Origin of the sequence: Bradyrhizobium sp. WYCCWR 12699, from assembly GCF_032144035.1 — a bacterium.
GTDB lineage: Bacteria > Pseudomonadota > Alphaproteobacteria > Rhizobiales > Xanthobacteraceae > Bradyrhizobium.
Genome location: NZ_JAVTJN010000032.1, coordinates 1037621 through 1095291 on the forward strand (window position 1 = coordinate 1037621; position 57671 = coordinate 1095291).

Genomic DNA, 57671 nt, shown 5'->3' on the forward strand with positions numbered 1-57671 from the left:
GCCGATATCGGTGGCCGCGGTCTGCGTGCCCTGCGCCACGGTCTGGACGCTGCGCGCGATCTCCTGCGTCGCCGCGCCCTGCTGCTCGACGGCGCTGGCGATCGAGGTCGAGATCGACGAGATCTGGCCGATGGTCGCCCCGATCTCCTTGATCGCGGCAACCGATTCGGCGGTGGCACCCTGCATGCCCGCGATGTGCGAGGAAATCTCGTCCGTCGCCTTCGCGGTCTGGCTCGCCAGCGATTTCACTTCGCTCGCGACCACGGCGAAGCCGCGGCCGGCCTCACCGGCGCGCGCCGCCTCGATGGTGGCATTGAGCGCCAGAAGGTTGGTCTGCTCGGCGATTGCCGTGATCAGCTTGACGACCTCACCGATCTGCTGCGCCGCATGCGACAGCTTTCCGATGCGACCGTCGGTCTCCTTGGCCTGCACCACGGCAGCTTCCGCAATGCGGCTGGAATCGCGGACCTGGCGGCCGATCTCCTCGACCGAGGCCGACAGCTCTTCCGTCGCGGTGGCGACCGACTGCATGTTGGAGGAGGCCTGCTCGGAGACGTCCGCGACCTGGCTCGACAGGCTCTGGGTGGTCTCGGCGGTACGGGTCAGCGTTGACGCGGCCGATTCCAGCTGCACGGCCGAGGCCGACACGTTGGACACGATCGCGCCGACCGCGCTCTCGAAATCGTCCGCAAAGCGGATCAGCTCGGCACGGCGGCTTGCCGCCTGCTCGCGGTTCTGCACTTCGCTGGCCGCGGCATCGCGCTCGGCTTTGGCGACAGCCTGAACCTTGAACTCCTCGACCGCGCCGGCCATCTCGCCGATCTCGTCCTTGCGGCCGAGACCCGGCAGCACGACGTCGAAATTGCCCGAGGCCAGCTCACGCATCGCCTTGCACATCGCGATCATCGGACGCGAGATGCCGGTGCCGAGCAGGAAAGCGAGAACCGCGCCGAGCAGCGTGCCGCCGATGGCGAGGATCAGGACCAGATGCTCAGTCCGTCCGATGGTCGCTTCCGACTCCTGGTCCAGCCGTTGCTGTTCGGCGACGAGATCCGCCTTCATGGCGGTCGCGCCCTGCAGAATCGCACCGGCCGAGCCGCTCATCTCGGTGACGAGCTCGTCGACCAATTTGGCTTTCGCGATCAGCTTTTCCAGCGCATCGCGATAGGCGCCGAGCAGCGCCTTGGCCTCTTTCAGGCCGGCGACGATCTTGTCGTCCATGGAATAGACCGCGCCGAGCGAGTTCTCGACGAATTTCAGCCGCGCCATCGCACTTGCGCCAACGGCCTGGTCCGAGTTGAGGATGAAGTTGCTGGCGGCCCCGCTCGCGGTCTGAAATTGGGCGTTGACCTGCTTGGTGCCGAATTCGATGGCCTGCGCCTCGGAGTCGGAGGCGTTGTTACCGATGTCGTCGAGCTTGTATTTCAGCAAATTGGCGTTGCGCTGAAGCTGATTCTGGACAAGCAGCGCGCTGTCGCGCTTGGCCTGCAAGATCTTGGCGAAGGTCGCCGAGAAGTTGGAAAATTCCTTCGCCAGCTTGTTGAGGCTCTCCAGCCGGGCCGGCTTCTTGGCATTCTGGATCGCCTGATCGATCGCGCTCTTCAGGCTGGCCTCGGCGTCCAGCGCCGCCTTGGCGTCGTCTTCCTTGCCGGTCACCACGAAATAACGCGCGGCCGAGCGATAGCCGAGCAGCTCGCGATCGATATTGCGGGCGAGATCGGCCTCCGAGACGCTGCTACGGTAGGATCCTACGCCTTCCGACACACGCTCGAAGCCGAAATAGGCGAAGGCGAGGCTCACCGCCGAAATGGCGAGCACGACCGCAAAGCCCAGGATGATCTTGGCGCGGAACCTCAGGGTGGGAAACAGTGTGCGCTTAGACGACGACGCGGTACGCCTGGACATTCCCACCCCCAAAGATCAGTTCTTGCACGTGCAACGCCGCCCGGGAGCAGCCCCTCCCGGACCGGCGATGAAAATTAGGGCACAATCGTCAAGGGGCGGTAAATTCGTGACCGAGGGCCGCCTGGCGCGCGGAACGCACGTTCCGCGATTCTCGCCGCCATGTTGCGACCAGGCGAAAAAGGCCATACTCTCTGGGCACTTGTCAGGCACGGCATCAGACCGAGCGGGTCCTTGAGGGAGAAACGGAGTGGGGCAAACCGACTTTCGGTTTGGCGGTGCGTCTGGCGTTGCCGTCGCGAAGTCGAAGGCCGCGGGCGTCGAGCAAGCCGTTGCCGACCTCGCCGCTCAGCTCCCATCCGATGAGCTGGCGCTGCTCCTGCTCTTCGTCTCCCCGAGCTACGATCCGCACCAATTCATCGCGGAGATCAGCCGGCAATTTGACGGGATCCCGGTCTGCGGTTGCACCACCGCCGGCGAGCTGGCGCCCGACGGCTGGGACGAGAACAGCGTCGTCGCGCTCGCCTTCAGTCGCACCGACTTCGCGGCCGTGGTGCGGCCCATTCTCAATCTCGATGGTTTTCACGTCGAGGACGGCCGCAGGATCAGCGCCGAGGCCCGGCAGGAGCTGCTGCGGGCATCCCCCGATGTCGAGCGCGGAAATTCGTTCGGCCTGGTCCTGATCGACGGCCTGTGCGGCCGGGAAGAAGCGGTGATGTCCGCGATCTATGCCTCGCTGGACGACATTCCCATCGTCGGGGGATCTGCGGGCGACGGCATGCGCTTCGAGCGGACCTTTGTGTTTCTCGACGGCAAGGCGCACACCAACGCCGCCCTCCTGATCCTCTTGAGCACTTCGCTGCCGTTCCGGGTCTTCAAATGCGATAATTTCGAACCGCGACCCCAGAAGATGGTGGTCACCGAGGCGGACATCGAGAATCGAACCGTCAGGGAGCTGAACGCCGAGCCCGCGGCGCAGGAATATTCCCGCGTCGTCGGGATCATGGATGCCAAGCTCGACCCGTTCTCCTTCGCCTCGCATCCCGTCCTGGTCCGCGTCGGCGGCTCCTACTACGCCCGGTCGATCCAGCGCGTCGAACCCGACGGGTCGCTGCACTTCTTCTGCGCGATCGACGAAGGCATGGTGCTGACCGCCGCCACATCGCGCAGCCTTGTCGGCACGACGCGCGAGGCCTTTGCGGAAACGCGCGACCAGATCGGCGAGGTCTCGCTCTATATCGGCTTCGAATGCCTGCTGCGCCGGCTCGATGCCGAACAGCACCAGCTCGCCCGCGACATGTCCGAGCTCTACCGCCAGAATCGCGTCGTCGGTTTTCATACCTATGGCGAGCAGTTCGGATCGATGCACGTGAACCAGACGTTCACCGGCGTCGCCATCGGCAGGCGTCCCTCGTGACCGAGCTATTGCAGGAGCCAGACACGGTCGAGCAGCTGCAGCGGGAAACCGCGAAGCTGAGGAAGATCAACGCCGCGCTGATGTCCCGCGTCGAGCGCTCGATGGACCAGCAGCTCAACGCCTTCTCGCTGTTCGAGACGGCCATCGCGCTCGACCGCCAGGTCCGGGACCGGACCACCCAGTTGCGCGAGGCGCTGCATTCGATCGAACGCGCCAATGAGGGCCTGTATCGCGCCAAGCAGCAGGCCGAGGCCGCCAGCTCGCTCAAATCGTCCGTCCTGATCTCGGTCACCCACGATCTGCTGCAGCCGCTGAACGCGGCGCGGCTGACGCTCTCGGCGCTAGCCGAGATGATGGAGGCACAGCAGGCTGGCCTTCTGATCGACCAGGTCGACCGCTCGCTGGTGACGCTGGAAGATCTGTTGCGGTCGTTGCTGGAGATCGCCAAGCTCGACGCCGGCGCGCTCAGACCCGACGTGCGTCCGCTCGCGCTGGCGCCGCTGTTCGAGCAGCTTCGCAGCGAATTCGCGCCGCTCGCTGCGCGGCAGGGCCTGTCCTTGCGCATCCGCAACTCGCCGCTCGCGGTGTCGTCGGACGCGATGATGCTCCGGCGCATCCTGCAAAATCTGCTCGCCAATGCCATCCGCTACACGCGCAGCGGCGGCGTCGTAATGGGTTGCAGGCGGCGAGACGGCCGCATCTGCGTCCAGGTCTCCGACACCGGACCGGGAATTGCGCAGACGCAACAGGAGGCCATCTTTCGCGAATTCCAGCGCGGTGAAGCCAGTGCGACCGACCAGGCCGGGTTCGGGCTTGGTCTGTCCATCGTCCGCCGCTTCGCGACCGTGCTCGGACACGAGGTGCGGCTGTCGTCGCAGGTCGGCAAGGGCTCGACGTTCGTCCTCGAGCTCGAGCCGGCCGATCTCGCCGAGGTCAGCGACGAGGTGCACGAGACCAAGCTCAGTGAACGCCAATATGGCGGCCTCGAAGGCGCCAAGATCCTGCTGGTCGAGAACGATCCCTCCGGCTCCGAGGCCATGGCCGCCCTGCTGGAAGGGTGGGGCTGCGACGTCGCGACCACGCCATCGGCCGCGGACGCGCTGCTGCGCCTCAGCGAACTGGGCGGAGCTCCCGACGCGGTCATCGCCGACCTTCATCTCGATCACGGCGAAAGCGGATTGTCGGCGATCGCCGACATCCGCCAGCATCTGAAGCTCGACGTGCCCGCGATGATCATCACCGCCGACTATTCCGAGAAGGCCGCCAAGCAAGCGAGCCTCTCCGGCCTCGAAGTGTTGAAGAAGCCGGTCAAGCCCGCCGAGATGCGCGCCCTGCTGTCGTTCCTGCTGAGCTAGCTCCCTGCGCCGGGGCGGCCAAACCAAATATCGAAAAACAACCCCATGCACAGTAGCGGTACTAAATTACATCCCGCCAATGGAATGACTTACTTGCCGATCTAGCGGCCGTCGATCGGCGCGACAGGACCGGAGACATTCGCGTCACGGCTGATCCGGCTGGGCACGATCGTGCTTGGCCCGGCCCCCGTCGCTCGCCAGCGTCGCAAAATCGATTTTGGACATTTCGACGATCGCCTTGGTGCGGCTCACGACGTTCAGCTTGCGCAGGATGTCCGAGACATGGACCTTCACGGTGGTCTCGGAAATCTTCAGCTCATAGGCGATCTGCTTGTTCTGCAGGCCGCGCTTGAGCATTTCGAGGACCCGCAATTGCTGCGGTGTCAGATCATGCAGCCGCTTCAGCAGATCATGAGCGGGACTTGGGGCGCGCTGCGGCCGGAGGGCGCGATAGGCATCGGGAAGACAGACCAGCCCCTTCAGCGCCTCGCCGATCGACTGGGCGAGTTCCTGCTTGGACGAGGATTTGAAGATGTAACCGGCGACGCCGAGCGACAAGGCGCCGGAGATGATTCTGGGATCCTGATGTCCCGACACGACGACGACGGGGACCTTCGGGAAGGCCTTGCGGATGCGCACGATACCCGAGAGGCCGGTCGTGCCCGGCATCGACAGATCGAGCAGGAGGAGATCGAGCTCGGCGCCCGCGGACAGCTGCTCGAGCGCGCCGTCGACCGACATCGCCTGCAGGATCTCGGCCTCGGGCGCCACCATTTGCAGCGCGCCTTCGAGCGCCTCGCGGAACAGCGGATGGTCTTCGACAATCAGAAATCGCATCACGCGTCAGCCATTTCCAAATATCTACCGGATGTCGAACTCTTTAGAGAATGTATCAGCCGGCGCGCGCCGGCTTGATCGAAGTCAACAATGGCGGGGCGGATCATTGCGGCCTGCCGCGATCGGCCCGCGCATAGGGCCGGTTCCTGGGGTCGGGCAGCTCCATCTTGCCGATCTCGATGATCGCCTTGTTGCGGCTGAACAGTCCGAGCTTGCGCAGGATCTCGGTGATGTGCGCCTTGACCGTGGATTCGGCGAGCTGCAGCTCCTGCGCGATCTGCCGGTTCGGATAGCCGCGCCGAAGCAGGTCCAGGACCCGAATTTGCTGCGGCGTGAGCTCGCGCAGCTTGACCTCGAGTGCCTTGCTGGTCTCGGCTTTTCGCCGCTGCGGCGTCGCCACGAAATCCCGCGGAACCGAGACCGATCCGGCGAGCACGCCCTCGATCGACTGGGCCAGCTCGCGCTTCGATGTCGACTTCGGCAGATAGCCGGCCGCGCCGAGCGCCAGCGCTTCGCGGACCACGTGCTGGTCCTCCTCGCTCGAGACGATGGCGACCGGCAGGCGCGGGTGAGTTTCGCGCAAGCGGAGGAAACCGGAGAAGCCGGTCGCGTCCGGCAGCGACAGGTCGAGCAGCGCGAGGTCGATCCCCTGCTCGGCCGACAGGATGTCCAGCGCGTCCTCGATCGACATCGCCTCCAGGATGCGGGCCTCGGGCAAGGCCAGCCGCACGGCATTGCCCAGCGCTTCGCGAAACAGCGGATGATCGTCGATGATCAGGAAGCTGGCCATGGCGCCTTCCAAAGGATCCACCGCGCGAGCGGCAGCAGCGCAACCCTCCTGGACCGGTTCGGCGCCGGGAAGATGCAAGGTGATGCTACCACATCTTCCCGATCGCGTGCGGTCAAGGGCGTTCAGTCGTTCGATTCGACCTGAACCGTCATCAGGAAGGAATAGATGCTGTCGAACTGGGTGTCGGTGAAGACCTCCTTCCACGCCGGCATACCCTTGGCGGGGCGCCCGTCATGCACGGTCTTCCAGAAGGTGTCGCGCATGTCGTCCCCGTAGCGGTGACGCAACAGCCGCAGATCGATCTTCCGCTCGCTCTGAATGGCGTCGGGGCCGTGGCAATGCGCGCAGGTTCCGTTGAAGATCCCCTTGCCCGCACCGGCGATCTCCGCATTCGGCGCCGTCGCATCGCCCTTGGCCTCGGTCGCCACCACATTTGCGACCTGCGCCAAAGCGGGCCCCGGACCGGTCCCGGTCGTGGTCCCCGCCGGCACGGCCTCGGCCGTTCCGAAGCGGACCGGCTGTCCGGCCGGCAGGCCGTATTTCACGGCGAGATCGGCGATCGTCTTCTGAAGTGTCGGCAGGATCGCGTCGACGCGGTCGCGCAGCTCGGTCGATCCCTTCGCAAAACCGATCGCGGCATCCCAGGACAGGCCTTCGCCTTCGGTGAGCCGGATCTGATAGCGATCCCCGTAGGTCGTCATGTTCAGCCAGCCGGCGACCGGCCCCCAGATGAAGGCGACGTCCGCCCTGCCCTGGTCGAGCGCCTGCATGGCCTCCTCGGGCGACAGCACGGTCACCTTCTGGACGTCGTCACGTGTCGCAAGAAGGTTTTGCGGCGTGCTGGCGTACTGGACCGCGACACGCTTGCCCTTGAGGTCGTCCACGCCGCCGATCGCCTGGCCCTTCGCGGCGACCAGGGCATAGCCCTCCTTCGCGAAGCTATTGGAGAAGATGACGGCGGGCCCCATGAAATCCTCGGAGCGCGGCAGGCCGATCATGGCGTCGCATTGCTTGCCGAGCAACGTGACCCGCACGGTGCGCTTGCCGAAATAGGATTTGTACCAGTCGTAGGTGATGGGCTGGCCGAGCGCCAGCGCCAGCGCCTGGCCGATCTCGACATAGAAGCCGGGCTGCGACGGATTATCGCTCGAGAACGGCAGATTGGTCGGATCGGCGCACAGGCGAAACGGTTTTGTGTCGTCGGCATGTGCCAATGCGGTCGATGCGATCACCGCAGACGCGGCGAGCCATGCGAGCCGTCCCGCGATGGTGTGATGTCGGCTCTTGCCGTTAGCTGGATTGATCGGACGCATCCTCATCTCCGGCAGTTGGGAATTGATGGACCAGGCGTTGCGACACAGGATCTGACTGGTGCCGTCGCCGCGCGATGTCGAGAAAAGCACGCGCGTATCCCGTCTCCTTCGGGATACGCGCGCGAGTGGTCACTGGACGGAGAACACGAAGAGCGAACCGCCCTCGGGGGCTGCGGCCGTCATCTTCTTTCCAACCTCGCCCAGGAACGCGGGCAATGCTGCCGTGCGGCCGACGACGATGGCGACGTATTGCTTGCCGTCGACGCTGTAGGTCACCGGACCTGCGCCGATGCCGGAGCCGAGATTCTTGCTCCACAGCACCTTGCCGGACTTGGCATCGATGGCGCGGAAGTCGCCATGAATGTTGCCGGCGAACACGAGGCCGCCGCCGGTGGTCAGCGTGCCGCCGTTGAACGGCAGGTCTTCCTTGATCGACCAGACCTTCTTCTGGGCGATCGGATCCCAGGCCACGAGCTCGCCGAGGAAGCCGCCGGGACCTTCCTTGGTCGGGAATTCGGCGCCGAGATAGAACACGCCGCGCTTGTAGGCGACGTCGGAGACCGACCAGTCCATGCAGACATTGTTCGAGGGGATGTAGACGAGCCCGGTCTGCGGATTGAAGGACATCGGCTGCCAGTTCTTGCCGCCGATCAGGTTCGGGCAGATGTCCTTGGCGGGATGGTTCGGGCCGGGACGCTTGTCGGGATCCTCGACCGCGCGCATCGTGGCGACGTCCCACTTCTTGGCCCAGTTGGAGAAGACGTATTTCTCGGCCGAGAGCACCTTGCCGGTCTCACGGTTGGCGACGAAGAAGTAGCCGTTGCGATCCGCCTTCATCAGTGCCGGAACGGTGTTGCCGCCGATCTTCAGATCCGCGAGCACGGCCTCGTTGACGCCGTCATAGTCCCAGGCATCGGCCGGCGTGGTCTGGATGTGCCACTTGATCTTGCCCGTGTTGGGATCGAGCGCGAGCGTCGACGCCGTGTAGAGGTTGGTCAGCTTGCCGAAATTGCCGTCGCCGGTGGAGCGGACGCCGGTGTTCCACGGACCGGGATTGCTGGTGCCCCAATAGACGGTGTCGGTCTTGGGATCGTAGGAGCCGACCAGCCAGGCCGCACCGCCGCCGTGCTGGGCGGAATCGCCCTTCCAGGTGTCGCCGCCGGGCTCGTCCGGGCTGGGAACCGTGAAGGTCTGCCACAGCTGCTTGCCGGTGTTGATGTCGAAGGCCTGCAGCGAGCCGCGCACGCCATACTCGCCGCCGCCGAAGCCGGTGATGACCTTGTCGCGCACGACCAGCGGAGGCGAGGTGATGACCGAGCCCTGCTTGTAGTCGACGACCTTCGTGGTCCACAGCGACTTGCCGGTCGCGGCATCGAGCGCCGTCAGCTTGCCGTCGAGACGGCCGACGAAGATCTTTCCATCCGCATAGGAGACGCCGCGATTGTTCACGTCGCAGCAGGCATATTGCAGCACGTCCTCCGGAATTTCCGGCTCCCAGGTCCACTTGCGCGCGCCGGTCGCCGCATCGAGCGCGTAAACGTATTTCGGGCCCCACGAGCTCGACACGTACAGCGTGTTGCCGACGACGATCGGCGAGGATTCGTTGGAGCGCAGCGATGCCAGCGAGAACGAATAGGCCAGCGTCAGCTTGCCGGCGTTCTCCGTGTTGATCTGCTTGAGCGGGCTGTAGCGCGTATTGCCGTAGTCGTGGCCGGCAACGGCCCACTGGTTCTGGTCGGACTGCGCCTTGATCAGCGAGTCGTTGGCGCGAACGCCTGATGTCACGGCGGCGAGCATCGCAACCATCGAGATGCCAGCCAAGAATCCCTTCGTTCCAAAGGTCATGTATTCCCTCCACGATGTTGTTGTGCACGCCACGTTGGACGCCTGAGCGCATTGCGCTCGTGATGCGCAGTTCGTCTGCGAGCCATCGTTCGAAATTACAGCATCGACGTTTCGCGCTTAGTATAGGCGGAAGGTAGTAGTGCAAATCATTGGCGAGTTTCGTCGTCCATCTCGTTGTCCTGCCTCGCGTCTTGCCCTTGTTTTACAGCTCGAAACGCGTCATCGAATTCAGGCAGCATCGTGCCGCAATCGCGCGGGGGTCACGATGATGGCGCTACCACCGCCGCAAAGTTTTCGAAGACGTTCGCGGCAAGTTTGCGTGACGTCGAACCGATCAATCGCGCGCCGAGCTGTGCGAGCGTGCTGCCGATCTGCGCCTCGGCTTCGTCATGGAGGATGGTGACGTCCCGTGTTTCTTCCGCGAAGGCGACCTTCGCACCGCCCGTGGCAAAATCGGCGGCGCCCTCGCCAACGATGTGGTAGCCGCTCGGCGCATCGATATCGGTCAGCGTCACCTTGCCGCTGAACGTCGCCTTCACCGGGCCGGCATTCAGCAAAACAATTGCCGTCATCGCCGTGGGCGAGGCCATCTCGAGCGATTGGCAGCCGGGAATGCAGCACTTCAGAATCTCGGGATCGTTGAGCGCGGACTGAGGCGGCACCCGCCGTCGATCGATCGCCAAGGAAGCAGGAGGGGGAGCGCCGGCAACGGCTCCGGCCCGCCCGCAGCAAAATCAATGACTTAGCTCTCAATCACCTACTACCAAGATCGCGATTACAAAGCCGCGGGCGCGTGCTCCTATTCAGCCCAAGGAACAAGACATCCAAGGGGAGAATAACGTGCGGCAGGGCTGAACTCGCGCGCGAGCGGCGGCGATGCACGGCGTCGATGCTGCGACGTTGCCTGCAGGCGCGACACCGAACTTTCCAGACCTTCCCGTGCGGCTGCGCCCCATGTTGGCGACGGCCCGGAGCAGCTTGATCGAATCGCGCAACGCGCGACGGCCGCCACGATGACCTTTCCATGACGCGCGGTCACCAAAATGCCAGTTGCAAAGTTCCGTTGCGCTGTCTCTAATTAGAACCAATCAAAATCACTTTGGGAGGACGTCACGTGTCTACAGTCAAACTGACGGTGAACGGCAAGGCCGTTGCTGTCGACGTCGAGGACCGCACGCTGCTGGTCCAACTGCTGCGCGATCACCTCAACCTCACGGGGACCCATGTCGGCTGCGACACCAGCCAGTGTGGCGCCTGCGTGGTGCACATGGACGGCCGCGCCGTGAAATCCTGCACCATGCTGGCGGGCCAGGCCGACGGCGCCAGCATCACCACCATCGAAGGCATCGCCAAGGGCGACGAGCTGCACCCGATGCAGGCCGCCTTCCGCGACAATCATGGCCTGCAGTGCGGCTATTGCACGCCGGGCATGATCATGTCGGCGATCGACATCGTGCAGCGCCATGGTGGCCAGCTCGACGAGGCCACCGTCCGCAGCGAGCTGGAAGGCAATATCTGCCGCTGCACCGGCTACCACAACATCGTCAAGGCCGTGCTGGATGCAGCCGGTCGCATGAAGGTCTCGCAGGCGGCCGAGTAAAGCGGCACGCCTCGAAAAAAATCACTGCTGCCGCTCTCGAAGGAAAGCGCAGCCATAAAATTTCCGGTCGGGAGGACCAGACATGGGTGTTGAAGGTATCGGCGCGCGCGTCGTGCGCAAGGAAGACAAGCGTTTCATCACCGGCAAGGGCCGCTACGTCGACGACATCAAGCTGACGGGCATGACCCATGCCCATTTCATCCGCAGCCCGCACGCCCACGCCAAGGTGAAAAAGATCGATTCGTCCGCCGCGCTGAAGATGCCGGGCGTGGTCGCAGTGCTCACCGGACAGCAGATCGTCGACGACAAGGTCGGCAATCTCATCTGCGGCTGGGCCATCACCTCCAAGGACGGCAGCCCGATGAAGATGGGCGCCTGGCCGGCGATGGCGCCGGAGACGGTGCGCTTCGTCGGACAAGCCGTCGCGGTCGTGATCGCCGAGAGCAAGAATCAGGCGCGCGATGCCGCGGAAGCGGTCGTTGTCGATTACGAAGAGCTCCCTGCTGTCGCCGACGTCCAGGCCGCGATCAAGTCGGGCGCACCGCAGCTTCATCCCGAAGCGCCCGGCAACCAGGTCTATGACTGGGTGATCGGCGACGAGGGCGCCACCGACGCCGCCTTCGCCAAGGCCGCCAATGTGGTCAAGCTCGACGTCACCAACAACCGCCTCGCCCCCAACGCGATGGAGCCGCGGGCGGCGATCGCCGATTACGACGCCGCGGAGGAGCACTTCACGCTCTATACGACGTCGCAGAACCCGCACGTCGCCCGCCTCGTGCTGTCGGCGTTCTACAACATCGCACCCGAACACAAGCTGCGGGTGATCGCCCCCGACGTCGGCGGCGGCTTCGGCTCCAAGATCTTCATCTATCCCGAGGAGATGGTGGCGCTGTGGGCCTCCAAGAAGGTCGGCCGTCCCGTGAAATGGACCGGCGACCGCACCGAGGCTTTCCTCACCGACGCGCATGGCCGCGACCATGTGACCCATGCCGAGATGGCGTTCGACGCCAACAACAAGATCACCGGCTTCAAGGTGAAGACCTACGCCAATTTCGGCGCCTACATGTCGCTGTTCTCGTCGTCGGTGCCGACCTATCTCTACGCGACGCTGCTGTCGGGCCAGTACAACATCCCGGCGATCCATGCCGAGGTGATCGGGGTCTACACCAATACCACCCCGGTCGATGCCTATCGTGGCGCCGGCCGTCCCGAGGCGAGCTACCTGGTCGAACGTCTCATGGAGACGGCGGCTCGGCAGCTCAAGGTCGATCCGGCCGAGCTGCGGCGGACCAACTTCATCACCCAGTTCCCGCACCAGACGCCCGTGATCATGGCCTATGACACCGGCGACTTTAACGCCTCGCTCGATGCCGCGATGAAGGCGATCGACTACGCAGGATTTGCCGCGCGCAAGGCGCAAGCCAAGTCGCAAGGCAAGCTGCGCGGCATCGGCGTGTCCTGCTACATCGAGGCCTGCGGCATCGCGCCGTCGAAGGCGGTCGGCAGCCTGGGCGCTGGCGTCGGTCTGTGGGAATCGGCCGAGGTGCGCGTCAATCCGGTCGGCACCATCGAGATCCTCACGGGCTCGCACAGCCACGGCCAGGGTCACGAGACCACGTTCTGCCAGCTCGTCGCCGAGCGCCTCGGCGTTCCCATCAGCCAGGTCTCGATCGTCCATGGCGATACCGACAAGGTGCAGTTCGGCATGGGCACCTATGGCTCGCGCTCGGCGGCCGTCGGCCTCACCGCGATCCTGAAGGCGATGGAGAAGATGGAATCGAAGGCCAAGAAGATTGCAGCGCATGCGCTGGAAGCTTCCGAGGCCGACATCGTCATCGAGAACGGCGAGTTCAAGGTGACAGGCACCGACAAGGCGATTGCCCTGCCGATGGTCGCGCTCGCCGCCTACACCGCGCACAATCTGCCTGACGGGATGGAGCCGGGCCTGAAGGAAAGCGCCTTCTACGACCCGACCAACTTCACCTTCCCGGCCGGCACCTATATCTGCGAGCTCGAGGTCGATCCCGGCACCGGCAAGACCTCCTTCGTCAACTTCGTCGCCGCCGACGATTTCGGCCGGCTGATCAACCCGATGATCGTCGAGGGCCAGGTCCATGGCGGCCTCGTTCAAGGCATCGGGCAAGCGCTGCTCGAGCACGCGATCTACGATGCCAGCGGCCAGCCGGTCACGGCCTCGTTCATGGACTACGCCATGCCGCGCGCCGACGACGTGCCCTCCTTCAACCTCTCCCACACCACGACGCTGTGCCCGGGCAATCCCCTGGGCATCAAGGGTTGCGGTGAGGCCGGCGCGATCGGGGCGTCAGCGGCCGTGATCAACGCGATCACGGATGCCATCGGCAAGAACAATCTGGAAATGCCCGCGACCCCTGACCGGGTGTGGCGCACGATCCACGCGGCTTAAGAGGGAGCATCAAAGATGTACCAGACCACCTATCATCGCGCCTCCTCGGTCGACGAGGCCGTCAGCCTGTTCGGCAAGAGCAGCGAAGCGAAGTTCCTCGCCGGCGGCCAGACGCTGCTGCCTGTGATGAAGCAGCGCCTCGCCAGCCCCTCCGACGTCATCGACCTCGGCAAGATCAAGGAGCTGCAGGGCGTCGAATTGTCGGGCGACACTTTGACCATCAAGGCCGCCACGACCTATTACGACATCATGACGAATGCCGATGTGAAGAAGGCTATCCCTGCGATCGCCCATCTCACTTCGGTGCTGGGCGACCCCGCCGTGCGCTATCGCGGCACGATCGGCGGCTCGATCGCCAACAACGATCCGGCCGCGGACTTCCCCGCCGCGCTGCTCGCGCTCGGCGCCACCGTGAAGACCAACAAGCGGTCGATCGCGGCGGAGGATTTCTTCCAGGGCCTGTTCTCGACGGCGCTCGAAGACGGCGAGATCATCACGGCCGTGTCGTTCCCGGTGCCGGCGAAGGCGGGCTACGAGAAGATGCGGCATCCGGCGTCACGCTTCGCGCTGACGGGGGTGTTCGTCGCGCAGACCAAATCGGGCGAGGTTCGAGTGGCCGCCACAGGCGCCTCGCAGAGCGGCGTGATGCGCGTGCCAGCGATCGAAGCGGCGCTGAAATCGAACTGGTCACCGTCGGCGATCGATAGCGTCAGCATTTCGGCGAACGGATTGCTGGCCGACATCCACGGCACGGCGGAGTACCGCGCCAATCTCATCAAGGTGATGGCGCAGCGCGCGGTTTCTGCTGCGGGCTGATCCCGCAGCCAGCGTCTCGACACAAATTTTCCGCGGCGCGCACTTCGGTGCGCGCCGTTTTATTTTGGCCATGCGGCATGAAAACCGCTTGCCTCGCCGGCGCGAAGGCGAGAAAAGTTAATCGGCCGATTAACTCGCTCCACAGAAGAAATGTCGGAGACGATTGCCGGATCACCGGCATTCGCCCGCGCCCCGAGGAAACAACAACGTGCTCGACAAATCAGCCCCCACCTCGACCGTCCGCGCCTCCGGCCCGCTCTCGGGCTTCCGCATCGTCGAATTCGCCGGCATCGGGCCCGGCCCGTTTGCCTGCATGATGCTGGCGGACATGGGCGCCGACGTCGTCACGCTCGACCGGGTCGGCGCCAAGAAGAGCATGAAGTCGGTGGCGGGCCGCGGCCGCAAGGTGATCGAGCTCGATCTCAAGGACAAGGCGGCGATCGCGCAGGTGCTCGACCTGCTCGCGAGTGCCGATGCGCTGGTCGAAGGCTTTCGCCCCGGCGTGATGGAACGGCTCGGCCTCGGGCCTGATGTCGTGCTCGCGCGCAATCCCAAGCTGGTCTACGGCCGCATGACCGGCTGGGGCCAGGAAGGCCCGCTGGCGAATGCCGCCGGCCACGACATCAACTACATCTCCATCACCGGCGCGCTTGCCGCGATCGGCACGAAGGAAGCGCCGGTGCCGCCGCTCAACCTGGTCGGCGATTTCGGCGGCGGCGCGCTCTATCTCGTCGTCGGCGTGCTCGCCGCGCTGCTGGAGGCGCAAAAGTCCGGCAAGGGCCAGGTCGTCGACGCCGCGATGTGCGACGGCGCGGCCTCGCTGATGTCGTTCTTCTTCGACATGACGACGCTCGGCCGCTGGACCGAAGGCCGCAACCAGAATTTTCTGGACGGCGGCGCGCATTTCTACGGCGTCTATGAATGCGCCTGCGGCCATTTCGTCTCGATCGGCTCGATCGAGCCGCAGTTCTACGCCCTGCTGCGCGAGCACGCGGGCCTGACGGACGTCGATTTCGACGCGCAGATGGACCGCAAGGCCTGGCCGGCGCTGAAGGAGAAGCTCAAGGCGGTGTTCAAGAGCAAGACGCGCGAGGACTGGTGCAAGATCATGGAAGGCACCGACATCTGCTTCGCGCCGGTGCTGACCATGTCGGAGGCGACAAAGCATCCGCACATGGTCGCCCGCAACGTCTTCGTCGAGCGCCATGGCGTGAAGCAGCCGGCACCGGCGCCGCGGTTCTCGCGCACGCCGTCGGCAGTGCGCGAGCCGGAAGGCGCGGAGATCGGCGCGGTGACGAAGGCGTGGAAGGCCGGCGGCTAGCGGCGCTGGGTCATCGCTAGAGCCCGGCTGAAATCGAGGGAACTGCGTCATTCGCGCCGCGCGCGCGATCTGCGATGATCTCCGTCGATCCGGGAGAACTTGCCATGGCCCTCCAGCTTCGGCCGAACTGCGAATATTGCGACCGCGACCTGCCGCCAAACGCAACGGACGCGCGGATCTGCTCCTACGAATGCACCTTCTGTGCGGACTGCGTCGAGACCAAACTGTCCAACGTGTGCCCGAACTGCGGCGGCGGCTTTGCGCCACGCCCAATCCGGCCCATGCAGGAATGGCGACCGGGCGTCTGCACCAGCAAGCAGGCACCGTCCGACAAGCGCGTGCATTTGAAGTACAGCGTGGAGGATGTCGCCGCGCATTGCGCGCGGATACGGGACGTGCCGCCGGAGAAGCGATAGGTCTCGTAGGACGGGCAACTCACTCCGCTGCCAGAATCGTCCCCTCGACCTCACCGAAGCCGATGCGGTAGCCGTTGCCCTGGCACCAGCCGCGCATGACGAGGCTGTCGCCGTCTTCCAGGAACGAGCGCTTGGCGCCGCCGGGGAGCTCGACCGGCTCGGTGCCGTTCCAGCTGATCTCGAGCAGGCTGCCGCGCTGGTTCTTCTCCGGGCCGGAGATGGTGCCGCTGCCGAGGAGATCGCCGACATTCATGGCGCAGCCCGAGGAGGCGTGGTGCATCAGCTGCTGCACCGACGACCAGTACATGTATTTGAAATTGGTGCGGCTGATGCTGGCGGGCGCGTTGGCGCCGGAGGCGCGCAAGGCAACGTCGAGCTCGACATCGTAGTTCTGCGGTTTTGCCTGTTTGAGATAATCGAGCGGCACGGGATCCTGCGCCGGCCCCTTCAGCCGGAACGGCTCCAGCGCCTCGCGCGTCACCACCCACGGGCTGATCGAGGTCGCGAACGCCTTGGCCAGGAACGGGCCGAGCGGCACATATTCCCATTGCTGGATGTCGCGCGCGCTCCAGTCGTTGAGCAGCACGAAGCCGAAGATCATCTCCTCGGCCTGTTGCTCGCTGAGCATGCCGCCCATCGGCGAGGGCTGGCCGATCACGACGCCCATCTCCAGCTCGAAATCGAGCCGCTTGCACGGACCGAAGCTCGGCACCTCGACGTTCGGCGGCTTCAGCTGCCCGCGCGGGCGCTTCACCTTGGTGCCTGACACCACGACGGTGGAGGCGCGGCCGTTATAGGCGATCGGCATGTGCAGCCAGTTCGGCTGCAGCGCATTGTCCTTGCCGCGGAACATCACGCCGACATTGGTGGCGTGCTCCTTTGAGGAATAGAAGTCGGTGTAACCGGAGACGGCGAAGGGCATGTGGAGCTTGGCATCGCGCATCGGCACCAGAGCCTGCTTGCGCAGCTCCTCGTTGTCGCGCAGCTCCGGATGATCGTGACGCAGCAATTCGCTGATCCGCTCTCGGGTCTTGCCCCAGACTTGTGGTCCCAGCGCCATGAAGGGATTGAGCGAGCCTCCGGAGAACACGCCGAGCGGGCCGACGTCGAGCCGGGAATCCTGCTCGAGCTCCCAGAGATCGAGCACGTAGTTTCCGATCGCGACGCCGACGCGCGGCGTCGGATTGGCAGAGGTCGAGAACACGCCATAGGGCAGGTTCTGGATCGGGAAGTCGGAGGACGGATCGACCTCGATGAAGGAGCGGAGGCTGGGATCGTTGGGATGGGTTGTCACGTTTGGCCCGATTCTTGGTTCCTTCTCCCGTTGCGGGAGAAGGTGGCGCGAAGCGCCGGATGGGGGTTCTATCCGCGTATTCAAAAGTGGAAGGTTCACTCGCGGAGAGAAACCCCTCACCCGTCTCGCCGCCAGGCGGCGAGCCGCCCTCTCCCGCAAGGGGAGAGGGAAGAAAGCTACGGCTTGCTCGGATCGAACTTCTTCTCCAGGCCCTTCCAGCAATCCGCGTAGTCGTCCTGCAGCGTGGACGCATTCGCCGCATGCGCGGTGACGCGTTGCGGGTAGCGCGTCTCGAACATGAAGGCCATGGTTCCCGTCAGCTTCACCGGCTTCAATTCGCCGTTGCTGGCATGCTCGAAGGCGTCGCGATCGGGGCCGTGCGGCAGCATGCAATTGTGCAGGCTCATGCCGCCGGGAACGAAGCCCTGCGGCTTGGCATCATAGACGCCGTAGATCAGGCCCATGAACTCGCTCATGATGTTCATGTGATACCAGGGCGGACGGAAGGTGTTGTCGGCCACCATCCAGCGCTCGGGGAAGATGACGAAGTCGATATTCGCGGTGCCCGCGGTCTCCGACGGGGAGGTCAGCACCGTGAAGATCGAGGGATCGGGATGGTCGAAGCCGATCGCGCCGACCGGCGAGAAGGTGCGCAGATCGTATTTGTACGGCGCGTAATTGCCGTGCCAGGCGACGACGTCGATCGGCGAATGCGCGAGCTGCGTCTTGAACAGCGCGCCGCCCCATTTCACGTAGAGCTCGGTCGGCGTGTCCTTGTCCTCGTAATGCGCGACGGGCGTGAGGAAGTCGCGGGCATTGGCGAGGCAATTGGCGCCGATCGGCCCGCGCTCCGGCAGCGTAAAGGCGCCGCCGTAATTCTCGCAGAGATAGCCGCGCGCCGGCCCGCTCGGAATCTCGACGCGGAACTTGACGCCGCGCGGGATCACCACGATCTCGCCGGGCTCGGCGTCGATACGGCCGAACTCGGTGACGAGGCGAAGATTGCCCTGCTGCAGCACGAACATCAGCTCGCCGTCGGCATTGTAGAAGTGCTGGTCCACCATCGATTTGGTGATGAGGTAGACATGCGCGGCCATGCCGGCCTGCGTATTGACGTCGCCCGCCGTCGTCATGGTCTGCACGCCCTGGACGAAGGTCACCTCATCCTTCGGCAACGGCGTCGGATCCCAGCGCATCTGCGCGATCGGCAGATCGTATTCATGGCACGGCGCCGAGCGCCACAGGCCGGCATCGATCTTCTCGAAGCGGCCGGAATGCTTCACGGAGGGACGGATGCGGTAGAGCCAGGAGCGCTCATTGGTGCCGCGCGGCGCGGTGAAGGGCGAGCCGGAGAGCTGCTCGGCATAGAGCCCGTAGGCGCAGCGTTGCGGCGAGTTGCGCCCGATCGGCAGCGCGCCGGGCAGCGCCTCGGTCTCGAAGCTGTTGCCGAAGCCGGACATGTAGCCCGGCGTGACCTGGGCCGAGCTGCGGATGATCTGATCAGGCGAGGTGTTGATGTTCATGGCTATCCTCCTCCTTGCAGTGCGGCCCACATCTCCTGGTCGCGCTTGTCGGTCCAGATCACGGGATCGTCGATCCCCGACGCTTCGTCATAGGCGCGCGACACGTTGAACGGCAGGCAGTGCTCGTAGATGGCGAAGCTGTGGAATTTCGGATCCATCACCTCGCGCGTCGCCGCCATCGATTCCTTCAAGCTGCGGCCCTTGGCGACCGAGATTTCGGCGGCACCATAGAGCGAGGTGACGAAGTCGCGCGTCATCGCAATGGCCTCGCGCACCGTCGCGGTGCCCTTCAGCGCGTCGCCGCGGCCCGGCGCGATCGCCTTGGGATTGAAATTGCGGATCTCGTTCAGCGTCAGCGGCCATTCGCGCAAATGCGCATCGCCGCAATAGCAGGCCGAGTGATATTCGATGAGGTCGCCGGAGAACATCACCTCTGCATCCGGCACCCAGGCGACGATGTCGCCCGAGGTGTGGCCGGCCCCCAACTGCATCAGCCGCACCTCGCGCTTGCCGAGATAGATCGACATCTCGCCTTCGAAGGTCAGCGTCGGCCAGGTCAGGCCGGGGATGCTCTGCGCATCCTGGAACAGGCGCGGGAAGCGGCCATATTCGGAATCCCAATCCTGCTTGCCGCGCTCCTCGATCAGCCGACAGGTCTCCTGCGAGGCGACGATGCCTTGCGCGTGATAGGCGGAGGCCCCCAGCACGCGGACGGCGTGATAATGCGACAGCACGACATATTTGATCGGCTTGTCGGTGACGGTGCGGACACGCTCGATCACCTTGTTCGCCATCGCCGGCGTCGCCTGCGCGTCGAACACCAGGCAGCCGTCCTCGCCGACGATGACAGCCGTGTTCGGATCGCCCTCGGCGGTGAAAGCATAGAGATCGGTGCCGATCTCGGAGAAGGTGATCTTCTTTTCGGCGAGATCGCCGGTGGATGCGAAGTTCTTCGCCATCATCAGTCCTTTGAGCTTTGCTTTGAGTTCTTGGAGTTCTCAGCGTTATTGCTGCTGCTGTTGTTGCTGCTGGCCGTCGAGCATGCGGCGCTTGGCGAGCCCGATCGCTTCGCGCAGCACGTCGATGTCGCCGATATGATTGGCAAGGATCAGCACCAGCGCCGCATCGAAATCGGCGCTCTGCTCGTCGCTGAGGCCGCGATGCGCTTCGACGATGGCGCGGAAGGCATCGTCGGGGCGCGCGAAGTTGGAGCTGGTGGACAACGGCATGCGAAACCTCAATTCAGACCTTGGGCCTGCGACAACGCCGCCGCAATCGCCTCGCGTGTCGGATGACGGAAGCGCGCGGCGACATAGCCGTCGGGCCTGAGCAGATAGGCTGCGCCCGGCGCGGCGTCATAGCGCTTTGCAACAAGGCCCGAGGGATCGGCAAGCCCGCCTTCGCCGCCGATGCGAATGGTCTTGACGCCATCGGGCACATCAATCGCTCTGCCGTTGCTGAACGAGAGCAAGGTGAAATCCGTTCCGCCCTTGCGGAAGGCATCCGTGAGGTAGGTCTGCTCGGCAACCGGCGCGTCGAGCATGGAGCAGCCGGGAGGCGGCCCACCGCCCCACACATCGGCATCCGGCGACGACAATTGCGAGTCGTAGCTGCACGGCACCGACAGCCGTCCGCCATTGACCATGCGCTTGCCGAACTCGGTCTCCTTGGCGAGCGACAGCACCGCCTTGCGCAGCCGCGCTTCCTGATGCGAGTTCGGCGCCATGAAATCGGTCGAACGGGTGGATTCGCGGATGTTCTCGTCAGCCGCCATGCTGCGCTCGGCATGGTAGCTCTCGAGCAGGCGCGCGGGCGAAATGCCGCGCAGCACGCGGTCGAGCTTCCAGGAGAGATTTTCGGCGTCCTCGAGCCCGGAATTGGCGCCGCGGGCACCGAACGGCGAGACCTGATGCGCGGAATCTCCGGCGAAGAGCACGCGGCCATGGATGAAGCGATCCATCCGCCGGCACTGGAATTTATAGAGCGAGATCCATTCGAACTCGAACTTGTCGTGACCGAGCATGCGCGCGATCCGCGGCCGCACGTTCTCAGGCTTCTTCTCGACCACGGGATCAGCGTAACGATTGAGCTGGAGGTCAATGCGCCAGACATCGTCGGGCTGCCGGTGCAGCAGCGCGGAGCGGCCGGCATGGAACGGCGGATCGAACCAGAACCAGCGCTCGGTCGGGAATTCCGCGGTCATCTTGACGTCGGCGATCAGGAACTGGTCCTCGAACACCTGTCCGGAAAACTCGGCGCCGACCATCTGCCGCAGCGAGGACCGTGCGCCGTCGCAGGCGACGACATATTGCGCAAGCAGACGATAGGCGCCCTCCGGCGTTTCGATCGTCAGCGCCACCGAATCGTTGCGCTGCTCCAGCGCCGTCACCTTGTTGCGCCAGCGCAGATCGATCTCCGGAAGATCGCTGACGCGATCGACCAGATAGGCCTCGGCGTAATATTGCTGGAGGTTGATGAAGGCAGGCCGCTTGTGGCCGTCTTCGGGCAGCAGGTTGAACTGATAGAGCTGGGAGTCGCCATGAAAGATGCGGCCGACGCTCCACACCACGCCCTTGGCGACCATGCGGTCACCGACGCCGAGCCGGTCCCAATAATCCAGCGACCGCTTCGAGAAGCAGATCGCGCGGGAGCCCTCGCCGATGCGGTCGGCGTCATCCAGAAGGACGACGCGTTGGCCGCGCTGGGCGAGATCGATCGCCAGCGACAGCCCGACCGGGCCAGCGCCGACAATGACGACCGGATGCTCGGCGGTGCCTTGGCCGTCGCGGTCCTGGTCGGGATGGCGGCGATAGCCGAACTGGGCTTTGGCTTGATGCGGATTGGCCTGCGCCATACGCGAACCTCGGCTATGGTCAGGAGAGCAGCGATCTGCTAGATAGTCTCACGTGCAACTATTTTGGACCGGAGCCGGCCGGCCGTCAACTGGAATTCGGAGCGCTCTCCTTGGCGAGGACATCTGGCGATATTGCAGTGAAGGCGCGCGAGGCCGATGAGGCCTCAGGGCGGCGAAAGGCCCGGCTCGATCTGTTCAAGTTCGTGCCGTTTCGCCTCAACCGGCTCGCAGCCGAAGTCAGTTCCGCGCTCTCGGTCGAATATCAGGAACGGCATGGCCTCGACATCCCGGCCTGGCGTGTGATCGCCACACTCGGGTTCCGCAACGATGCCTGCAGCGCGCAGTACATCGCGCAATGCACCCGCACGCATAAATCCACCATCAGCCGCGCGGTGACCACGCTGCTCAATGAGGATCTGATCGAGCGGGTCGAGAACGAAGCCGACCGCCGCGAATTCCGCCTGCAACTGACGACGAAGGGCCGCGCGCTCTACGAGAAGCTGTTCCCGCAATTGCTGCGGCGTGAGGACGAGATCCTCGCCTGCCTCTCGGCGCAGGAGCGCAGACAGCTGTCGATGCTGCTCGGCAAGATCGAGCAGAGCCTCGATTTGATCCAGACCAGCGAAGAGGCGGATGCGAAGCAGGCGTATTAGCTTCTTTCGTCATTCCGGGTTCGCGCTACGCGCGCCCCGGAATGACAATTCCTATGTCGCAAACGACCGCGACGGCGGCAGGTGCAGCGCCCAGGCATCGACCTTGTCGCTGGCCCGCGGATAGATCTCGGTCACGATCGGGTCGTGGCCGGGAATGAATCGATCCGGATGGCCGGCGAGGCGCTCGATCGTCTCCCAACCCACCGCCATGTCGCCGACATTGTAGACGATCGGGAATGGGCTCCGGCGCTGCAGATTGGCGTAGTAATGCGCGGCATCGGACGCCAGCACCACCGGTCCGCGCGCGGTTTCGACCTTGACCACCTGCAGGCCGTCGGAATGGCCGCCGACACGGTGCACGGTGACGCCGGGCGCGACCTCGCCGTCGCCCGAATAGAAAGTGACGCGCTCGCCATAGACATGGCGCACCATCTGCGTGACGTGCTCGACCGAGAAGGGATGTCGCAGCAGGCCGTTGCACATGCAGCGTCCCGTCGCATAGGCCATCTCGCGCTCCTGCAGATGGAAGCGCGCATTCGCAAAGCGATCGAGATTGCCGGCATGGTCGTAATGCAGATGCGTCACGATGACGTCGCGGATGTTTGACGCCGCGACGCCAAAGCGCTCCAGCGCATCGACCGGATTGAGCGTCAGCTTGCGCGCCCGCGCGCTCGCCTCCTCGGCATTGAAGCCGGTGTCGACCAGGATGTCGCGGCCGCCCCCGCGGATCAGCCAGACGAAATAGTCGAGGTCCTGCGCCGCGCTGTCATGCGGATCGGGCGCCAGGAAGTTCATGCTGGGGGTGCGCGGCGACATGGTCGCATAACGCAGGGCGTAGATCTCGTAGGCGTTTCCCATGGTTCTTGCTTTGCTTTTCTGAGGGCGTCTTTACGGGACGATGCTGCGCAGCAAGCCATTGTCCGCAGCAAAGGTCAAACCTTGCGCGGCGCACCGGCAGGCGCCCCTTCAATGTGAGACCCCTCACATTTTCATCGCCCTGGTTGTCCTAACGTGCTGCCAACAGGATCGAGCCGGATCGCGTCGAGTACAGCCCATGACAAACCCTTTTATTCCCTTGCGGCGCACCCTTGCGTTGCGGTCAATCGTCGCGATAACGCCGTATCTCCAAGCGGTTGACGCCCCCCGTCCCTAGTTTGATAATGCCTGAAGCGTAAGTTAAGGTCGCCGCGGCGCAAGCTGGAACGGCGCCTTTTTGGCTGGACCGCGCTGATTATGAAAATTCGCTTCTTTTTTCTTCTGCCCTTGCTCGTCTCGCTCGTCCCGACTGCCCCCTCGCTCGCGGCCGGTGACCGTTTTGCGCTGGTCATCGGCAATGCCAAATATCCGGACGCGGATGCCCCGCTGAAGGAACCGATCAACGATGCGCGCGACGTCGCCGACGAGCTCAAGCGCGACGGCTTTGCGGTCGAGATTGGCGAGAATCTGACCGGCGACGGCATGCGCCGCGCCTTCGACAAGCTCTACGCCAAGGTCAAGCCGGGTTCGGTGGCGCTGGTGTTCTTCAGCGGCTTCGGCATCCAGTCGGCACGCCAGAGCTACATGCTGCCGATCGACGCGCAGATCTGGACCGAATCCGACGTGCGCCGCGACGGGTTCAGCCTCGAGACGGTCCTCGGCGAGCTCAACACCCGCGGCGCCGGCGTCAAGATCGCGCTGATCGACGCCTCCAGGCGCAATCCGTTCGAGCGCCGGTTCCGCAGCTTCTCGGCCGGCCTGACCCCGGTCATCGCGCCGAACGGCACGCTGGTGATGTATTCGGCGGCGCTGGCCTCGGTGGTCTCGGACGCCGGCGGCGATCACAGCCTGTTCGTCCAGGAGCTGCTGAAGGAAATCCGCGTTCCCGACCTGATGGCCGAGGAGACACTGAACCGCACCAAGATGGGCGTCACCAGGGCGTCGCGCGGGGAGCAGGTGCCGTGGATATCCTCTTCATTGGCCGAGGATTTCTCGTTCAGTCCGGGAGCCGGCGGATCGCGTCCGGCACCGAGCGCGTCGCCCGCGCCCCCCGCTCCGCCGCCGGTCGTCGCCAACAACCCGCCACCGGCACCGCCCGCCCCGCCGACACCGCCTCCGCCGCCGAAGCCGGCCGACACCGCCGCGGCCCCCGCACCTCCAGCTCCGCCGGCCCCCACGCCGAAGCCGCAGGTCGAGGCTGCATTGCCCCCGCCGCCACCGCCCCCGCCGGTCAAACCGATCGATACCGCTCCGGCACCGAGCACGGACAGCGGGCCGAGTGCCGCGGCCCTGGCCGACGATCCCACGATCAAGAGCCTGACCACCAAGATTGCGGCCAATCCGGATGACGTGAACGCGCTGTACCGGCGCGGCCAGGTCTATGCCAGCAAGGGCGCCTACAATCTCGCCATCAAGGATTTCGACGACACGCTCCGGATCAATTCGAAGGATGTCGAGGCGCTGAACAACCGTTGCTGGACCCGCACCGTCGTCGGCGATCTCCAGGGCGCGCTGAAGGATTGCAACGAGGCACTGCGGCTGCGGCCGAACTTCGTCGACGCGCTGGACAGCCGCGGGCTCGTCAATCTCAAGTCGGGCGCGGTCAAGAACGCCATCGCCGATTTCGACGCGGCCCTGAAGATCAATCCGCGCCTGACCTCCTCGCTCTACGGACGCGGCCTCGCCAAGCAGCGCAACGGCTCCGCCCAGGAAGGGGCGCTCGATATCGCCAATGCCAAGGCGATGGATCCGAACATCGTTCAGGAATTCGCAAGCTACGGAGTGCGCTAGTATTTTTTTGAATTGAGGCAGGCCTCGCCTCGAACCCTTGGTGGCCCAGGGAAGACTAACCAACGGATGCCGCAGGCGGCCTTCTCAGGAGGGCTCATTGCTGAAATTTTCGAACCGCGCGAACTGGCCGCGCAGGAGGGACTGGTTATGAAATCGGTTGCAGAGGGACTTACCGCGATCCTGTCCGTCATCACTCTTGCTGTAACTCTTGGCGCCGCCCTGTCGCTGCAGGCCTCGTCCGCCTATGCGGGCGAGGAAAGCAACAGCAAGAACGTCACCGAAGACGACATCGTCCGCGCACTGGCGCCGGCGCAGAAGAAGCCCCTGACCCGCGGCCTCTCGATCGCCCCGCAGGCCGACCCGGCACCGAACGCGGCGGAGACCAAGCTGATCCAGTCCGTGCGCGGCCGCTCGACGCGTTCGCTGTCGTCGACCGAGCGCGAGGAGATCGCCTCGGTCGCCAAGGACAAGCCGAACATCGATCTCGAAATCACCTTCGACTACAACTCGGCCAATATCAGCGCCAAGTCGATGCCCTCAGTGCAGGCGCTCGGCCGCGCGCTGACCAGCCCCGACCTCAAGGGCTCGACCTTCGTGGTTGCCGGCCACACCGACGCCGCCGGCGGCGAAGCCTACAACCAGGACCTGTCGGAACGTCGCGCGGATGCGATCAAGCGCTACCTCGTCGACAAGTACAGCATCTCCGCGACCGACCTCGTCACCGTCGGCTACGGCAAGAGCAAGCTGAAGGACCCGAGCCAGCCGATGGCGGAGGCCAACCGCCGCGTGCAGGTCGTCAATATGGAAAACAAGACCACCGCATCGAAGTGAGCACGACGTAATCCTTTTGCAGTGACAAGTCGTGATGTGGTGTAACGTCTCGCTCCCAACGCGCGTCCCGCAGCCTTGCGGGACGCCGCTTCGTTTCAGGGAAACGCTTTTCATGGGCCTCGTGCGGACGGCCGTGAGCCCGGCCAGGATGATCCGGCGATGAATCTCTCCCAATATCTCAAGCCCGCCGGAACCGTGGTGTTCGTGGTCGCGCTCGGCGTCGGCTATTACCTGTTCGAGCATCGCAAGCGCCCCGAGCCGAAGGAGACGCAAAGCGAGGCGCTCGTCATCGTGACGAAGTCGACCAATGCCTGCTTCTCCGATCTCGTGCGCGTGACCGGCTTCTTCGTGCCGCGCCGCGAGGCCGTGGTCATCGCCGACCAGGAAGGCTCCAAGGTCACCGACCTCCTGGTCACCGAGGGCGCAATCGTCGCCGACAATCAGGAGCTGGCGCGCCTCACCGCGCCGCCGCAGATCCCGGGCCAGCCGCAGCGACCGGGCCCGCAAGGTCCGATTTCGCTGAAGGCGCCTGCGCCGGGCCTCGTCACCGAAGTCCGCACCATCGTCGGCGCGCCGGCCTCGCCGCAGGCCGGCCCGATGTTCCGCATCGCCGTCAACAACGAGATCGAGCTCGATGCCCAGGTCCCGGCGGTGCACATGCCCAAGCTCAATTCCGGCGCCACCGTGCGCATCAGCCGCGACGACGCACCCGACCTGATCGGCCGGGTCCGGCTGGTCGCGCCCGAAATCGACCGCGCCACGCAGCTCGGCCGCGTCCGCATCAGCGTCACCAACAATCCCTCGCTGAAGGTCGGCGTGTTCGCGCGCGCCTCGATCGACGCCAAGCGAAGCTGCGGCGTCTCGATCCCCAAGACCGCGATCGACCATCTCACCATTCAGGTCGTCAAGGGCAACACGATCGAGACGCGCAAGGTGCGCGTCGGACTGTCGTCCGACAGCGCAACGGAAATTCTGGAAGGCCTCGACGTCGGCGAAATCGTCGTGGCCGATGCCGGTTCGTCCCTCCACGACGGCGACCAGATCAAGACCATGTTCGCCGATGAACTCGATCGCACGCGGGTACGCTGATGGCTCTCAATATCTCGGCTTGGTCGATCCGCAATCCGCTGCCGTCGGTCGTCTTCTCGATCATCCTCCTGATTCTCGGCTGGGTCTCCTTCACCAAGCTCGCGGTGACGCGGCTGCCGTCGGCCGACATTCCCGTGATTTCGGTGGTGGTCTCGCAATTCGGCGCGGCACCCGCCGAGCTTGAATCCCAGGTCACCAAGACGGTCGAAGACGCGGTCTCCGGCGTCGAGGGCGTGCGGCACATCACCTCGCAGATCACGGACGGCGTGTCGGTCACCACGATCCAGTTCGCACTGGAGACCAACACCGACCGCGCCCTGAACGACGTCAAGGACGCGGTGACGCGCGTGCGCTCCAACCTGCCGCAGAACGTCACCGAGCCGCTGATCCAGCGCGTCGACGTAATCGGCCTGCCGATCGTCACCTACGCCGCGATCTCGCCCGGCAAGACGCCGGAGCAGCTCTCCTATTTCGTCGACGACGTGGTCAAGCGCGCGCTGCAAGGCGTGCGCGGCGTCGCGCAGGTCGAGCGCATCGGCGGTGTCGAGCGCGAGATTCTGGTCTCGCTCGACCCTGATCGCCTGCAGGCGATGGGGCTGACCGCGGTCAATGTCAGCCAGAGCCTGCGCGGCACCAATGTCGACGTCGCCGGCGGCCGCGCCGAGATCGGAAAGAACGACCAGGCGATCCGCACGCTCGCGGGCGCCAAGACCCTGAGCGACCTCGCCGGCACCATGATCCCGCTGTTCGGCGGCGGCGAGGTCCGGCTCGACGATCTCGGCACCGTCACCGACACCATCGCCGACCGCCGCACCTTCGCCCGCTTCAACGGCGAGCCGATCGTCGCGCTCGGCATCAAGCGCTCCAAGGGCGCCAGCGACGTCAAGGTGGCCGAGGCCGTGCAGAAGCGCGTCGACGCGCTCAAGGCCGCCTATCCCGACGTCGACCTGAAGGTGATCGACACCTCGGTCGAATACACCAACGGCAATTACCACGCGGCGATCTCGACCCTGTTCGAGGGCGCCATCCTCGCCGTCGTCATCGTGCTCTTGTTCCTGCGGGACCTGCGCGCCACCATCATTGCCGCGATCTCGCTGCCGCTGTCGATCTTCCCGGCGTTCTGGGCGATGGACCTGCTCGGCTTCTCGCTGAACCTCGTCAGCTTCCTCGCCATCACGCTGTCGACGGGTATCCTGGTCGACGACGCCATCGTCGAGATCGAGAACATCGTCCGGCACATGAACATGGGCAAATCGCCCTATCGCGCCGCGCTCGAGGCCGCCGACGAGATCGGCCTCGCCGTGATCGCGATCTCGCTGACCATCATCGCGATCTTCGCGCCCGCGAGCTTCATGTCGGGCATCGCCGGACAGTTCTTCAAGCAGTTCGGCATCACCGTCTCGGTGCAGGTGTTCTTCTCGCTGCTCGCCGCGCGCTTCGTCACGCCGGTGCTGGCCGCCTACTTCCTCAAGCATGGCCATCACGAGGAGCCGCCGCCCGGGCGCATCCTGCGGTCCTATCACCGCATCGTGGCCTGGTCGGTGCGGCACTATTTCATCACGGTGCTGATCGGTTTCGGCGTGTTCGCCGCCTCGATCTGGAGCATCACGCTGCTGCCGCAGGGCTTCCTGCCGGCGCAGGACAGCGCGCGTTCGCTGATGGCCCTCGAATTGCCGCCGGGCACCCAGCTCGCCTACACCGAAAAGGTCACCGAGGACATTGTCGCGCGCCTGCGCAAACGGCCCGAGGTGAAGAGCATCTTCGTCGACGGCGGGCGCGTCCCGCCGGGCACGCAGGAAGTCCGGCGCGCCGCACTGATCATCAATTACACGCCCAAGGATGCCCGCGACATCACCCAGCGCGAGCTGGAATTCTCGATCAGCCAGGAACTGGAGAACATTCCCGATATCCGCTTCTGGTTCCTCGACGAGAACGGCCTGCGCGCCATCTCGCTGGTCGTGACCGGCGTCGACGCCAACATCGTCAACAATTTCGCGAGCGAGCTCGCGACGCAGATGAAGCGAATTCCGACCATCTCCAACGTGATCTCGGAGACCACGCTGGAGCGGCCCGAGCTGCGCGTCGAACCGCGCGCCGATCTCGCCGCGCGGCTCGGCGTCTCGACCGAAAGCCTGTCGCAGACCATCCGCGTCGCCACCATCGGCGATGTCGGACCCGCGCTCGCCAAATTCGACGTCGGCGACCGCCTGGTGCCGATCCGCGTGCAGCTCGAGGACGCCGCCCGCGGCAATCTGAAGACGCTGGAGCAATTGCGCGTGCCGCTCGGCGAGCACGGTGAGAAGGGCGGCGTGCCGCTCTCGGTCATCGCCGACGTCAAGCTCGACCAGGGTCCGACCAGCATCAACCGCTACGACCGCGAGCGGCAGGCGACGGTCGCCGCCGATCTCGTCGGCTCGGCCGCGCTCGGCGACGCCACCAAGAAGATCTACGACCTGCCGGTGATGAAGAGCCGGCCGAAGGGTGTGAAGGTCTCGCCCTCCGGCGACGCCGAGAGCCTGAACGAGCTGTCGGACGGCTTCGCCACCGCGATCACGGCCGGCCTGATGATGGTCTACGCGGTGCTCGTGCTGCTGTTCGGCACCTTCCTGCAGCCGATCACCATCCTGTTCTCGCTGCCGCTCTCGATCGGCGGCGCCATCGCGGCTCTGCTCCTCACCGGCAAGCAGCTCACGACGCCGGTGTGGATCGGCATCCTGATGCTGATGGGCATCGTCACCAAGAACGCAATCATGCTGGTGGAGTTCGCGATCGAAGCCATTCACGCCGGCAAGCCGCGCGACGAGGCGATGATCGACGCCGGCATGAAGCGTGCCCGCCCGATCGTGATGACCACGATCGCGATGGCCGCGGGCATGATGCCGAGCGCGCTCGCGGTCGGCGCCGGCGGCGAGTTCCGCTCGCCGATGGCGCTCGCGGTGATCGGCGGCCTGATCTTCTCCACCATCCTGTCGCTGGTGTTCGTGCCCGCGATGTTCATGGTGATGGACGATTTCGGCGCCCTGATCTGGCGCTTCGCCAAGCGGCTGATCGTGCACAGCGAGGACGCCGGGGTCACCGGGCATCACGGAGCGGCCCCTGCAGAAGCGGGGCCGGCGCCGAAGACCATCGTGCATCCTGCGGCGGAATAGGATTCAGAAGGCCACGCTCGTGCACTGGAGGAAGACGAGCGGTTAAAGCCCTACTCGTTCCGCGCGATCGCCGTCAGCTTGGTCATGTTCCTCAGCAATATCCGGCCGCGCTGCAGATCGAGGATCGCTTCCTTGCGCCAGGCCTGGAGCTGACGGTTGACGCTCTCGCGAGCGGCGCCGACGAAGACGCCGAGCTGTTCCTGCGAGATGTGCACCTCGGAGCCGAAATCGGCGGCGAGCGCGCAAAGCCGTCGCGCCAGGCGCACCGGCAGCGGCTGCAGCATGGATTCTTCCATGCGCTCGCTCTGCCAGCGGATGCGCTGGCACAGCAGCGCGATAATCTTGATCGCGACCTTCGGCTCGCGTTCGAGGAAGGCGAGAAAATCTTCGCGCCGCAGCACGAACAATTCGCTGGCCTCGCCAGCGGTCGCATCCGCGGTGCGATTCTGGCCGTCGAGCACCGCCACTTCGCCGAACAGGTCGCCCGGTCCCATGAAATTGAGCGTCAGCCGGCTGCCGTCGGAGGCGCCGGTCTCGATGCGGACCTGGCCGCGGCGCACGCCGAACAGCGCGTCCCCGGGATCGCCCTTTTGGAACAGCACCTCGCCATTGCCCAGATGCTGGGTGTGGCAGAGATTCGACAGCCGCTGGAGCTCGTCTGTACCGAGATCCGCGAACATCGCGTTCATCTTCAGAATGACCGCAAATTCGGCCTGCTTGCTCATTTCAATGTCCTTGTGAACGTCCAGGTCAGGTGTCTTGTCAGTGGTCTCGGCAAATCGCTTGAAATCATCACCGTCAGGATCGCGTAAAACCGCGCCGAGGAAGTGTGTCATAAGTCACATAACTTTGCAGCACCCCCTGACTATTTTTACGCGCTTGGAGCCGCTTCCCGTCCGGGGATAAACTCCGGCGCAAAGGACGGGTGCAAAGGACGGTCATCCGCGGGATTCGACGCCGATTGTCCGTCGCTGGAAAGTCGAGATGAGAGTAGTGAAATTCGCCGGCGCGGCTTTGGCCGCCGTCATCATCGTGATCGTGCTCCTGCTGGTGATCGGGATCCCATCGGGCTTCCTGAGCTCGACGATCGCCTCGCGCGTCGAGAGTGCGACCGGCTATCGGCTGTCGATCGACGGCACGACGAAGATCAGCCTGTGGCCGACGCTGAACGTCACCCTGAACGACCTCACACTTGCCGACCCCCGGGATCGCAGCGGCATCACGCGCCTGACGATCGACAGCGTGCAGGCCGACATGTCGCTCTCCAGCGTGTGGTCGGGCCGCCCCGACATCAGCGAGCTCATCGTCACCCATCCCGTGCTCTACCAGCCGCTGCTGCGTGAGCGCCTGCCGAATGCGGGAGGCGCGTCGAAGCCGCTCGCGATCGATGCGAACGGCGCCTCGATCGCCCGCGTCAAGGTCACCGACGGCGAAGTCGCGTTCGCGCGCGTGCGTGATCGTGTCGAGGGCCGCATCAGCGCCATCAACGCCGACGCAGTCGTGGGCCGCGACCGCAAGGTCAACATCACCGGCACCGCGCGCGTCGGCGAGCACCCGACCAAGTTCGACATCAAGGCGACGACGCCGGCGCCGCCGGCCGACCGGCCGACGATCCCGGTGGATTTCGCCATCGACATGCCCGATGTGCTCAAGTCCCAGCTCACAGGCCATGCCGAGATGCGGCTGAACGGCGATCTCGTGATGATCAACGGCGTGAATGGCAGGCTCGGCGACGGCGCCTTCAACGGCTGGGCGTCGGTCGACATTGCGAGCAAGCCGCTGGTGAAGGTCGATCTCGACTTCCAGCGGCTGTCGGTTCCGCTGGCGAAATCGCCGCAGGGGACGTCCGGGCAGCCCTGGAGCAATGCGCCGATCGACGTGTCCGGGCTCAATTATGTCGACGCCCAGATCAGGATCTCCGCGAACGAGGCCGTGATCGGCGATGCCCGCATTGCGCCGCTGGCGCTCGATGCCAAACTCGCCGGCGGCGTGCTGAAGGCCGGCACCGCCAATCTCGGCGCCTATGGCGGCCAGGTCTCGGGTGAAGTGATCCTCGATGCGACCACGGGCGCGCCGAGCTTTGCCATGCACTCCGACCTCGTCGGCGTGCGCGCGCTGCCGCTGCTGCAGGGCCTTGCCGAATTCGATCGCATCGACGGCAAGCTGCAGGCCAAGCTCGCGCTGCGCAGCGCCGGCACCAGCCAGCGCGCGCTGATGGCGAACATGCAGGGCACCGCCTTCGTCAATTTCCAGGACGGCGCCATCCGCGGCATCAATGTCGCGCAGATGATCCGCTCGCTGACATCGGGCACGCTGTCCGGCTGGCAAGACAACCAGAGCGCCAGTCAAGAGCAGAGCACGGACCTGTCGCAGCTCTCGGCCTCGTTCCGCATCGACAAGGGTCAGGCGGTCACGACCGATCTCAACCTGATCGGTCCGCTGGTGCGCGTCACCGGCGCCGGCACCATCGCGCTCGACACCAAGATGATGGGTTTTCGCGTCGAGCCGAAGCTGGTGATGACGACCGAGGGCCAGGGCCGCGCCAACGAACCGGTCGGCTTCGGCATTCCCGTGATGATCCAGGGCTCCTGGTCGCAGCCGCGGATCTACCCCGATATGGCCGGCATGCTCGACAATCCGGACGCCGCCTATGCCAAGCTGCGCGAGATGGGCAAGGGCTTGTTCGGCCCCGACGGCGCCGGGCTCGGCAACATCCTGGGCAGCCTCGGTAGCAATCTTGGTCTTGGCGGAGCCGCCGCGCCGGGCGGCAATCCCGCCGGCACTGCCAATCCGCAGGCCCAGCAGCCGGGGCAGAATGATCTGCTCGGCGGCCCGCTGGGGGCGGCGATCGGCAATTTGATTCAGCAGGGCTTGTCGAGTGGCGCGGGAAGCAGCACCGGCGCCGCGCCAGGCAGTGGCAGTGGCCGCAGCCGCAGCCTGCCGGCGACCCCCTCCACACCGGGGCCGCAGGCCTCGCCCGCGCCCCCCGCTATGGACGACCCGCCGGTCGCGCAGCAGGACAGTCAGCCAATGAACGACGTGCTGCGGCAACTCTTTAACCGGTGATGGTCGGATCGGCGGGCTGGGCTCCACGGCAATCCCCTTACATCAGCCTGCCCGCCCCCGGCTTCCTCCGAACGGATGAGGCTGCGACAATTCAGCCCCTTCCGTCTGCCCCCGGCGTCCACAGCGGGTAACCAATCCGGCCGGTCGGCCCGGCCGCGCGGCGGTCCTTTGGCCCAAATTGTGATAGAACGGCCCCGCAGGGCCTACGGCCCGTAGCGCCGGCGTCGATGGCGGCGCGAGAGGATCGGGATGGCAGGAGCGAACGACAAGACACGATCTCTGCGCGGGGGCCTGTTCGCCAAATACGTCGTCTCCCTCGTCGGCCTCGTCGTGTTCGTCCTCGCCGTCAACGGTGCGATGGAGACCTGGATCTCCTACCGCGCCACCAAGACCCAGCTGACCGACGGCCTGGAGGACAAGGCGCAGAGCGCCGCCCGGCGCATCGAGCAGTCGATCTCCGAGCTCGATCGCCAGATCAGCTGGGTGACGCGGGCGAGCCAGGACACGCTCGAGAAGCGCCGCGCCGACTATGCGTCGCTGCTGCACCAGGTCTCGGTCGTCAACCAGCTGTTCCAGCTCAACGGCGAAGGCCGCGAGGTGCTGCGCGTCTCGCGCCAGTCGACCACGACCGGCAGCAACGCGGACCTTTCCCGCGACATCCGCTTTACCGAGACCGTTGCCCGCGGCGTCAGCTATGCGCCGGCCTGGTTCGCCGGCGGCACGCCGTTGATGTCGATCTCGGTGGCGCATTCCGGCTTCAATGCCGGCGTCACCGTGGCCGAGATCGATCTCGGCTTTCTCTCGGACTTCCTGTCCGACGCGCAGGTCGGCAAGGCCGCCTTCGCCTATGTGGTCGATCCGCGCGGCCGCGTGCTGGCGACGTCCTCGAAGGGCCCCGAGGTCGGCAAGGATCTATCGAAGCTGCCGCAGGTCGCGGCCGCGATCGCGCCCGGCCACGAGGGCGACAGCACGGGCACCGACTTCAACGGGCATTCGGTGATGAGCGCCGCGAGCACCGTGCCGAAGCTCGGCTGGAGCGTGCTGTTCGAGCAGCCGACCACGCAGGCCCTGATGCCGATCCGCGACCAGCTGGTGCGCATCGCGCTGCTGATCGGCATCGGCCTGATGGTCGCGATCCTCGCCGGCACGCTGCTCGCCCGCCGCATGATCATCCCGATCACGGCGCTGCGTGACGGTGCGCAACTGCTCGGCGAAGGCGATTTCAGTCACCGCATCGACGTGCACACCTCGGACGAGCTGGAGGACCTCGCCGGTCAGTTCAACCGGATGGCCGGCCAGATCCAGGAGACCTATTCGAACCTGGAGACCAAGGTCGAGGAGCGCACGCGCGACCTCGCGCAGTCCATCAACGAGCTGAAGGTGCTGGAGGAGGTCGGCCGCGCGCTCGCCGCCTCGCTCGATCTCAACGCCGTGCTGTCGACGATCGCCGCGCGCGCGATCGAGATCACCCATGCCGATGCCGTGCTGATCTACGGCTTCGATGCCGAGCGGCGCCGCTTCAACCTGGTCGAGGCCGGCGGCATCGACAAATCCGCCGACGGCGCGCATGTCACCATCGACGATGGCGAGAACATCCTGAGCGATGCCGCTGGGAGCGGCGAGCCGATCGCGCTGGCCGATCTCGAACAGGCCGCCGAGCAGCCGCTGCGCGAGGTCGCGCTCGCGGCCGGCTTCCACTCGGTGCTTGTGGTGCCGCTGGTCGACCAGCAGGGCACGCTCGGCTCGCTGGTGGTGCTGCGCCGCGCCGGCGGCGAGTTCGCACCTAGCATCATCGGCCTGATGCGCACCTTCGCCAACCAGGCCGTGCTGGCGATGCGCAATGCACGCCTGTTCACCGAGGTCGATCACAAGGGCCGCGAGCTCGGGGCGGCGAACGAGACCGTGCGCGCGCAAGCCGACCAGCTGCGGAGGCAGACCGAGCAGCTGAAGGACTGGAACAAGTCGCTGGAGGAGCGGGTCCAGACCCAGCTCGGCGAGATCGAGCGCATCCGCAAGCTCGAGCGTTTCCTGGCGCCGCAGGTGGCGCAGCTGATCGCCTCCTCCGACAGCCCGGAAGGACTACTCACCAGCCAGCGCCGCGAAGTGACGGTGGTGTTCTGCGATCTGCGCGGCTTCACCGCGTTCACGGAGGCGACCGAGCCGGAAGAGGCGATGAACGTGCTGCGCGAATATCACGCCGCGCTCGGCGAGCTGATCTTCAAATACGAGGGCACGCTCGACAAATATGCCGGCGACGGCGTGATGATCCTGTTCAACGCGCCGATCCAGTTCGAGGACCACACCAGGCGCGCCGTGAAGATGGCGGTGGAGATGCGCGACACCATCGGCCCCCTCACCGAGCGTTGGCGCAACCGCGGACACAGCCTCGGCTTCGGCATCGGCATCGCGCTCGGCTATGCCACGCTCGGCCAGGTCGGCTTCGAGCAGCGGCTGGAATATGCCGCGATCGGCAGCGTCACCAACCTCGCCTCGCGCCTGTGCGGCGAGGCCAAGCCCAACCAGATCGTGGTGAGCCGCCGCGTCTACGGCATGGTCGAGCCCTGGGTCGAAGCGCAGCCGCTCGACGATCTCCAGCTCAAGGGCTTCAACCACCCCGTGCTGGCGATGGAGATCCTGAGCTGGCACGAGGAGGCGGACAACGTGGTGGATGCGGCGGCGGTGCGGATGCGGGGATAGCGGCTGCAGCGGCATCGCAGCCCGGATGGAGCGAAGCGAAATCCGGGCGTGCCACAATCGACAGCAGTCCCGGATTGCGCGTCGCTCCATCCGGGCTACGGCCTCAAGCAAAATGCGAAAAACAACCCCATGCACAGTAGGCGGGGTCTGCAAGATCAATGAGTTAGGGGATTGCCCAGACGCCGGATTGCAAGGCTCTTTGACACGTCGGCCAAAACATCGGCAGAGCTGCATCATCCCGTCATCCTCCGAACCACATCCACCTTCCCCGCGACTAACCCTCGCCTCAACGGCGAGGCTCGAACCTGGATGGAGACGGTCCGTGGCGTTTGCCTTGCCTTCGCGTGCTTATGATCTGCAGATGCTGGACCGGCCCGCTGACCGGGTAAGCGACCAGGGCTGGGTCTATGGGTTGCCGCCGGGCATCTCGAGCGAGCAATGGCCGCTCGATCCCGTCACCGGCTATCCGCTGATGCACGGCTTCACGCTGAAGCTGCCGGAGGATTATCGCGTGCATGGCGAGGACATCATCGCAGTGTCGTTCTTCGCCACCCCGCCCGATCACAATGACGGCGGCGCGCCTGATGATCCTGAAGTCCGGAACGCGGTCATGGCGCGGCCCTCGCATCCACGCCTGTCGCGCATGACCGACATTCTAGACTACGAATATGCCGCCCTGCTGCTGACCAAAGCCGAATACGAAGGCCCGTTCGCGACACCGCCGGCGCCGCTTGCGCTGGCGACGGCCGATCGGCCGCGCTGGCTCGATGTCGGCGGCGCCTGCGCTTTCTTCGAGGCCGCTCCGCCCTTCGCGCAGAAGATGTTCGCCCGCCCTCCGCGTGCCGATCTGGCCGAGACCCTCGCAATCGGCCTGATGCCGCGCGCGACCGATCCCAACGCCGGCAAGGCCCCACAAGATCCGCATATCCCGCGCAACCCGCCGAGCGACTATCAGTCCTACTATTATTTTGCCGGCGGCGTCCCGACCACCGAGAACTACCGCCTGCATGATTGGGCCAAGGATTACGCCCGCGACCATCTCGGCGGCACCATGCGGCCCTGCCAGCAGGTGCCGGAGATGAGCCCGTTCTACATCGAGTTCGAGGAATATTTCGGCGGCTACAATTTCGGCGGCGGCAACGCGCAGCTCGACTTCAAGGACATGAAGTTCGACTGGGCGTGCGGCTGATCACGCCCCGCGCTTCGGCCCGATCGCCTCGAACCCCGCCTTCTGCTCATCGCTCAGATCGGCCTCGAAATCATCGAGCGCATCGGTGACGGCGTTCACGGCGGCAAGCATCGTCTGCAGCCGCGCTTTCGCGGCGGTGAGGCGGGCCTGCGGCGTCGCGGCTGCCTCCGTAGGGCACGCGCTCAGCGTTTCCATGGTACGCAGGGTGGTGTCCTGCAGCACCTCGAGGCGGGCGCGGGCGGTCTCGTCGAGGCGCAGCGTGGTAGCGATGTCGCCCGCAGGCCATTGCTGCTGCACCAGCTGCTCGTATTGACGTTGCAGCTTCTCGTCATAGCGGGGATCGGCGTCGGCGCTGCAGGCGGCGGCCGCCTGCGCATCCTTGTTCGGATCCTTGTTCGCGCCCTTGTTCGGATTTTTGCGCTGCATCGACGCAAACGCGGCGCGGCGCTGATCGGCGATGGCATTGAGCCGGGCCTTCTGATCGTCGTCGAGCAGGCCGGTGAATTTCGACAGCGGCGCCGCGACCGCGTCGAGGGCCTTGATCATGGCTTCGAGCCGCTCGCGCATGAGGCCGAGGCGCTCCGCCGCGGTCTCGGGCACTTGCGATGGGCAGGCGGCACGGATGCTGTCGCGGGCTTCGCTCCAGGCCGTCACGAGCGCGTCGAGCGCGGTGCGTTGCAATTCGTTCGGTGCTACGGCCGCGGCGATGCGATCCACCGGAAAGCCGCCGGGTTCGCTGGCATCGCAGACGTTCTGCGCCGATGGAATCCGGCGCGCGCGTTTGCCCTGCGGCGCGGTGTAGGCCGCGACCTCGGTCGCCGCATAGGGCGCGAAGATCGCGGCATAGATATCGCCATAGCCGTAGAGCGAGAGGCTGGTCGCATCGCCCGAGATCACAGCATTGGTGAGATCGTCATGCGCGAACGGCCAGAACACCGGCCCGACCCAGCCATAGCTGCCGTCGGGATGACGCCACCAGCCTTGCGGGCGGCGGCCGCCCTGCCATCCCGCAAGCGCGGCTTGCGCCGTCAGCGCCGCGCGCAGAACATAGGGGTTGGCAAGCTGGCCGCGCTCGGCACCGCGCGGGTCCTGACGTGGATCTTGCGATCTCAGCGCAGCAGAGCGGTAGCGGCCGCCCCGCACCGCCATGCGGGAATGGCGCAGGCGCGACATGCCGATCACGTGGCCGACGGCGAAACGCGCGACGCCGAACGGACCGCCGCGCAAACCGAACTGGGCGTCGGCTCTCTCGGGCAGCAGCACGGCCGCAATCAGGAGGGTCGCGCCGGTCAGCGCCAGTCCCATGCGTCCCGACATGACCGCCGACCTGACCAATTCGGCCTCCTCCAAGCGCGCACTGCGCCGCAGGCAAATGACGCGCGAGGGAACCAATTGTTCCCGGGGGATGCGGGGCAAAGCGTCGCGGGGGCGTTCTCAAATGCCCTGCACGAACGACGCGGGGACGCCCGCTCACTCCGCCTTTTGCGGCATCACGAAGGTCTGGCCGGGATAGATCAGATTGGGATTGTGGATCTTGTCGCGGTTGGCGTTGAAGATCACGGCGTAGCGGGCGCCGTCGCCATAGGCGAGCCGGCTGAGCGTCCACAGGCTGTCGCCGCGGGAGATCACCCGGCTGCCGCCGGCCTCCGCCGGTGCGGCGTGAAGCGCATCGGCCGGCGAGGCCGAGGCCACCGTGGTCGCCGCGGGCGCGCGCGCCATGACCCTGGGTTTCGGCGCGCCGGCCGGTTTCGGCCGGGCAGCTGACGCCAGACGCGGCGAGGCCGACGGCAGGGCGGCCACGACGTCCGATTTGTCATCGGCCTTCTCGGCCTGCTTCGGCTCTTGCCTGTTCTCTTGCTTCGCAACCGGCACCGGGCGCGCGGGCGGCGGGGCCGCCTCGGCGATGGTCACCGGCATGGTCCGGCCGGACTGCGTGACCGTGCCATCCGGCGCCTTGGCCCGCAGCGTCAACTCATAGGACCCGGCGGGAAGCTGCGGCGGGGTCATCACGAACTGGCCCGAGGCGTCGGCAATCGCACTGTCGAGCGGCTTGCCGTCGCGCAGTAGCTCGACCTTGGCACCCGGCGCGGCCTGACCCGCGATCACCGCCGCCTCGCCGTGATCGTCGACGCGGGCGACGTCGAAACGGGGGCCGGTGTCGGCGACCGCCGGCGGCGGCTTGACCGGCGCGAGATCGGGCAGCGCCGTGGCGAGCTTTTGGGTCTCGGCCAGTAGAGGCGCCTTGGACGCGGACTTGGACTCGGGCTTGGACTCGGGCTTGGGCTCGGCGGCCGGGACCGCCGCTGGCGCAGGTTCAGGTGCAGGCGGCGTCACGGCGGCCAGCTTGGGCTGTTCCGGTTTCGGCTCGGGTTTGAGGTCGACCTTGGCCTCGGCTCTGGGTTCGACCCTGGCCTCCGGCTTGGCGGCGACCACGGTCTTGCTTCCGTCAGGCAGCAGGCGGCCCAGCTCGGTCGGGCCGATCACCAGCACCGTGCCGACCAGCGCGAGCAGGCAGAAAGCAATAAAGGCCTTGGATGCGGTGATCATCGGAAAAACCTTAATTGGCAAATCGACCGGGACCGGCAAATTGCGCCGATTTGGCCGCGGCAGCAAGACGGTCGATGGGATGATAGCGCCGTCCCGGCGCTGTCAGGGATGAACCGGCGCCACGGTGCGGGTGTCCAATGATCAAGGCCGCAGTCGCGGCATTTCTTCAAGGGAATTTTGCCGTGACCGTATTTTCCCGTGCCGCGCCAACTCTGTCATTTGGGCTGACGCTGGTCCTGATGCTCGCCGCCTCCCCTGCGCTCGCGGCCTCCGGTCCGCCGCCGGGGTACGTCCTCACCGACAATGCCGACCTCGCCTTCACCTCGCCCGACGGCGCCACCAGGCTCGAGCAGTACATGAAGGACAGTGAAGACCTCTTCGAGGTCAAATGGCAGGTCTGGGCACGGCGCGGCAACCAGATGACGGAGCTGAAGCCGGAGCAAGGCTATGGCGCCGGCTTCCGCTTCACCAGCGACTCGCAATGGCTGGTGCGGATGCAGAAGACCGGCTCGGGCTCGCAGGATCTGTTTCTCTACCATGTCGAGAACGGCGCCTTCGTCAACGCGACGAAGCAGTCGCTCAGCGACCTCGCCTGGGCCTATTTCCACAGCCGGCCCGACACCAAGAACATGAAGCTCGACTACCACATCTCGGCCAATCTGATGAAGGGCACCGAGGATGCCTATCGCTGGCTCGGTGTCGACTGGCCCAACAACCGCTATCTCCTGATCTCTCTGTCAGGCGAAATGGACAATCATCCGAAGAACGTCGCGGTGAAGGGCCTCGCCAATTGGCGCTGCCGCTACGACCTCAAGACGGGGACCTTCGACGTGCCCAGGATGTTCGCCAAGAGCAACGCACAAGCGTTGAACTGGGAGATCAAGCGGTAGATGCCGCAACGGTGCTCTCTCCGTTCCCTCCCCTCACGAAGGAGGGAACACGCTTCCGTCGCGGCACCATGCGGGGTCTCGATCTGCGGTTGCTTTGCTCAGGAAGCCAACCTCCTGATTCCGCTCCGATTTACATTTGGCTAACCCTTACTGGTAACCGGGTCTTGTCGGTTTTGCCGCATCTTGCATCCCACGGGAGGGCTGCATGGGCACATCGATGCGATGGACCGCGCGAGGACGCGCGTTGCTCCGCCGTTGGCGTGGGGCGCCGCTGACATGGCTGATCGCCGGCGGCTTCGTGCTGATGGCCGCGACGGCTGTCGGCACCGCGCTCACCGTCGACCGCTTCCGGCAGAACGCGATCGAGAGCGGCCGTGACCACCTCGAAAGCTCCGTGCGCCTGCTGGCCCGCCATTTCGACCGCGAGTTCGAGGATTTCGCGGTGCTGCAGAAGAGCATCATCGCCGAGCTCGAGAGCCGCGGCATCGCCTCCGTCGATGTGTTCCGCAGCGAGATGGGCACGCTGGCCATGCACGAGCTGCTGCGTGCAAAAGCCAGCGGCTGGTCCGACGTTGCCGGTGCCAATCTATTCGATTCCCGGGGCATGCTGATCAACTCGTCGCGGCGCTGGCCGGTCCCCGATATCTCGGTCGCCGACCGCGGGTATTTCAACCGCCTCAAGAACGATCCCGCCTCGCAGGAAGAGATCGAGGTCGTGCCCGGCCGGTTCGGCACCGGGCCGGCGATCGTGTTCGCGCGGCGCGTCTCAGGCCCGCACGGCGAGTTCCTCGGGCTGGTCTCGCGCGCGATCGCGCCCGAGCAGCTCGAGTCGTTCTTCGCCTCGACCGGGCTGGGCGAAGAATCCTCGATCGCCATGCACCACCAGAACGGCCAGTTGCTCGCGCGCATGCCGCGTGTCGATGCCATGATCGGGCAGAACTTCCGCAAGGGCAGCCCGGAACAGATGGCGGTGTTCGATCGCACCTTCGTCTCCATGCAGCTCGCAAGCCCGATCGACGGCAAGGACCGCATCGTCGCCTCACGTCTGCTCGCCGGCGAGCCGCTGGTCGTGGTCGCGACCAAGTCGCTCGACGCGACGCTCGCGACCTGGCGCACGCAGACGAAATTCTTCGTCACGGTCGCCGTGGCGTCGATCGGCCTCTTGGTGCTCACGCTATTCCTGATCTTCCGTCAGATGACGGGCCGGCTCTCGCTCGAGAAGCAGCGGCTCGACACCGCGATGAACACGATGACGCAAGGGCTCCTGATGTTCGATCAGGACGAGCGGCTGATCGTCTGCAACCGGCGCTACATCGAGATGTACGGCTTGTCCCCTGACGTGGTGAAGCCCGGCGCCGCGTTCCGCGACGTCATCCAGCATCGTCACGACACCGGATCGTTCCACGGCGACGTCGCGTCCTATTGCGACGACATCCTGAGCAATGTCGGGAATACCCAGACCGCCATCGTGGAAACCGCCGACGGCCGCCTGATCGAGATCAAGAACCAGCCCGGCGCCGCCGGCGGCTGGCTCGCGACCCACGAGGACGTCACCGATCGCATCCGCGCCGACGAGCGCATCGCCCATATGGCGCATTACGACGCGCTGACCGATCTGCCGAACCGCGTGCTGATGCGCGGGCATCTGGAGCGGCGCGTTGCCGAACTCCGCGAGGGCAAGCCGTTCGCCATCCTCTATATCGACGTCGACGAGTTCAAGGGCGTCAACGATTCGCTCGGACACGAGGTCGGCGACGAATTGCTCCGCCAGGTCGCGAACCGCCTGCGCGCCTGCGTGTCCGGCAACGATCTCGTCGCGCGGCTCGGGGGCGACGAGTTTGCCATCGTCAAGGCCGGCACGAGCGATCCGGCCGAGCTGACGGCTCTGGCGGAGAACATCCTCACGGCGTTGCGCGCGCCGGTCGATTGCAAGGGCCAGGACATCCCGACCGACGCCAGCATCGGCATCGCGATCGCGCCCGATCATGGCGACAATCTCGACGATCTGCTCAAGCGCGCCGATCTGGCGATGTACGCGGCGAAGTCGGAGGGGCGCCGCACCTACCGAATCTTCGCGCCCGAATACGACGCCAAGGCGCGGCTGCGCCGTCAGCTCGAGCTCGATCTGCGCCAGGCGCTGGTTCGCGGCGAGTTCGAGGTGCACTACCAGCCGCTGGTCGATCTCGCGGCCAACGTCGTCACCGGCTGCGAGGCGCTGTTGCGCTGGCGCCATCCGGAGCGCGGCATGATCTCGCCGGCAGACTTCATTCCCGTGGCGGAAGACACCGGGCTGATCGGCGAGATCGGCGAATGGGTCTTGAGGCAGGCCTGCCGCGAGGCGGCCTCATGGCCCGGCCAGATTCACATCGCGGTCAACGTCTCTCCGGTGCAGTTCCGCTCGCGGACGCTGGCGCTCAAGGTCGCAGCCGCGCTCGCGGAGTCGGGGCTGGCGCCCGGACGGCTCGAGCTCGAGATCACCGAGACCGTGCTGATCCGTGACGACGAGGAGGCGCTGACGATCCTGCAGCAGCTGCGCGAGCTCGGCGTGCGCATCGCGCTCGACGATTTCGGCACCGGCTATTCGTCGCTGAGCTATCTGCACCGCTTCCCGTTCGACAAGATCAAGATCGACCGCAGCTTCATCAGCGACATCGGCCAGTCCGAGGATTCCTCGCCGATCGTGCAGGCCGTGGTGCATATGGCCGCGGCCCGCCGCATGGCGACGACCGCCGAAGGCGTCGAGACCGAAGCCCAGCGCGAGGTGCTGCGTCAGCTCGGCTGCAGCCAGATGCAGGGCTGGCTGTTCAGCCCGGCGGTGCCGGCGGCGAAGCTGAAGCTGCTGCTGGCGGCGCAGGCGGCGGCGGCAGCTTAGCGACGCCTCCTCTTCAGAGGGACGCCCGCTCCGCGAAATGGTCGCGGGGAAAGGCGCGCTCCTCAACGCCTCAGCCTGAACGCCGCCATTCGCTCTACGTCTTCTTCCCCTGTCTTGTGGTCGCGAGCAGCACGAGGAGGAAGGAGCCCGCCGTCATCAGCGCCGATATCGCTGCAATTGTGGGATCGATCTCGTCCCGAAGCGCCGTGAACATGCGCTTGGTCAGCGGCTGGTATTGGCCGCCGGAGATGAACAGCGCGACGATGGTCTCGTCCATTGCCGAGATGAATGCGAAAATGCCACCAGCGACCACGCTGGACTTGATTTGCGGCAGCGTCACCGCAAAGAAGCTGCGGAGGCGGTTCATGCCGAGGCTGCGCGCCACCATCTCCTGCGCGGGATCGAAGCTCTGCAGGCCGGCCAGGACGGAGATGACGACATACGGCAGGCCCAGCATCACGTTCGCGAGCACGAGACCGGGCATGGTCGCGACCAGGCCGACCTTGGCGTAAACGAAGAAGATGCCGACAGCGGTGATGATGATGGGCACCACCAGCGGCAGCAGCAGCGTCATGTGGATCAGCCGCATGATCCGCAGCTTCGACTGGCTGATGGCATAGGCGGCGGCGACGCCGAAAGGGGTCGCGATCGCAACGGTCAGCAGTGCGACCGTCAGCGTCACCCGCGTCGCCTGCATCCAGGCCGGATTGGAGAAATAAAGCTGGTACCAGCGCAGCGAGAAGGACGGCGGCGGAAAGGTCAGGAAGCGCGCGCTGGAGAACGAGATCGGCACGATGATCAGAACCGGCAGGATCAGATAGACCAGCACCAGCGCGCTGACCACGTACAGTACAATCCGTGCAATTGAGCCGCGCATCATTTCTGCCCCAACACGCGATCGAGCGAGATGAAGCGACTGACGACGAAGAAGATCGCGAGCACGCTCGCGAGCAGCACCACCGCGACGGCGCTCGCCGCGCCGAACTGGTTGTAGAGCTCGACGTTGCGGCTGACGAGCATCGACACCATCACGGTGCGACCGCCGCCGAGCAATTCGGGCGTGATGTAGAAGCCGAGGCAGAGCACGAACACCATGGTGCAGCCGGCGAGCACGCCCGGCAGCGACAGCGGCAGGAACACGCGGACGAAGGTGAGCGACGGGCTCGCGCCCAGGCTGGCGCCGGCCTGCATCAGGTCGTTCGGGATCTTCTGCATGGCGGCATAGAGCGGCAGCACCATGAACGGCAGCAGGATATGCACGGTCGCGACCACCGTGCCGAACGTATTGTGGACCAGCGCGAGCGGCTCCGAGATCACATCGAGATAGCGCAGGAACTGGTTGATCACGCCGGTACGCTGCAGCAAGGCCAGCCAGGCATAGGCGCGCACCAGCACGCTGGTCCAGAACGGAAGCACGACCAGCGACAGGATGAGGATGCTCCACCCTTTCGGCAACGAATTGGCGAGATAAGCCACGGGATAGCCGAGCAATAGCGCGATCACGGTGACTGCGAGGCTGATCTCGAAGGTCAGCGCAAAGCTGCGCCAGTACACATCCTCGGTGAAGACGCGGCGATAGTTCTCCAGCGTGAAGCCGTCATGGTAGACCGACTGCCAGGCGAGCCAGCCGACCGGCAGCACGATCAGCGCCAGGATCACCAGCAGCGCCGGCGACACCAATGCCAGCATCAGGCCGTGCTCGCGGCGCTGATGCTTCAGGGATGGATCTTGCACTGATGTCGTCAACGCCGGCTCCGCCTACTTCTGCATGAACGACGCCCAGCGCTTCTCGGCGGCCTCTCCGGCCGGCGAAGACCACCAGGCATAGGACATCAAGGCCTGCTTCGCCGCATTCGCCGGCTCGCTCGGCAATTGCGCGGCACGCTCGGGCTTGATCACGTTGGTCTCGAACGCCTTGGGATTGCCCGGGCCGTAATCAATCTGGAGCGGCAGATTGGCCTGGTGCACGGGGTCGACGGCCTCGTTGAGGAACTTGACCGCCGTGTCGAGGTTCGGCGCACCCTTGAGGATGCAGAGCGAGGTGCTCTGCAGGATACCCTGGTTATAGGTGAACGACACCTTGGCGCCTTCCTTGGCGACCGCGCTGACGCGGCCGTTCCACGCCATCTCCATGTCGACCTCGCCGTCGTTGAGGAGCTGCGCCGACTGCGCGCCCGAGGTCCACCACACCGTGATGTGCGGCTTGATCTCCTCCAGCTTCCTGAAGGCGCGGTCGACGTCGAGCGGATAGAGCTTGTCGGGCGCGACGCCGTCGGCCATCAGCGCGGCCTCGAGCGTGGCGAACGGGTGGTTGCGCAGCGCGCGGCGTCCGGGGAATTTCTTCACGTCCCAGAAATCGGCCCAGCTGTTCGGGGCGCCCTTCGGAAAGGTCTTCTGGCTAAAGGCAAGCACGCTGGAATAGAACTCGTAGGACACCGAATAGGGACTGCGATACGCCTCCGGCATCGCCGCACCGTTCGGAATTTTGGAGAAATCGAGCTTCTCGATCAGGCCTTGCTCGCCGCCACGCAGGCAATTGCCCGTCGGCGTGTCGACCACGTCCCAGATCGGCTTGCCGCTGCCGACCTGCGTCTTGATCGCGGGCCAGGCGTCGGGAATTGAGTCCTGGTTGATGGTGATGCCGAGCTTCTTGGCGGAGGGATCGAGGATCGCCACCGTCTGCGCCTGCTGATAGGCGCCGCCCTGCGAGACGAAGGTGATCTGCTCGGCGGCATCAGCCGCGGTGCCCCCGAGCGCGAGCACGCCAAGCAGCGTGCAGCCAAATTCGAAATTGCGTTTGGTGTTCATCGTCGCCTCCTCCTTCGCCAAAATTGGCTTACCGGCCGATCGCATCGAGAAACTGGTACCAGCCGGCGACCATGCGCACGGCGGGCTCGCGCAGCGGATAGAACGGAATGGATTTCATGCGCCTGACATCGAGCAGGCCGACGTCAGGCGTCTCACCGCGCACGAGGGCCGCGAGATAGCGCCCCATCAGGCTCGACATCGCAACGCCGGCGCCGTTGTAGCCCATCGAGACCAGCGTGCGATCGTCGAGCCGGCCGATATGCGGCACCGAGTCCAGCGTCATCGCGACGAGGCCGGACCATTTGTATGCGAGCGGAATGTCGGCGAGATCGGGAAAGATGCCGACCATCGCCTTGCGCAAGGCGTCGAAGGCGGCCTGCGAGTCCTGCTTGCCGAAGGCGCCGCGGCCACCGAAGATCACGCGGTTGTCGACCATGCGGAACCAGCGCATCATGCGCTTGGTCTCGGTGTAGGTGCGCCCGGTCGGCATCAGTTTTCCCGCGAGATTGCGCGGCAGTCTTTCCGTCGCGACCATGGCGCTGCGGAATGGAATCAGCGTGCGCTGCATGTGCGCGGTGGCGGCGGTCAGATCCGAATAGCTGTTGGTCGCGATGATGGCCTGTTTGGCGCGCACCGCGCCTTGCGGCGTCTCGGCGACGATGCCGTCCTTGTCCCGGTAGAGCTTGACCACAGGCGATTCCTGGAAGATCGGCACTCCGCGGCCGGCCACGCCATCGGCGAGACCGCGCAGATAATTCAGCGGATGGATGCCGCCCGAGCCGGGATTGAGCACGCCGCCGACGAAGACGTCGGAGCCGGTCTCCTCGCGCACGCCGTCCTTGTCGAGGATGCGGACCGCTGCCGAGCCCATCTCTCGCGTCATCCAGTTGGCCTCGTCGATCGCGGCCCGGAGCGTCGCCTCGTTATGTGCGGCCTTGACCTGGCCGGTGCGCGTCAGGTTCGCACCGGCGATGCCGAGCTCCGACACCAGTTCCTCGACCATGTCGGTCGCTTCATGCGCGATTTCGTACATGCGCCGCGCCATGGCGCGGCCGTGTGCGGCGTCGATCTCGCGGAACGAGAGGCGAAACTTTGCGGTGATCACGCCGCCGTTGCGTCCGCTCGCGCCCCAGCCGGGGCGGTTCGCCTCCAACACGACGGGCGACAGGCCGCTCTTGGCGACATGATGCGCTGCGGACAGACCGGTATAGCCTGCGCCGATGATCACCACGTCCGCCTGGCTCTCGCCCGACAGCACCGGAAAGGCGCGAGCCGGATTCGCCGTGGCTTCCCACAGCGAATCGACCGATGGCAGCGTGCGCCAACCCTGTGTCATGGCCGCGCCCATCTACTCCACTGGCCCGATTGCGGCGTCGGCGAGCGCCTTCAGGGTCGGGTAATGGAAGTCCGGCTTGGTCAGCGCCTCCACCGCCGGCGTGCCGCCGAAGCCGGCGATGCCCTGTCGACGTTCGATCCAGCACACCTTGTAGCCGAGCTTCCGCGCGATCCCGATGTCGTGATACTGGCTCTGCGCGACGTGCAGAATGTCGGACTGCTTGTAGCCGAAGGCCGACTGGCGGCCCTTGTTGTAGGCGAAGAATTCCGGGTTCGGTTTGGCCACACCGGTGTCGTCGGCGCAGACGGTGTCGTCGAACGGATTGCCGAGCGCATGGGCGTAGCAGGACAGCGCGACGCGGTCGGCATTGGTCATCGCGACCAGGCGGAATTTCGTGCGCAGCCGCTTGAGCGCCTCGACCGAATCCGGGAACGGCCCCCAGCGCAGCACGGCGAGCTGGAACACGTCGCAGGACGCATCGTCAGCGGGCAGCCCGAGCTCCTTCGCGAGATAGCGGTAGACATGGAACATCACCTCGCTGGAGCGCTCGTAATGCTTATCGCGGCCGCGCTTGTAGGATTCGAAGATCACGTCGTCGCTGAGCTCGGCCGGCGTCTTGCCCGAAATCTTGCGCACGGCGGCGAGAACGCCGGTTTCGAAGTCGATCAAGGTGCCGACGACGTCGAAAGTGAGAACCTTGAAGTTGCTGAACGCGGCTTGGGTCGACATGTCGTTTCTTCTCTCGGCTTGGATGAATCTGAAGTTCAATCCCCCGCCCTGGGCACGACGATCGTGTCCTCGGGGTGGAGCGTGACGGTGAGGCTGCCGCCGAGCGGCGGGATACGGTGATAGGCCTGGTGGTAACTCGGCTGGCGCAGGCTGAGCGCGATGCCGTCGGCGAGCGCCAGGAAAATGCGAAGGCTTTCGCCCTGGTAGACGATGTCGGTGACGGTGCCGGTCAGCCGGTTGCAAGCGGCGTCCTGCGCGCCGTCGTCGATCAACAGCTTCTCGCTGTGCACGGCCAGCATCAAGGCATCGCCGTCGGGAATGGCGCGTGCGCTGCGCAGCAAAGCATTGCCGAGCGCGATGCTGGAAGCATCGACGCGGCGAACGGGCAGCATGGTGGCTTCACCGATGAAGCTGGCGACGAAGGAATCCGCGGGATGATCGTGCAGCCGCGCCGGCTCGTCGATCTGGACCAGCCGACCGTCCTTCATCACGGCGACGCGGTCGCTCATGGTCAGCGCCTCGCGCTGGTCATGGGTGACGTAGATGATGGTGGCCTGGATGCGCTTGTGCAGCGAGCGCAGCTCGATCTGCATGGATTCGCGGAGCTGCTTGTCGAGGGCGGAGAGCGGCTCGTCCATCAGGATCAGGCGCGGCTCGAAGATCATGGCGCGTGCGAGCGCGACGCGCTGGCGTTGGCCGCCGGAGAGCTGCGCGATGCCGCGCTCCTCGTAGCCGGCGAGGCCAACCATGCCGAGCGCGGCACGCACCTTGTCCGGCCACGAGGATTTCGGCAGGCGCCGCGCGCGCAACGGAAAGGCGACGTTCTCGCCGACACTCATATGCGGGAACAACGCGTAGTTCTGGAAAACCACGCCGATGTCGCGCTTGTGCGGCGGCATGTAGGTGACGTCGCGGCCGCCAAAGAGAATCGTGCCTGCCGTTGGAAGAATGAATCCACCCAGGATACCGAGCAGCGTGGTCTTGCCGGAGCCGGAGGGGCCGAGCAGGGAGACGAATTCACCGGCGCCGACAGTGAGCGAGACATCATCGAGGGCACGAACGGCGCCATAGGCCTTGCTGGCAGACCTGATCTCGACGCTTTCCGCTCGCTTGTCCAAGATCGACCTCGCCATGTCCCGAGCTGGCGTGCCTCGCTGCGCGCCATAAGCCTGCTTTATAGACAGAGGTCTCGCTGCGATCATGGCGGAAGCGTGCGCTGCACCACGTCGTCGCTCTGAGCCGCTGTCTTTGGGCCGTCATGTCGATGACACCAGACTTGCGAAAACTCGGCAATTGCCAAATTCTCACCGCGCTCATAACATGACGTTATGCCCGAGCTCCGCCGCATGCTGCCATCCAGCAACGCCCTGTTCGTCTTTGACGCAGCGGCGCGCAATGGCAGCTTCACCGCAGCGGCGGCGGAATTGAACGTGACGCAGCCGGCGGTGAGCCGGATGCTCGGCCAGTTCGAGGAGCATCTCGGCGTGCGCCTGTTCGATCGCAAGGCAGGCCGCGCCGTGCTCACCGAGGAAGGCGAATTGCTGTATCACCGCGTGCTCGAAGGCTTCCGCAGCATCGAGAGCGGGCTCGTCGAGATCGAGCGGCGGCGCAAGGGCACCGAAACGGTGACGCTGTCGGTCTCCTCCGCCTTCACCACGCACTGGCTGATGCCGCGCATCGACAAGCTGCAGAAGCAGTTTCCGCAAGTCGACCTGCGCTTCCAACTGATCTCCGGCGCGTTGCGCGGGCCGGTCGAGAACGTCGATCTCGGCATGCGCTTTCGCGATCGCGACGAGCCCTCCTCCGGCGGCACGCTGGTGATGAAGGAGGTCATGCTGCCGATGTGCAGTCCCGGCTATCTCGGGGACACAGATCCTGCCGAGGGCAACACCATCATCCGTCTTGCCGAGACGCCGGGCGACTGGGCCGCGGATTACGCATCGTTTCTGACCGGGCGCCGCGGCTCAGCCAAGGGCTTAAGCTTCACCGATTATGCCGTGGTCGTGCAGGCAGCCCTGCTAGGCCAGGGCATCGCTCTCGGCTGGCTGACGGTGACCTCGCATTGGCTTCTGACCGGCGCCCTGGTGCCGGCCTCCGATACACTGGCCACCACGCGCCGCCTCTGCGAGTTTCTGCCGCCCCGCAACCGGCCCATGCGGCCCATCGCCGCCGAAATCCGGGATTGGATCATCGCGCAGATGCGAAAAGAGGTGGCGGCGATCGACCGGCAATATCCGCAACTTGGATTGATGTCCGCCTGCTATGGCGTGAGCCTGACCTAGAATCGGCGACGGCAGACAAGCGATCTTGATCTGCTCCGCCTCGGCGGCCGATCACTGGCTCTCCGCGCTAATGTCACTTGCGCCCTCGGCTGCTTGGAAAAATCCGAACCGCGCCGAAGGCCGCTAGCAGGGGTGGCTCACATCTGCCGTCTGGCGGCCTGCACTTCGACGAACTCGGCGTCGGGATGGCTGACGATGGTGGCGACCCAAATGCCGCTGATGATCAGCGACCAGGCGGTGTCCCAATAGATCCAAAACACGAGCCAGCCTCCATCTTCATCTCACCCGCCCGCGGGAGCCGGGGTAACGGCAACGCGGTGCTGCCGTTCCCGACGCGGGGCGCGGCACGACCGCGCGGCAAAGGTTACTTGGATTTGGTCGGCGGCGGCGCCTGATCGGTTTGGCCGGTGTGGCGCTTTGCCACGACGTCCTCATCGCGCTCGCCCTGCTGCGGGCGCGGTGGCGACTTGGGTAGGCCGGCCTGACCGCCATGCTTGCCTCCCATGTCGGGCTTACCTTCGAGATCGTTTTCGCGGGGCATGCGCCTTCAATGCGCGGGCGCGGCTTTGGTTCGCATTGCGCCGGCCAATTTCGGCTGTGAACGAGATCATAGGATTGCCGCGGTTTGCAGTGCACGATCGAAATGCCCTGACTTTCATGACGCGGACGGATTCGACCAGATGCGGAAACGGCTCATCGCCTGGACCATCCTGACCTCAGCGCTGGTTGCGGTCGTCGTCTGGACCGTGCTCGGACCGCCCGCGCATCCGTCCGGCCCGCATCTGCCCTCGCGCACCGCGGCGATGCGGTAGCCGCCGGCGGCGACCGATGCGATTTCGGCATCGATCGATCCCCATTGGAATTTGGTGCGGCGGTGCGCCGCCCGCTATCCTCGTCGGCAAAACGACGATGCCGCGCCGCGGCCTTCAGGAGGAGCCCATGTCGAGACCGACCCGACGCAGCGCATCGCCACGCGCTGCGATCGCCACCACCCTGTTCGCTGTCCTCACTCTCATTTCTGGAGTCCAAGCCGGCATGGCCGAGACCTTCGCCTATGTCGGCAACGCCGACAGCAACGACATCAGCGTGTTCAAGATGACCGAGAGCGGCGACATGATTGCGGTGCAGACCGCCGCCTTCAAAGGTGTCGACAAGCCCGGCTCCTCGACGCCGCTCGCGATCACGCCCGATCGCCGCGTGCTGATTGCCGGCGTCCGCTCGCAACCCTATCAGGCGGTAAGCTTTGCGATCGATCCCAAGACGGGCCAGCTCAGCCCTGCCGGCAACGGGCCGCTTCCCGACAGCATGGCCAATATCGCCGTCGACCACAGCGGCAAGTTCCTGTTCAGCGCCTCCTATGGCGGCAACAAGGTCGCGCTGAATCCATTGAACGCGAACGGCGTCGCCGGCGAGCCGAAGCAGGTGATCCCGACCGGGCTGAACGCGCACGCCTTCCTGCCCTCGCCCGACAACCGCTTCGTGTTCGCGACCAATCTCGGCTCCGACCAGGTGCTGGCCTTCGCGTTCGATGCCACCACGGGCACGCTGACGCCGAGCGACCCGCCGGCCCACAAGGTGCCGGAGAAATCGGGGCCGCGGCACTTCGTGTTTCATCCCAATGGCAAGTTCGTCTATCTCCTGCACGAGCTGAACGGCGATGTCGCCGCGTTCACCTATGAAGCCAAAAGCGGCGCCTGGGACGAGATCCAGCGCACCACCGCGCTGCCGGAAGGTTTTAACGGCAAAGCTTCTGATAAAAAGCCCTGGGCCGCCGACATCCACATCACCCCGGACGGCCGCTTCCTCTACGCCTCCGAGCGCACCACCAGCACGCTGACCGCCTACAAGGTGGACGCGGGAAGCGGCAAGCTGACCACGATCGGCAGCGTGCCGACCGAGAAGCAGCCGCGCGGCTTCCACGTCGATCCCTCCGGCCGCTACCTGGCCGCGGTCGGCGAGCTCTCCGACAGCATGACGGTCTACGCGATCGACCAGGGCAGCGGCGCGCTGGCCAAGCTGAAATCCTACCCCACCGGCAAGAAGCCGAACTGGGTGGAGTTCCTGACCCTGCCGTGAGGGGGAGGCACCGACCTACGTAAACATCCGTAATTTCAGAAGGCGCGCCTTGCGGTCATATCATCGGTCATGGACCGCCAGATCGTCTTCAAATGCCCGCAGACCGGCATGAACGTGCAGCATCGGCTCGGCGACGAGCCGACCGACCGCACGCATGTCTCGGTATCCTGTCCGGCCTGCACGCGGCTGCATTTGATCGAGCGGGCCAGCGGCAAGCTGGCGGGCGATCGCCGCGGCTGAGAGGCTCTAGTGCCGCCCAGTGACTTGCGCCGTCACGTCCTCGACGTGGTGCAGCAGGTAGACCAGATGGCCCGCCGTGTCGTGGATCGGCGAGTTGATCGGCTGCCAATGGCGCTCGACGAAGCTCCCGCCGGCATCGCGGATGTCGTAGCGCTGGACCGCCATGGCATGCGCCTGCCCGGTTTCACCGACGATCCTCAGGCTGCCGTAGAGGTTGCTGACGCCATCGGCGAGCGGATCGTCGGGATTGTCAGGAAATATCTCGAACAGCGACCGGCCGACGATGTCGGCCCGGCCGGTCAAGGTCGCGGCCGCATAGGCGTCATTGACGTCGACGATCAACAGGCCCGGCCCCGGGTCCAGCAGCATATAGGGATGCGGTGACGCTTCGAATTCGGGCTGGAATTGCCTGCGGATCAACTCGGCGTCGCCATGCTGCCGCCGGCGCTGTTCAAGCGGCGTCGTATCGGCTCCTGACGCCGCCGAGTTCAGCAACGCCAATTGGCGCTTCGCCGAGGCCAGCAGCGCGCGCACGGTGTTCTGCACCGTCGGGTCGGCCGCTTCATTGAGCAGCCGCTCGAAATGAACGATATTCTGCTCGCAAACGAACCGTTGCATCCCGCCTCTCGACCGTGAGCCGTGCGGCCGCGATGCCGCGCCACCCTATCTTAGTTCCATACAGGCGGCTCTGACAGATGAGAAGACCGTGATAGTCCGCACCTTGGGAGTAGGTCGGTCGCAGCGCCGCGCTCATAAGAAGCGAACCTGTTGTCCAATCCCGCGACTAATCAAAGACTTGCCAAGATGGCCCGCGTCGGCGCGGCCTCCCTTTCGGGGCCACGCCGCCGTAGTCCGCGCCACTGCCATCTGCTATCGATGGGAGGCATAGAACCCGTGGAATTTCCGATGCGTCATTTGCCCCGTGCCGTTGTTCGAAGCCTGTATCCCGCAGCCGTCGCCGGGGTGCTGATCCTCGGTCAATTTCCGGCCAGAGCCGCCGATGACGAGGCGCCCAAGGGGCCGGCGGTCACGGTGCTGAAGGTCGCAAAATCCTGCTTCTCCGACATCGTCGAAGCCACCGGCACGATCATCGCGCGGGAGGAAACCTCGGTGCGGCCCGAGCGCCCGGGCCTGAAGGTCACGGACGTCCTGGCGGAAGCCGGCGACACCACCACCGCCGGCCAGGTGCTGGCGCGGCTGGCGCTGCCCGAGGGCGGCACGCTGCAGGTCACCGCACCCGTGGCGGGCGTGATCGCGACGTCGACCGCCCAGATCGGCAATTTCGCCTCGGCCAAGGGCGAGGCGCTGTTCACGATCGTGGCGCGCAGCGAATACGATCTCGTCGGCCTCGTGGCGACCACCGATGTGCGCAAGCTCGCCGTCAACCAGCCGGCGACGGTGCGGATCGCGGGGGCCGGCGACATCGAGGGCAAGGTGCGCCGCATCGGCCCGACCGTCGAGCCCAACATCCAGCAGGGCATGGTCTATATCGGCATTTCCTCGCAGAAGCGGCTGCTGCTGAAGGCGAGCGGCCGCGCGCTGATCAAGACCGGACAGAGCTGCAACGTCGCGGTGCCGCTGACATCAGTGCAATACTCCTCGGCCGGCACCGTGGTTCAGGTGATCCGCCGCAACCGCGTCGAGACCAAGCGCGTCGAGGTCGGCTTGATGTCGGGCGGCAATATCGAGGTCCGCGACGGCCTCAACGAAGGCGACGTCGTCGTCGCCCGCGCCGGCGCGCTGCTGCGTGAAGGCGATCCGGTGCGCCCGGTGATGGCCGCGGAAGCGGCGAAGTAGTCTCTCGACAAACTCTCGTGTCCCGGACGCGCTGCAGCGTGTAACGCTGCTGCGCAGAGCCGGACCCATGTCGCCGCATGCGACCGTCCAAAAAACTGGGCCCCGGCTCAGCGTCGCATCACTACATGATGCGCCGCGTCCGGGGCACGGGACGTCTCAAGATCTAAGGAAACTAACCGCCGGCTTCGCCGAAATGGACGTCTTCGAGCAGCGAGGAGGAGACGGTCGGGACCTGATCGCCTTCGCTGGCGCGGGAGATGGCGAGGCGGGTCTTGTTGAAGACGGCCTCGGCGCTGCCCTTGGAATTGAGGTTGTTGAGGAACTCGCTGACCAGCACACTGTGCTCGCCCTTGCCGTCGTCCACGACCTTGCCGGGCGAGGCCGAGGAGAGGATCAGCGCATTGTCGGACGCGCTGATCGGCGCGAGACCGTGGCTGTAGGAGCGGAAGCGGCGCTCGTAGGGGTTACGGCGGGAGGCGTCGACGACGACGAGCTTGGCCTTGGCGCCCTGCTCCTTCATCATGTCGAGCACGCCGTCGATCGAGACGCCCTGGCGGCGCACGTCGCTTTCCTTCCAGATCGCGGCATCGACCGGCAGCATGTAGCTCTCGCGTCCCGCCTGCACGCCATAGCCGCCGAAGAACAGCATGACGACGGTGTCGCGCTTGATCCGGGACTTCAGGCGGCTCACGGCACGAACCATGTCGTCCCGGGTCGCGTCTTCCACCATGTCGACGTCAAAACCGTTCTTGCGCAGGGACGAGGACAGCGCGCGGGCGTCGTTGATCGACTGCGTCAGCGGCGCGCTGGCGTCGGGATAATGTCCATTGCCGATGACGAGGGCGAGGCGCGAGGACTGGCCGATCGAGCCGGTGATCTGGTCGGTCGAGACGGCCTTGGCGGCATCGATCGCACGCATGTTGAGAGCAGCATGGGCGCCGATTACCAGCGAGACCGAGCCGATCAGGGCTGCGGCCACCGCGATGGTGCGTCGGGAAAGGTCGAGCTGCTTTACGTTCATCTCGGTTCGGTTCCTGTGCCAAAGACCAGCCAAGCGCGCGCACACTGTTTGAGTAGCGCGATAGCGTCTTTAGGTTTGAGGGATCGGCCGGGGATGTGCCCCCGAATTACGCGCAATTTGCGGCGCCGCACCAAACAAACCTTTAACCGGATATAGGGGCCCCGGCAATAGATTGCCCAAAATTTGATTTAAGCTTCTGAAGACGCTAGATAATTTCCTTCTCCAGATTTCTGCATTTCCGTGTTTCCCCGTATCATCCGGGGCCTCAAAATGCAGCCCTTCCGCCGGCTTTTCCGTGACCTCTGTCACATTTGTATTTCCTGCGAATCCGGGTAGCCTTTTCAACGACTTGCATGGGGGTGGCGCGGGGCTGGGAGCGCGCCGGCCGGCCCCTGGCCTAACCCTGCCGAAGTCCCCGCGACCGAGTATTTCATGAGCTTTCAATATTTTGCCGGCGCCGCCTGCCGGGCGCTGCTGGCGCCGAAGGACGGCCCCTCGCTTTACGATGTCTGCGATCCCATCCTGTCAGGCCCGGCCAGCGGCGATCCGCATCTCGCCAAGTTCTACAAGACCGCGCTCGGCAATCCCGCGCTGCGGGTGCTGCTGCGGCGCGCCGGCCTGCCCGAGCTGCGCGACGAGGCCAGGCTGGCGGCGCTGCGGCAGGCGCTGGCGCGCGCCCGCGACGAGGCCGAACCCGACTGGGCGGCGGTCGGCCAGCCGGTCGCTGATCTCGTCGACAGCATCGCGCTCGACCACCCCAAGCCGCCGCCGGCAATGTTCACCGGCTCCGCCCCGCCGCCGGCGCAGATCGACGGCGTGATCCGCGACTGCGCGCAGCATCTGCTCGGCTCCTACCGCAAGCACGGCTTTCTGCCGACCTATGCCGCCTTCAATCTGATCGGCGATCCCGACTTCCGCGGCCGCGAGCTGATCATGGCTCTTACGGGCCTCAATGCCCGCGGCTACAAGAATTCTTCGCTGCTGTTCAACCTCGCCCGAGTCTTCATCGCGCGTTCGCCGGCCCGGGCCGTCGTCAACCCGCCCTGGCGCGGCATCGCCGAGCCGATGTGGGAGCCGGTGCAGATCCGGCACCGCTCGGCCTATTACGACGCATTCTTCATCGAGGCGCTGCTGAGCTATGGCGAGACCGGGCTGGCCTCGCCGGCCGATAAGGTCGCAGCGGAGCGCGCCATCGTCGACATGGTGGATTTCTGCGTCAACATCAGCCGCGAGGAGGTCGAGGGCATCGACGGCGCGCGCTTCAACGTCGTCACGGCACTCGCGCCCGCGCCGCATCCGCGCTTCTCGCGCTACTTCGCGCAGATCAAGCAGGACCTCGGCTTCGGCATCTACGTGCCGGATTGCGACACCACGGCCTGCTCGATCTCGGCGGCGACGCAGGCCGGCTGCCGCGATGCGATCATCGACCAGCCGCTGCTCGACTTCTATGCCGGCTATCAGGTGCATGCCGGCGTCAACGCGCCGCGCGTGACCGTGCCGCTCAACGACAATATCGACTATGAGGGTGGGGTCGCGACCTGGATCGACAACCTCAAGGGCGAGCGTCCCTACGGCAACGATCTCGACCCGACGCTCAATCTCGACATTCTCGAGGTGAGCTTCCGCAACCTGGCGCGCTGGAAGGTTTTGGAGACACCGTCGCGGCTCGCCACGGTGCATCGCATCATCGGCTTCCAGAAGCGGCTGGCCGCGAGCGGTGCCTTCGCCAATCCGCGCTCGCACATCTATTACCTGCCGGAACTCTACAGCGCCTATTTCGGCCGCTGCTATGCGGCTTTCCTGGCGCTGCCGCTTTCGGCGCAGGCCGCGATCGATCCCGCCGGCGATTTCGACTTCATCCGTCACCGCGTGCTGTCCTACGTCAAGGGCGAGCTGATGGCCGCGGAGATGAACGTGTTCGACGC

Annotated in this window: 48 protein-coding genes (1 of these 48 cut by a window edge); 23 read left to right on the forward strand and 25 right to left on the reverse strand. The window is 65.5% G+C overall.

Features of this window, described 5'->3' with window-relative positions; all coding sequences use genetic code 11:
• Positions 1-1905: methyl-accepting chemotaxis protein (locus RPS27_RS19695; protein WP_313754198.1), on the reverse strand; the 1905-nt coding region annotated here is incomplete at its 3' end.
• A gap of 247 nt (positions 1906-2152) precedes the next feature.
• On the opposite strand from RPS27_RS19695, the gene RPS27_RS19700 reads away from it, so the two are divergent.
• Together RPS27_RS19700 and RPS27_RS19705 are read left to right on the forward strand one after the other, a co-directional pair.
• Positions 2153-3319 carry an FIST N-terminal domain-containing protein gene (locus RPS27_RS19700; RefSeq protein ID WP_212069055.1) on the forward strand — a complete coding sequence of 389 codons (1167 nt, stop codon included), beginning with the start codon at positions 2153-2155 and terminating at the stop codon, positions 3317-3319.
• Positions 3316-4674, forward strand: a complete 1359-nt coding sequence (locus RPS27_RS19705; RefSeq protein ID WP_212069056.1) for a hybrid sensor histidine kinase/response regulator — start codon at positions 3316-3318, stop codon at positions 4672-4674. Before RPS27_RS19700 ends, RPS27_RS19705 begins: the two co-directional genes overlap by 4 nt.
• 144 nt (positions 4675-4818) lie before the next feature.
• Here RPS27_RS19705 and RPS27_RS19710 read toward each other — a convergent pair whose 3' ends face one another.
• The 5 genes from RPS27_RS19710 to RPS27_RS19730 all read right to left on the reverse strand — a co-directional run bounded on the left by RPS27_RS19710 (position 4819) and on the right by RPS27_RS19730 (position 10121).
• The gene (locus RPS27_RS19710; RefSeq protein ID WP_212069057.1) at positions 4819-5511 is read right to left on the reverse strand and encodes a response regulator transcription factor; all 693 of its coding nucleotides are present in this window, start codon (positions 5509-5511) and stop codon (positions 4819-4821) included.
• 103 nt (positions 5512-5614) lie between these two features.
• Positions 5615-6301 (reverse strand): response regulator, encoded by a 687-nt coding sequence (locus RPS27_RS19715; RefSeq protein WP_212069058.1) that lies wholly within the window; start codon positions 6299-6301, stop codon positions 5615-5617.
• 122 nt (positions 6302-6423) lie between these two features.
• Complete coding sequence (locus RPS27_RS19720) at positions 6424-7614, reverse strand: c-type cytochrome (RefSeq protein ID WP_313754199.1); 1191 nt, start codon at positions 7612-7614, stop codon at positions 6424-6426.
• A gap of 129 nt (positions 7615-7743) precedes the next feature.
• Positions 7744-9459, reverse strand: coding sequence for a PQQ-dependent methanol/ethanol family dehydrogenase (locus tag RPS27_RS19725; protein ID WP_249132445.1), 1716 nt, complete (start codon positions 9457-9459; stop codon positions 7744-7746).
• 260 nt (positions 9460-9719) lie between these two features.
• Positions 9720-10121 carry a carbon monoxide dehydrogenase subunit G gene (locus RPS27_RS19730; protein ID WP_313754200.1) on the reverse strand — a complete coding sequence of 134 codons (402 nt, stop codon included), beginning with the start codon at positions 10119-10121 and terminating at the stop codon, positions 9720-9722.
• 452 nt (positions 10122-10573) lie between these two features.
• Between RPS27_RS19730 and RPS27_RS19735 the strand changes: the two genes are divergently transcribed.
• From RPS27_RS19735 to RPS27_RS19755, 5 genes are all read left to right on the forward strand, one after another.
• A complete protein-coding gene (locus RPS27_RS19735) occupies positions 10574-11059 on the forward strand; it encodes a (2Fe-2S)-binding protein (protein ID WP_212069060.1) in 486 nt (161 codons plus the stop codon).
• An 82-nt stretch (positions 11060-11141) separates the two neighbouring features.
• Positions 11142-13484 carry a xanthine dehydrogenase family protein molybdopterin-binding subunit gene (locus RPS27_RS19740; protein ID WP_211420106.1) on the forward strand — a complete coding sequence of 781 codons (2343 nt, stop codon included), beginning with the start codon at positions 11142-11144 and terminating at the stop codon, positions 13482-13484.
• A 15-nt stretch (positions 13485-13499) separates the two neighbouring features.
• Positions 13500-14300, forward strand: coding sequence for an FAD binding domain-containing protein (locus tag RPS27_RS19745; RefSeq protein ID WP_194405537.1), 801 nt, complete (start codon positions 13500-13502; stop codon positions 14298-14300).
• Between the two features lie 208 nt (positions 14301-14508).
• Positions 14509-15621: a CaiB/BaiF CoA-transferase family protein gene (locus RPS27_RS19750; protein ID WP_212069061.1), complete on the forward strand. Its 1113-nt coding sequence runs from the start codon at positions 14509-14511 to the stop codon at positions 15619-15621.
• A gap of 104 nt (positions 15622-15725) precedes the next feature.
• Positions 15726-16037, forward strand: coding sequence for a DUF1272 domain-containing protein (locus tag RPS27_RS19755; RefSeq protein WP_194405535.1), 312 nt, complete (start codon positions 15726-15728; stop codon positions 16035-16037).
• Positions 16038-16056: 19 nt separating this feature from the next.
• On the opposite strand, the gene fahA is transcribed toward RPS27_RS19755, so the two are convergent.
• From fahA to RPS27_RS19780, 5 genes are all read right to left on the reverse strand, one after another.
• Positions 16057-17331, reverse strand: coding sequence for a fumarylacetoacetase (fahA, locus tag RPS27_RS19760; protein WP_212069062.1), 1275 nt, complete (start codon positions 17329-17331; stop codon positions 16057-16059).
• Positions 17332-17507: 176 nt separating this feature from the next.
• A complete protein-coding gene (gene hmgA / locus RPS27_RS19765; protein WP_194405533.1) occupies positions 17508-18854 on the reverse strand; it encodes a homogentisate 1,2-dioxygenase in 1347 nt (448 codons plus the stop codon).
• 2 nt (positions 18855-18856) lie between these two features.
• Positions 18857-19813, reverse strand: coding sequence for an MBL fold metallo-hydrolase (locus tag RPS27_RS19770; RefSeq protein ID WP_211420118.1), 957 nt, complete (start codon positions 19811-19813; stop codon positions 18857-18859).
• A gap of 45 nt (positions 19814-19858) precedes the next feature.
• Positions 19859-20083, reverse strand: a complete 225-nt coding sequence (locus RPS27_RS19775; protein WP_211420101.1) for a DUF2783 domain-containing protein — start codon at positions 20081-20083, stop codon at positions 19859-19861.
• Positions 20084-20091: 8 nt separating this feature from the next.
• Positions 20092-21708: an FAD-dependent oxidoreductase gene (locus tag RPS27_RS19780; protein ID WP_212069063.1), complete on the reverse strand. Its 1617-nt coding sequence runs from the start codon at positions 21706-21708 to the stop codon at positions 20092-20094.
• A 110-nt stretch (positions 21709-21818) separates the two neighbouring features.
• Here RPS27_RS19780 and RPS27_RS19785 point away from each other — a divergent pair, with 110 nt between their 5' ends.
• Positions 21819-22361 carry a MarR family winged helix-turn-helix transcriptional regulator gene (locus RPS27_RS19785; RefSeq protein WP_212069064.1) on the forward strand — a complete coding sequence of 181 codons (543 nt, stop codon included), beginning with the start codon at positions 21819-21821 and terminating at the stop codon, positions 22359-22361.
• A 51-nt stretch (positions 22362-22412) separates the two neighbouring features.
• Here the strand turns inward: RPS27_RS19785 and RPS27_RS19790 are convergent, their stop codons facing one another.
• The gene (locus RPS27_RS19790) at positions 22413-23219 is read right to left on the reverse strand and encodes an N-acyl homoserine lactonase family protein (protein ID WP_212069065.1); all 807 of its coding nucleotides are present in this window, start codon (positions 23217-23219) and stop codon (positions 22413-22415) included.
• Between the two features lie 375 nt (positions 23220-23594).
• Here RPS27_RS19790 and RPS27_RS19795 point away from each other — a divergent pair, with 375 nt between their 5' ends.
• The 4 genes from RPS27_RS19795 to RPS27_RS19810 all read left to right on the forward strand — a co-directional run bounded on the left by RPS27_RS19795 (position 23595) and on the right by RPS27_RS19810 (position 30196).
• Complete coding sequence (locus RPS27_RS19795) at positions 23595-25127, forward strand: caspase family protein (RefSeq protein ID WP_212069066.1); 1533 nt, start codon at positions 23595-23597, stop codon at positions 25125-25127.
• 147 nt (positions 25128-25274) lie between these two features.
• Complete coding sequence (locus tag RPS27_RS19800) at positions 25275-25958, forward strand: OmpA family protein (RefSeq protein WP_212069067.1); 684 nt, start codon at positions 25275-25277, stop codon at positions 25956-25958.
• Positions 25959-26117: 159 nt separating this feature from the next.
• Entirely contained in the window at positions 26118-27047 is a 930-nt protein-coding gene (locus RPS27_RS19805) for an efflux RND transporter periplasmic adaptor subunit (protein ID WP_194405525.1), read from the forward strand.
• Positions 27047-30196 (forward strand): efflux RND transporter permease subunit, encoded by a 3150-nt coding sequence (locus RPS27_RS19810; RefSeq protein WP_313754201.1) that lies wholly within the window; start codon positions 27047-27049, stop codon positions 30194-30196. Before RPS27_RS19805 ends, RPS27_RS19810 begins: the two co-directional genes overlap by 1 nt.
• Positions 30197-30246: 50 nt before the next feature.
• Here the strand turns inward: RPS27_RS19810 and RPS27_RS19815 are convergent, their stop codons facing one another.
• The gene (locus tag RPS27_RS19815) at positions 30247-30921 is read right to left on the reverse strand and encodes a Crp/Fnr family transcriptional regulator (RefSeq protein ID WP_063198283.1); all 675 of its coding nucleotides are present in this window, start codon (positions 30919-30921) and stop codon (positions 30247-30249) included.
• A gap of 259 nt (positions 30922-31180) precedes the next feature.
• On the opposite strand from RPS27_RS19815, the gene RPS27_RS19820 reads away from it, so the two are divergent.
• The 3 genes from RPS27_RS19820 to RPS27_RS19830 all read left to right on the forward strand — a co-directional run bounded on the left by RPS27_RS19820 (position 31181) and on the right by RPS27_RS19830 (position 37148).
• Positions 31181-33262 carry an AsmA family protein gene (locus RPS27_RS19820; RefSeq protein ID WP_212069069.1) on the forward strand — a complete coding sequence of 694 codons (2082 nt, stop codon included), beginning with the start codon at positions 31181-31183 and terminating at the stop codon, positions 33260-33262.
• A 249-nt stretch (positions 33263-33511) separates the two neighbouring features.
• Positions 33512-35959 (forward strand): adenylate/guanylate cyclase domain-containing protein, encoded by a 2448-nt coding sequence (locus RPS27_RS19825; RefSeq protein WP_194405522.1) that lies wholly within the window; start codon positions 33512-33514, stop codon positions 35957-35959.
• 322 nt (positions 35960-36281) lie between these two features.
• Positions 36282-37148 (forward strand): hypothetical protein, encoded by an 867-nt coding sequence (locus RPS27_RS19830; RefSeq protein ID WP_212069070.1) that lies wholly within the window; start codon positions 36282-36284, stop codon positions 37146-37148.
• On the opposite strand, the gene RPS27_RS19835 is transcribed toward RPS27_RS19830, so the two are convergent.
• Together RPS27_RS19835 and RPS27_RS19840 are read right to left on the reverse strand one after the other, a co-directional pair.
• Positions 37149-38465 (reverse strand): Spy/CpxP family protein refolding chaperone, encoded by a 1317-nt coding sequence (locus tag RPS27_RS19835; RefSeq protein WP_212069071.1) that lies wholly within the window; start codon positions 38463-38465, stop codon positions 37149-37151. It lies immediately after the preceding gene.
• A 153-nt stretch (positions 38466-38618) separates the two neighbouring features.
• Entirely contained in the window at positions 38619-39695 is a 1077-nt protein-coding gene (locus RPS27_RS19840; RefSeq protein WP_212069072.1) for a LysM peptidoglycan-binding domain-containing protein, read from the reverse strand.
• Positions 39696-39934: 239 nt separating this feature from the next.
• Here RPS27_RS19840 and RPS27_RS19845 point away from each other — a divergent pair, with 239 nt between their 5' ends.
• The gene (locus RPS27_RS19845) at positions 39935-40585 is read left to right on the forward strand and encodes a hypothetical protein (protein ID WP_212069096.1); all 651 of its coding nucleotides are present in this window, start codon (positions 39935-39937) and stop codon (positions 40583-40585) included.
• 205 nt (positions 40586-40790) lie between these two features.
• Positions 40791-43457, forward strand: a complete 2667-nt coding sequence (locus tag RPS27_RS19850; RefSeq protein ID WP_212069073.1) for an EAL domain-containing protein — start codon at positions 40791-40793, stop codon at positions 43455-43457.
• 94 nt (positions 43458-43551) lie between these two features.
• Here RPS27_RS19850 and RPS27_RS19855 read toward each other — a convergent pair whose 3' ends face one another.
• The 6 genes from RPS27_RS19855 to RPS27_RS19880 form a co-directional block, all read right to left on the reverse strand.
• Positions 43552-44337, reverse strand: a complete 786-nt coding sequence (locus tag RPS27_RS19855; protein ID WP_212069074.1) for an ABC transporter permease — start codon at positions 44335-44337, stop codon at positions 43552-43554.
• Positions 44334-45146, reverse strand: a complete 813-nt coding sequence (locus tag RPS27_RS19860; RefSeq protein ID WP_211420116.1) for an ABC transporter permease — start codon at positions 45144-45146, stop codon at positions 44334-44336. Before RPS27_RS19860 ends, RPS27_RS19855 begins: the two co-directional genes overlap by 4 nt.
• Positions 45147-45215: 69 nt before the next feature.
• Complete coding sequence (locus RPS27_RS19865; protein ID WP_212069075.1) at positions 45216-46265, reverse strand: ABC transporter substrate-binding protein; 1050 nt, start codon at positions 46263-46265, stop codon at positions 45216-45218.
• Between the two features lie 28 nt (positions 46266-46293).
• Positions 46294-47601 (reverse strand): FAD-binding oxidoreductase, encoded by a 1308-nt coding sequence (locus tag RPS27_RS19870; protein WP_249132450.1) that lies wholly within the window; start codon positions 47599-47601, stop codon positions 46294-46296.
• Positions 47602-47613: 12 nt separating this feature from the next.
• Positions 47614-48330 carry an HAD family hydrolase gene (locus tag RPS27_RS19875; protein ID WP_194405514.1) on the reverse strand — a complete coding sequence of 239 codons (717 nt, stop codon included), beginning with the start codon at positions 48328-48330 and terminating at the stop codon, positions 47614-47616.
• A 35-nt stretch (positions 48331-48365) separates the two neighbouring features.
• Entirely contained in the window at positions 48366-49448 is a 1083-nt protein-coding gene (locus tag RPS27_RS19880; protein WP_212069077.1) for an ABC transporter ATP-binding protein, read from the reverse strand.
• 210 nt (positions 49449-49658) lie between these two features.
• On the opposite strand from RPS27_RS19880, the gene RPS27_RS19885 reads away from it, so the two are divergent.
• Positions 49659-50612 (forward strand): LysR family transcriptional regulator, encoded by a 954-nt coding sequence (locus RPS27_RS19885; RefSeq protein ID WP_212069078.1) that lies wholly within the window; start codon positions 49659-49661, stop codon positions 50610-50612.
• Positions 50613-50749: 137 nt separating this feature from the next.
• On the opposite strand, the gene RPS27_RS19890 is transcribed toward RPS27_RS19885, so the two are convergent.
• On the reverse strand, positions 50750-50872 hold the full coding sequence (locus RPS27_RS19890) for a hypothetical protein (RefSeq protein WP_256438880.1): 123 nt from the start codon (positions 50870-50872) through the stop codon (positions 50750-50752).
• A gap of 104 nt (positions 50873-50976) precedes the next feature.
• Entirely contained in the window at positions 50977-51153 is a 177-nt protein-coding gene (locus RPS27_RS19895) for a hypothetical protein (protein ID WP_194408511.1), read from the reverse strand.
• Between the two features lie 139 nt (positions 51154-51292).
• Between RPS27_RS19895 and RPS27_RS19900 the strand changes: the two genes are divergently transcribed.
• From RPS27_RS19900 to RPS27_RS19910, 3 genes are all read left to right on the forward strand, one after another.
• On the forward strand, positions 51293-51424 hold the full coding sequence (locus RPS27_RS19900) for a hypothetical protein (protein ID WP_256438879.1): 132 nt from the start codon (positions 51293-51295) through the stop codon (positions 51422-51424).
• A 127-nt stretch (positions 51425-51551) separates the two neighbouring features.
• Positions 51552-52688, forward strand: a complete 1137-nt coding sequence (locus RPS27_RS19905) for a beta-propeller fold lactonase family protein (protein WP_212069079.1) — start codon at positions 51552-51554, stop codon at positions 52686-52688.
• Positions 52689-52757: 69 nt separating this feature from the next.
• A complete protein-coding gene (locus tag RPS27_RS19910; RefSeq protein ID WP_211420082.1) occupies positions 52758-52928 on the forward strand; it encodes a hypothetical protein in 171 nt (56 codons plus the stop codon).
• Between the two features lie 6 nt (positions 52929-52934).
• On the opposite strand, the gene RPS27_RS19915 is transcribed toward RPS27_RS19910, so the two are convergent.
• Complete coding sequence (locus RPS27_RS19915) at positions 52935-53546, reverse strand: PAS domain-containing protein (RefSeq protein ID WP_211420081.1); 612 nt, start codon at positions 53544-53546, stop codon at positions 52935-52937.
• A gap of 288 nt (positions 53547-53834) precedes the next feature.
• On the opposite strand from RPS27_RS19915, the gene RPS27_RS19920 reads away from it, so the two are divergent.
• Positions 53835-54725 (forward strand): efflux RND transporter periplasmic adaptor subunit, encoded by an 891-nt coding sequence (locus tag RPS27_RS19920; RefSeq protein ID WP_212069080.1) that lies wholly within the window; start codon positions 53835-53837, stop codon positions 54723-54725.
• A gap of 172 nt (positions 54726-54897) precedes the next feature.
• Here the strand turns inward: RPS27_RS19920 and RPS27_RS19925 are convergent, their stop codons facing one another.
• Positions 54898-55746, reverse strand: coding sequence for a caspase domain-containing protein (locus tag RPS27_RS19925; RefSeq protein ID WP_212069081.1), 849 nt, complete (start codon positions 55744-55746; stop codon positions 54898-54900).
• 432 nt (positions 55747-56178) lie between these two features.
• On the opposite strand from RPS27_RS19925, the gene RPS27_RS19930 reads away from it, so the two are divergent.
• A protein-coding gene (locus RPS27_RS19930) for a hypothetical protein (protein ID WP_212069082.1) crosses the window boundary here: on the forward strand, positions 56179-57671 show its 5' portion. It continues 235 nt past the right edge of the window; the window shows 1493 of its 1728 coding nt (coding positions 1-1493); it begins with the start codon at positions 56179-56181; its stop codon lies beyond the right edge, outside the window.

Coding starts and splice junctions, on each gene's coding strand:
- RPS27_RS19710 (WP_212069057.1), bottom strand. CDS start 5,511: ATGCGATTTCTGATTGTCGAAGACCATCCGCTGTTCCGCGAGGCGCTC.
- RPS27_RS19715 (WP_212069058.1), bottom strand. CDS start 6,301: ATGGCCAGCTTCCTGATCATCGACGATCATCCGCTGTTTCGCGAAGCG.
- RPS27_RS19720 (WP_313754199.1), bottom strand. CDS start 7,614: ATGCGTCCGATCAATCCAGCTAACGGCAAGAGCCGACATCACACCATC.
- RPS27_RS19725 (WP_249132445.1), bottom strand. CDS start 9,459: ATGACCTTTGGAACGAAGGGATTCTTGGCTGGCATCTCGATGGTTGCG.
- RPS27_RS19740 (WP_211420106.1), top strand. CDS start 11,142: ATGGGTGTTGAAGGTATCGGCGCGCGCGTCGTGCGCAAGGAAGACAAG.
- RPS27_RS19745 (WP_194405537.1), top strand. CDS start 13,500: ATGTACCAGACCACCTATCATCGCGCCTCCTCGGTCGACGAGGCCGTC.
- RPS27_RS19755 (WP_194405535.1), top strand. CDS start 15,726: ATGGCCCTCCAGCTTCGGCCGAACTGCGAATATTGCGACCGCGACCTG.
- hmgA (WP_194405533.1), bottom strand. CDS start 18,854: ATGAACATCAACACCTCGCCTGATCAGATCATCCGCAGCTCGGCCCAG.
- RPS27_RS19770 (WP_211420118.1), bottom strand. CDS start 19,813: ATGGCGAAGAACTTCGCATCCACCGGCGATCTCGCCGAAAAGAAGATC.
- RPS27_RS19775 (WP_211420101.1), bottom strand. CDS start 20,083: ATGCCGTTGTCCACCAGCTCCAACTTCGCGCGCCCCGACGATGCCTTC.
- RPS27_RS19780 (WP_212069063.1), bottom strand. CDS start 21,708: ATGGCGCAGGCCAATCCGCATCAAGCCAAAGCCCAGTTCGGCTATCGC.
- RPS27_RS19790 (WP_212069065.1), bottom strand. CDS start 23,219: ATGGGAAACGCCTACGAGATCTACGCCCTGCGTTATGCGACCATGTCG.
- RPS27_RS19795 (WP_212069066.1), top strand. CDS start 23,595: ATGAAAATTCGCTTCTTTTTTCTTCTGCCCTTGCTCGTCTCGCTCGTC.
- RPS27_RS19800 (WP_212069067.1), top strand. CDS start 25,275: ATGAAATCGGTTGCAGAGGGACTTACCGCGATCCTGTCCGTCATCACT.
- RPS27_RS19805 (WP_194405525.1), top strand. CDS start 26,118: ATGAATCTCTCCCAATATCTCAAGCCCGCCGGAACCGTGGTGTTCGTG.
- RPS27_RS19810 (WP_313754201.1), top strand. CDS start 27,047: ATGGCTCTCAATATCTCGGCTTGGTCGATCCGCAATCCGCTGCCGTCG.
- RPS27_RS19815 (WP_063198283.1), bottom strand. CDS start 30,921: ATGAGCAAGCAGGCCGAATTTGCGGTCATTCTGAAGATGAACGCGATG.
- RPS27_RS19820 (WP_212069069.1), top strand. CDS start 31,181: ATGAGAGTAGTGAAATTCGCCGGCGCGGCTTTGGCCGCCGTCATCATC.
- RPS27_RS19825 (WP_194405522.1), top strand. CDS start 33,512: ATGGCAGGAGCGAACGACAAGACACGATCTCTGCGCGGGGGCCTGTTC.
- RPS27_RS19835 (WP_212069071.1), bottom strand. CDS start 38,465: ATGTCGGGACGCATGGGACTGGCGCTGACCGGCGCGACCCTCCTGATT.
- RPS27_RS19840 (WP_212069072.1), bottom strand. CDS start 39,695: ATGATCACCGCATCCAAGGCCTTTATTGCTTTCTGCCTGCTCGCGCTG.
- RPS27_RS19845 (WP_212069096.1), top strand. CDS start 39,935: ATGCTCGCCGCCTCCCCTGCGCTCGCGGCCTCCGGTCCGCCGCCGGGG.
- RPS27_RS19850 (WP_212069073.1), top strand. CDS start 40,791: ATGGGCACATCGATGCGATGGACCGCGCGAGGACGCGCGTTGCTCCGC.
- RPS27_RS19855 (WP_212069074.1), bottom strand. CDS start 44,337: ATGATGCGCGGCTCAATTGCACGGATTGTACTGTACGTGGTCAGCGCG.
- RPS27_RS19860 (WP_211420116.1), bottom strand. CDS start 45,146: ATGCTGGCATTGGTGTCGCCGGCGCTGCTGGTGATCCTGGCGCTGATC.
- RPS27_RS19865 (WP_212069075.1), bottom strand. CDS start 46,265: ATGAACACCAAACGCAATTTCGAATTTGGCTGCACGCTGCTTGGCGTG.
- RPS27_RS19870 (WP_249132450.1), bottom strand. CDS start 47,601: ATGACACAGGGTTGGCGCACGCTGCCATCGGTCGATTCGCTGTGGGAA.
- RPS27_RS19875 (WP_194405514.1), bottom strand. CDS start 48,330: ATGTCGACCCAAGCCGCGTTCAGCAACTTCAAGGTTCTCACTTTCGAC.
- RPS27_RS19885 (WP_212069078.1), top strand. CDS start 49,659: ATGCCCGAGCTCCGCCGCATGCTGCCATCCAGCAACGCCCTGTTCGTC.
- RPS27_RS19895 (WP_194408511.1), bottom strand. CDS start 51,153: ATGCCCCGCGAAAACGATCTCGAAGGTAAGCCCGACATGGGAGGCAAG.
- RPS27_RS19900 (WP_256438879.1), top strand. CDS start 51,293: ATGCGGAAACGGCTCATCGCCTGGACCATCCTGACCTCAGCGCTGGTT.
- RPS27_RS19905 (WP_212069079.1), top strand. CDS start 51,552: ATGTCGAGACCGACCCGACGCAGCGCATCGCCACGCGCTGCGATCGCC.
- RPS27_RS19910 (WP_211420082.1), top strand. CDS start 52,758: ATGGACCGCCAGATCGTCTTCAAATGCCCGCAGACCGGCATGAACGTG.
- RPS27_RS19915 (WP_211420081.1), bottom strand. CDS start 53,546: ATGCAACGGTTCGTTTGCGAGCAGAATATCGTTCATTTCGAGCGGCTG.
- RPS27_RS19920 (WP_212069080.1), top strand. CDS start 53,835: ATGCGTCATTTGCCCCGTGCCGTTGTTCGAAGCCTGTATCCCGCAGCC.
- RPS27_RS19925 (WP_212069081.1), bottom strand. CDS start 55,746: ATGAACGTAAAGCAGCTCGACCTTTCCCGACGCACCATCGCGGTGGCC.